The 56,228-nt window shown below is 56.4% G+C and carries 56 protein-coding genes and 1 tRNA gene (1 of these 57 only partly in view); 27 read left to right on the forward strand and 30 right to left on the reverse strand.

The window, feature by feature from the left end:
• Window positions 1–142: 142 nt before the first annotated feature.
• The 7 genes from AC2TDA_RS04240 to AC2TDA_RS04270 form a co-directional block, all read right to left on the reverse strand.
• Complete coding sequence (locus AC2TDA_RS04240) at window positions 143–454, reverse strand: hypothetical protein (RefSeq protein ID WP_480878904.1); 312 nt, start codon at window positions 452–454, stop codon at window positions 143–145.
• Window positions 455–573: 119 nt separating this feature from the next.
• Window positions 574–2,637: a glycosyltransferase gene (locus tag AC2TDA_RS04245; protein WP_480878905.1), complete on the reverse strand. Its 2,064-nt coding sequence runs from the start codon at window positions 2,635–2,637 to the stop codon at window positions 574–576.
• Window positions 2,634–3,716 carry a hypothetical protein gene (locus AC2TDA_RS04250; RefSeq protein ID WP_480878906.1) on the reverse strand — a complete coding sequence of 361 codons (1,083 nt, stop codon included), beginning with the start codon at window positions 3,714–3,716 and terminating at the stop codon, window positions 2,634–2,636. Before AC2TDA_RS04250 ends, AC2TDA_RS04245 begins: the two co-directional genes overlap by 4 nt.
• 5 nt (window positions 3,717–3,721) lie before the next feature.
• Window positions 3,722–4,045 (reverse strand): hypothetical protein, encoded by a 324-nt coding sequence (locus AC2TDA_RS04255; RefSeq protein ID WP_480878907.1) that lies wholly within the window; start codon window positions 4,043–4,045, stop codon window positions 3,722–3,724.
• 78 nt (window positions 4,046–4,123) lie between these two features.
• Window positions 4,124–6,196: a hypothetical protein gene (locus tag AC2TDA_RS04260; protein ID WP_480878908.1), complete on the reverse strand. Its 2,073-nt coding sequence runs from the start codon at window positions 6,194–6,196 to the stop codon at window positions 4,124–4,126.
• 548 nt (window positions 6,197–6,744) lie between these two features.
• Window positions 6,745–7,629, reverse strand: coding sequence for a radical SAM protein (locus tag AC2TDA_RS04265; RefSeq protein ID WP_480878909.1), 885 nt, complete (start codon window positions 7,627–7,629; stop codon window positions 6,745–6,747).
• A gap of 705 nt (window positions 7,630–8,334) precedes the next feature.
• Window positions 8,335–9,456, reverse strand: a complete 1,122-nt coding sequence (locus tag AC2TDA_RS04270; protein ID WP_480878910.1) for a linear amide C-N hydrolase — start codon at window positions 9,454–9,456, stop codon at window positions 8,335–8,337.
• 480 nt (window positions 9,457–9,936) lie between these two features.
• On the opposite strand from AC2TDA_RS04270, the gene AC2TDA_RS04275 reads away from it, so the two are divergent.
• From AC2TDA_RS04275 to AC2TDA_RS04295, 5 genes are read left to right on the forward strand one after another with little or no spacing between them, the layout of a single operon-like run.
• Window positions 9,937–10,326, forward strand: coding sequence for a DUF4440 domain-containing protein (locus tag AC2TDA_RS04275; RefSeq protein WP_480878912.1), 390 nt, complete (start codon window positions 9,937–9,939; stop codon window positions 10,324–10,326).
• A complete protein-coding gene (locus AC2TDA_RS04280) occupies window positions 10,323–13,115 on the forward strand; it encodes a [protein-PII] uridylyltransferase family protein (RefSeq protein ID WP_480878913.1) in 2,793 nt (930 codons plus the stop codon). Before AC2TDA_RS04275 ends, AC2TDA_RS04280 begins: the two co-directional genes overlap by 4 nt.
• Window positions 13,102–13,374 (forward strand): hypothetical protein, encoded by a 273-nt coding sequence (locus AC2TDA_RS04285; RefSeq protein ID WP_480846899.1) that lies wholly within the window; start codon window positions 13,102–13,104, stop codon window positions 13,372–13,374. Before AC2TDA_RS04280 ends, AC2TDA_RS04285 begins: the two co-directional genes overlap by 14 nt.
• 42 nt (window positions 13,375–13,416) lie before the next feature.
• Window positions 13,417–14,619: an RSP_2647 family RNA methyltransferase gene (locus AC2TDA_RS04290; RefSeq protein ID WP_480878914.1), complete on the forward strand. Its 1,203-nt coding sequence runs from the start codon at window positions 13,417–13,419 to the stop codon at window positions 14,617–14,619.
• On the forward strand, window positions 14,616–15,170 hold the full coding sequence (locus AC2TDA_RS04295) for an RSP_2648 family PIN domain-containing protein (protein WP_480878915.1): 555 nt from the start codon (window positions 14,616–14,618) through the stop codon (window positions 15,168–15,170). The genes AC2TDA_RS04290 and AC2TDA_RS04295 overlap by 4 nt, the downstream gene beginning before the upstream one ends.
• A 61-nt stretch (window positions 15,171–15,231) precedes the next feature.
• Here AC2TDA_RS04295 and AC2TDA_RS04300 read toward each other — a convergent pair whose 3' ends face one another.
• The 7 genes from AC2TDA_RS04300 to AC2TDA_RS04330 form a co-directional block, all read right to left on the reverse strand.
• Window positions 15,232–15,921 (reverse strand): M48 family metallopeptidase, encoded by a 690-nt coding sequence (locus AC2TDA_RS04300; RefSeq protein WP_480878916.1) that lies wholly within the window; start codon window positions 15,919–15,921, stop codon window positions 15,232–15,234.
• Between the two features lie 196 nt (window positions 15,922–16,117).
• Window positions 16,118–17,830 (reverse strand): hypothetical protein, encoded by a 1,713-nt coding sequence (locus tag AC2TDA_RS04305; RefSeq protein WP_480878917.1) that lies wholly within the window; start codon window positions 17,828–17,830, stop codon window positions 16,118–16,120.
• A gap of 171 nt (window positions 17,831–18,001) precedes the next feature.
• The gene (locus AC2TDA_RS04310) at window positions 18,002–19,186 is read right to left on the reverse strand and encodes a vWA domain-containing protein (RefSeq protein ID WP_480878918.1); all 1,185 of its coding nucleotides are present in this window, start codon (window positions 19,184–19,186) and stop codon (window positions 18,002–18,004) included.
• A gap of 3 nt (window positions 19,187–19,189) precedes the next feature.
• Window positions 19,190–19,360: a hypothetical protein gene (locus AC2TDA_RS04315; protein ID WP_480846907.1), complete on the reverse strand. Its 171-nt coding sequence runs from the start codon at window positions 19,358–19,360 to the stop codon at window positions 19,190–19,192.
• 6 nt (window positions 19,361–19,366) lie between these two features.
• Window positions 19,367–20,731, reverse strand: a complete 1,365-nt coding sequence (locus AC2TDA_RS04320; protein ID WP_480878919.1) for a DUF2927 domain-containing protein — start codon at window positions 20,729–20,731, stop codon at window positions 19,367–19,369.
• Entirely contained in the window at window positions 20,728–21,177 is a 450-nt protein-coding gene (locus AC2TDA_RS04325) for an N-acetyltransferase family protein (protein ID WP_480878920.1), read from the reverse strand. The genes AC2TDA_RS04320 and AC2TDA_RS04325 overlap by 4 nt, the downstream gene beginning before the upstream one ends.
• Before the next feature lie 128 nt (window positions 21,178–21,305).
• The gene (locus AC2TDA_RS04330) at window positions 21,306–22,151 is read right to left on the reverse strand and encodes an AAA family ATPase (RefSeq protein WP_480878921.1); all 846 of its coding nucleotides are present in this window, start codon (window positions 22,149–22,151) and stop codon (window positions 21,306–21,308) included.
• 380 nt (window positions 22,152–22,531) lie between these two features.
• Between AC2TDA_RS04330 and dksA the strand changes: the two genes are divergently transcribed.
• Complete coding sequence (dksA, locus tag AC2TDA_RS04335) at window positions 22,532–22,954, forward strand: RNA polymerase-binding protein DksA (RefSeq protein WP_480846982.1); 423 nt, start codon at window positions 22,532–22,534, stop codon at window positions 22,952–22,954.
• A 71-nt stretch (window positions 22,955–23,025) separates the two neighbouring features.
• Window positions 23,026–24,177: an FAD-dependent monooxygenase gene (locus AC2TDA_RS04340; protein WP_480878922.1), complete on the forward strand. Its 1,152-nt coding sequence runs from the start codon at window positions 23,026–23,028 to the stop codon at window positions 24,175–24,177.
• 7 nt (window positions 24,178–24,184) lie between these two features.
• Here the strand turns inward: AC2TDA_RS04340 and xth are convergent, their stop codons facing one another.
• Window positions 24,185–24,964 carry an exodeoxyribonuclease III gene (xth, locus tag AC2TDA_RS04345; RefSeq protein ID WP_480878923.1) on the reverse strand — a complete coding sequence of 260 codons (780 nt, stop codon included), beginning with the start codon at window positions 24,962–24,964 and terminating at the stop codon, window positions 24,185–24,187.
• Between the two features lie 60 nt (window positions 24,965–25,024).
• Window positions 25,025–25,348, reverse strand: coding sequence for a HesB/IscA family protein (locus AC2TDA_RS04350; protein ID WP_480878924.1), 324 nt, complete (start codon window positions 25,346–25,348; stop codon window positions 25,025–25,027).
• Between the two features lie 76 nt (window positions 25,349–25,424).
• Between AC2TDA_RS04350 and AC2TDA_RS04355 the strand changes: the two genes are divergently transcribed.
• Entirely contained in the window at window positions 25,425–26,567 is a 1,143-nt protein-coding gene (locus AC2TDA_RS04355; protein WP_480878925.1) for a deoxyguanosinetriphosphate triphosphohydrolase, read from the forward strand.
• On the opposite strand, the gene AC2TDA_RS04360 is transcribed toward AC2TDA_RS04355, so the two are convergent.
• Window positions 26,568–27,119 carry a putative pterin-binding protein gene (locus AC2TDA_RS04360; RefSeq protein WP_480878926.1) on the reverse strand — a complete coding sequence of 184 codons (552 nt, stop codon included), beginning with the start codon at window positions 27,117–27,119 and terminating at the stop codon, window positions 26,568–26,570. It lies immediately after the preceding gene.
• 133 nt (window positions 27,120–27,252) lie between these two features.
• Between AC2TDA_RS04360 and argS the strand changes: the two genes are divergently transcribed.
• The 6 genes from argS to AC2TDA_RS04390 all read left to right on the forward strand — a co-directional run bounded on the left by argS (window position 27,253) and on the right by AC2TDA_RS04390 (window position 32,896).
• A complete protein-coding gene (gene argS, locus AC2TDA_RS04365) occupies window positions 27,253–28,998 on the forward strand; it encodes an arginine--tRNA ligase (protein WP_480878927.1) in 1,746 nt (581 codons plus the stop codon).
• A 39-nt stretch (window positions 28,999–29,037) separates the two neighbouring features.
• Window positions 29,038–30,153, forward strand: coding sequence for an SPOR domain-containing protein (locus AC2TDA_RS04370; RefSeq protein ID WP_480878928.1), 1,116 nt, complete (start codon window positions 29,038–29,040; stop codon window positions 30,151–30,153).
• Window positions 30,150–31,157 (forward strand): beta-N-acetylhexosaminidase, encoded by a 1,008-nt coding sequence (gene nagZ, locus AC2TDA_RS04375; protein WP_480878929.1) that lies wholly within the window; start codon window positions 30,150–30,152, stop codon window positions 31,155–31,157. Before AC2TDA_RS04370 ends, nagZ begins: the two co-directional genes overlap by 4 nt.
• Window positions 31,147–31,941: a segregation and condensation protein A gene (locus AC2TDA_RS04380; RefSeq protein WP_480846923.1), complete on the forward strand. Its 795-nt coding sequence runs from the start codon at window positions 31,147–31,149 to the stop codon at window positions 31,939–31,941. Before nagZ ends, AC2TDA_RS04380 begins: the two co-directional genes overlap by 11 nt.
• On the forward strand, window positions 31,934–32,590 hold the full coding sequence (gene scpB, locus AC2TDA_RS04385; RefSeq protein WP_480878930.1) for an SMC-Scp complex subunit ScpB: 657 nt from the start codon (window positions 31,934–31,936) through the stop codon (window positions 32,588–32,590). The genes AC2TDA_RS04380 and scpB overlap by 8 nt, the downstream gene beginning before the upstream one ends.
• A 63-nt stretch (window positions 32,591–32,653) precedes the next feature.
• The gene (locus AC2TDA_RS04390; RefSeq protein ID WP_480846926.1) at window positions 32,654–32,896 is read left to right on the forward strand and encodes a hypothetical protein; all 243 of its coding nucleotides are present in this window, start codon (window positions 32,654–32,656) and stop codon (window positions 32,894–32,896) included.
• Window positions 32,897–32,899: 3 nt separating this feature from the next.
• On the opposite strand, the gene AC2TDA_RS04395 is transcribed toward AC2TDA_RS04390, so the two are convergent.
• The 8 genes from AC2TDA_RS04395 to AC2TDA_RS04430 form a co-directional block, all read right to left on the reverse strand.
• Window positions 32,900–33,979, reverse strand: coding sequence for a 2'-deoxycytidine 5'-triphosphate deaminase (locus tag AC2TDA_RS04395; RefSeq protein WP_480878931.1), 1,080 nt, complete (start codon window positions 33,977–33,979; stop codon window positions 32,900–32,902).
• Window positions 33,980–34,040: 61 nt separating this feature from the next.
• Window positions 34,041–34,117: transfer RNA gene (locus AC2TDA_RS04400), tRNA-Pro, on the reverse strand.
• 62 nt (window positions 34,118–34,179) lie between these two features.
• Window positions 34,180–34,824 carry a MerR family transcriptional regulator gene (locus AC2TDA_RS04405; RefSeq protein ID WP_480878932.1) on the reverse strand — a complete coding sequence of 215 codons (645 nt, stop codon included), beginning with the start codon at window positions 34,822–34,824 and terminating at the stop codon, window positions 34,180–34,182.
• Between the two features lie 18 nt (window positions 34,825–34,842).
• Window positions 34,843–35,145: an integration host factor subunit alpha gene (gene ihfA, locus AC2TDA_RS04410; protein ID WP_298385582.1), complete on the reverse strand. Its 303-nt coding sequence runs from the start codon at window positions 35,143–35,145 to the stop codon at window positions 34,843–34,845.
• A 96-nt stretch (window positions 35,146–35,241) separates the two neighbouring features.
• Window positions 35,242–36,213: a beta-ketoacyl-ACP synthase III gene (locus tag AC2TDA_RS04415; protein WP_480878933.1), complete on the reverse strand. Its 972-nt coding sequence runs from the start codon at window positions 36,211–36,213 to the stop codon at window positions 35,242–35,244.
• A gap of 24 nt (window positions 36,214–36,237) precedes the next feature.
• Window positions 36,238–37,323, reverse strand: coding sequence for a phosphate acyltransferase PlsX (gene plsX, locus AC2TDA_RS04420; protein WP_480878934.1), 1,086 nt, complete (start codon window positions 37,321–37,323; stop codon window positions 36,238–36,240).
• Window positions 37,324–37,347: 24 nt separating this feature from the next.
• Window positions 37,348–37,554, reverse strand: coding sequence for a 50S ribosomal protein L32 (gene rpmF, locus AC2TDA_RS04425; RefSeq protein ID WP_008756996.1), 207 nt, complete (start codon window positions 37,552–37,554; stop codon window positions 37,348–37,350).
• Between the two features lie 206 nt (window positions 37,555–37,760).
• A complete protein-coding gene (locus AC2TDA_RS04430) occupies window positions 37,761–38,297 on the reverse strand; it encodes a YceD family protein (protein ID WP_480878935.1) in 537 nt (178 codons plus the stop codon).
• Window positions 38,298–38,402: 105 nt separating this feature from the next.
• Here AC2TDA_RS04430 and AC2TDA_RS04435 point away from each other — a divergent pair, with 105 nt between their 5' ends.
• From AC2TDA_RS04435 to AC2TDA_RS04445, 3 genes are all read left to right on the forward strand, one after another.
• On the forward strand, window positions 38,403–38,855 hold the full coding sequence (locus AC2TDA_RS04435; RefSeq protein ID WP_480878936.1) for an outer membrane protein assembly factor BamE: 453 nt from the start codon (window positions 38,403–38,405) through the stop codon (window positions 38,853–38,855).
• A 98-nt stretch (window positions 38,856–38,953) separates the two neighbouring features.
• The gene (locus tag AC2TDA_RS04440) at window positions 38,954–39,694 is read left to right on the forward strand and encodes a GNAT family N-acetyltransferase (RefSeq protein WP_480878937.1); all 741 of its coding nucleotides are present in this window, start codon (window positions 38,954–38,956) and stop codon (window positions 39,692–39,694) included.
• Window positions 39,695–39,761: 67 nt separating this feature from the next.
• The gene (locus AC2TDA_RS04445) at window positions 39,762–41,570 is read left to right on the forward strand and encodes an ABC-F family ATP-binding cassette domain-containing protein (RefSeq protein ID WP_480878938.1); all 1,809 of its coding nucleotides are present in this window, start codon (window positions 39,762–39,764) and stop codon (window positions 41,568–41,570) included.
• A gap of 73 nt (window positions 41,571–41,643) precedes the next feature.
• Here AC2TDA_RS04445 and AC2TDA_RS04450 read toward each other — a convergent pair whose 3' ends face one another.
• The gene (locus tag AC2TDA_RS04450) at window positions 41,644–42,186 is read right to left on the reverse strand and encodes a sugar O-acetyltransferase (protein ID WP_480846936.1); all 543 of its coding nucleotides are present in this window, start codon (window positions 42,184–42,186) and stop codon (window positions 41,644–41,646) included.
• A gap of 9 nt (window positions 42,187–42,195) precedes the next feature.
• Entirely contained in the window at window positions 42,196–42,951 is a 756-nt protein-coding gene (locus AC2TDA_RS04455; RefSeq protein WP_480878939.1) for a 3-hydroxyacyl-CoA dehydrogenase, read from the reverse strand.
• 214 nt (window positions 42,952–43,165) lie between these two features.
• Here AC2TDA_RS04455 and AC2TDA_RS04460 point away from each other — a divergent pair, with 214 nt between their 5' ends.
• Window positions 43,166–43,984 carry a hypothetical protein gene (locus AC2TDA_RS04460; protein ID WP_480878940.1) on the forward strand — a complete coding sequence of 273 codons (819 nt, stop codon included), beginning with the start codon at window positions 43,166–43,168 and terminating at the stop codon, window positions 43,982–43,984.
• Window positions 43,985–44,057: 73 nt separating this feature from the next.
• On the opposite strand, the gene tyrS is transcribed toward AC2TDA_RS04460, so the two are convergent.
• A complete protein-coding gene (tyrS, locus tag AC2TDA_RS04465; protein WP_480878941.1) occupies window positions 44,058–45,308 on the reverse strand; it encodes a tyrosine--tRNA ligase in 1,251 nt (416 codons plus the stop codon).
• 429 nt (window positions 45,309–45,737) lie between these two features.
• Here tyrS and AC2TDA_RS04470 point away from each other — a divergent pair, with 429 nt between their 5' ends.
• On the forward strand, window positions 45,738–46,811 hold the full coding sequence (locus AC2TDA_RS04470) for an anhydro-N-acetylmuramic acid kinase (RefSeq protein ID WP_480846983.1): 1,074 nt from the start codon (window positions 45,738–45,740) through the stop codon (window positions 46,809–46,811).
• A 136-nt stretch (window positions 46,812–46,947) separates the two neighbouring features.
• Here the strand turns inward: AC2TDA_RS04470 and AC2TDA_RS04475 are convergent, their stop codons facing one another.
• Window positions 46,948–47,844: a LysR family transcriptional regulator gene (locus AC2TDA_RS04475; RefSeq protein WP_480878942.1), complete on the reverse strand. Its 897-nt coding sequence runs from the start codon at window positions 47,842–47,844 to the stop codon at window positions 46,948–46,950.
• 85 nt (window positions 47,845–47,929) lie between these two features.
• On the opposite strand from AC2TDA_RS04475, the gene AC2TDA_RS04480 reads away from it, so the two are divergent.
• The 5 genes from AC2TDA_RS04480 to AC2TDA_RS04500 all read left to right on the forward strand — a co-directional run bounded on the left by AC2TDA_RS04480 (window position 47,930) and on the right by AC2TDA_RS04500 (window position 51,135).
• Entirely contained in the window at window positions 47,930–48,361 is a 432-nt protein-coding gene (locus AC2TDA_RS04480) for a VOC family protein (protein ID WP_480878943.1), read from the forward strand.
• Between the two features lie 27 nt (window positions 48,362–48,388).
• Window positions 48,389–49,144 carry a hydrolase gene (locus AC2TDA_RS04485; RefSeq protein ID WP_480878944.1) on the forward strand — a complete coding sequence of 252 codons (756 nt, stop codon included), beginning with the start codon at window positions 48,389–48,391 and terminating at the stop codon, window positions 49,142–49,144.
• 217 nt (window positions 49,145–49,361) lie between these two features.
• A complete protein-coding gene (locus AC2TDA_RS04490) occupies window positions 49,362–49,703 on the forward strand; it encodes a 5-carboxymethyl-2-hydroxymuconate Delta-isomerase (RefSeq protein WP_480878945.1) in 342 nt (113 codons plus the stop codon).
• 166 nt (window positions 49,704–49,869) lie between these two features.
• A complete protein-coding gene (locus AC2TDA_RS04495) occupies window positions 49,870–50,391 on the forward strand; it encodes a GNAT family N-acetyltransferase (protein ID WP_480878946.1) in 522 nt (173 codons plus the stop codon).
• Window positions 50,392–50,520: 129 nt separating this feature from the next.
• On the forward strand, window positions 50,521–51,135 hold the full coding sequence (locus AC2TDA_RS04500) for a LysE family translocator (RefSeq protein WP_480878947.1): 615 nt from the start codon (window positions 50,521–50,523) through the stop codon (window positions 51,133–51,135).
• 54 nt (window positions 51,136–51,189) lie between these two features.
• Here the strand turns inward: AC2TDA_RS04500 and AC2TDA_RS04505 are convergent, their stop codons facing one another.
• On the reverse strand, window positions 51,190–51,609 hold the full coding sequence (locus AC2TDA_RS04505) for a cupin domain-containing protein (RefSeq protein ID WP_480878948.1): 420 nt from the start codon (window positions 51,607–51,609) through the stop codon (window positions 51,190–51,192).
• Between the two features lie 88 nt (window positions 51,610–51,697).
• Here AC2TDA_RS04505 and AC2TDA_RS04510 point away from each other — a divergent pair, with 88 nt between their 5' ends.
• The 3 genes from AC2TDA_RS04510 to AC2TDA_RS04520 form a co-directional block, all read left to right on the forward strand.
• The gene (locus tag AC2TDA_RS04510) at window positions 51,698–53,116 is read left to right on the forward strand and encodes a protein adenylyltransferase SelO (RefSeq protein WP_480878949.1); all 1,419 of its coding nucleotides are present in this window, start codon (window positions 51,698–51,700) and stop codon (window positions 53,114–53,116) included.
• Window positions 53,117–53,288: 172 nt separating this feature from the next.
• Window positions 53,289–54,956, forward strand: coding sequence for a sulfatase-like hydrolase/transferase (locus AC2TDA_RS04515; RefSeq protein WP_480878950.1), 1,668 nt, complete (start codon window positions 53,289–53,291; stop codon window positions 54,954–54,956).
• A 62-nt stretch (window positions 54,957–55,018) separates the two neighbouring features.
• Window positions 55,019–56,228, forward strand: the 5' portion of a protein-coding gene (locus tag AC2TDA_RS04520) for a DUF3179 domain-containing (seleno)protein (RefSeq protein ID WP_480878951.1). It continues 35 nt past the right edge of the window; the window shows 1,210 of its 1,245 coding nt (coding positions 1–1,210); the start codon lies at window positions 55,019–55,021; its stop codon lies beyond the right edge, outside the window.

A 56,228-nucleotide genomic window follows, 5' to 3' on the forward strand; every position in this document is an offset into this window, starting at 1 on the left:
TCGATAGCGATCGGCTTTGGAAGAGCATGCAGAAAGCAGAATTGGTCACATCTAAACACTACGAAGACGCAGTACCTGCTTCGCCCGGATTCATTTGACATCGTCGTTCCGGCAGGGGTTCTTTCAGCGCGGCCAGAGTTTGCTAACTTAAAAGGTTAATTTCGTGCCCGTCGATGATTATCGCAAGATCCCAGAATTTTCTGATTTCCTCTTCAGCGGCCTGCGCTGCCGGTTGTTCATCGGGAACGCGTTCAATACGGAAACCGAACTGTTCAAATCCGCAAAAATCCACTCGGCTTAAAATTATCGGAAACACATCTCTTTCTATTGCGGCAGCGGCCAGAAACCTGGCGACTTTGCAAACAGGGTCCGGCGGTTCAAATATCCTGACACCGATGTATGTGTGGCCAACCGGTTCGTGGTCCCAAAGTGCGATTGACGGCGTCAGGTTCATTTGGGGAAACACAACTTTCCCACATGGCCGGGCTTTCTGATTGTCGTAAATCAGATCGTCCAGATGGGCAGGTCGTTCTGGTGACGTTCTACTGAGAATTTTGAACCAATTGTTTTCCGTCATTTGCTGTGCCTGGTCTCGGCTATTAATTCAGCCGCCTTCGATACTCCCGCTTCTGGTAACTCTATTTTACTCAATGCAGATCGAAAGATTTCCACGCCGCCGTAACCCAAGCAATCTGATAGGGTCCGCTCCAATTTCATGAATTCTCTTTCGGTGATCGTAGCGCAAAGATCACGGTCAGACAAAGCTCTGGCGCGTCGCTCTTGGTCGTCCAAATAGGGTGCCGATTGTGGGATCAAGATCGCAGGAAATTTGTGGTAGAGGATTTCGTGGACCGAATTGTAACCCGCCGCCGATATGACCAAATCTGCAGCGGCGCACAGCGACGTAGCCTCTAAAGTTTGAACCACTCGGGTGTTTTTCCAACCAAACGCAGCAGGTTGGACCTTGCTTCCGGGCCAAGTGACAATCAGATGCAGGCAGTCGGATCGAGCTTCTAGAATCCCGGATATTGCTTGCAATTGCGCGGATCTTTCCGAAGCTACTCCGCCACCTAACATGCTGACGACTAATTGCCTAAAGTTCTGCCCCAATCGTTCGGCCAGACGCGCCCTGAGACGCTCGCGCTCTTCTTCGGATTGAGCCAATTCGCGAAAAATGGGACCGACGTTATGTACGTGTTCGCCATAACTGTAGGCGTCATTGAGCTCTTCAAAGGCCTCCGTCGGTACAATGACCCGATCGAACACACTTTCTCGTTGAAGCATGCCTATTCTTGATCGGCCTTTGGGCCATAAGCCCCGCCGAATCCAAACTGCCGACAATCGGTGCTCAAGGATAACCCGGTAGACTGAATCGAAAACATAACCGCCGTCAAAAACCAACATGTCATTTTCTTGAAGCGCGGCACCCAGACGGCGATAGGTCAAGATGTCATTGGCGTTGGAATGGTCGTTTAGATCGGTTCGCGCGACCAGTGGAATGCAATCTATGCCTTCGCGCCTGACAAGCGGTACGCAACTGGGAAAGGCAGCGAACATTGATGGCATATCGTTCGGTAGGGCTTTGGCGATAATGGCGCATCGTTGTGCGTGCCCTAACCCCACCCCATTCGTAGGCAAGAAAATGGTTTTTTGTTCCGTCCGCACGGGTTGGTGCTTTTTTGCAGTGAGGTCCGCTGCGGTTTCCAGACGAGAAATGTCTACTGTATGCAACCACTGAGATTTTGATGCCTGTTCCGCGATGTGGGGAATGTTTCCAAGCACTTTCCCAGTGAGATACCCATCCAAAGCAAATAGTGTCTTGGGCCCAAGCAATGCGGGCGCGCCAGATGACATGAGGACTTCATCCTCGGTGCAATCAATAGCAACGCCACCGGCAGCCATCAGCTCGACCGCAAGCGCCGCCATGCGAATGCCGGCAATGCCGTGTCCGAACATCGCTAGAATATCTGTCGAATTGGCCAGTGTAAGAGGCGAGAGATCCGTATAAAGAATCGTGGGCAAATCGTGGAAAAGTGACGATTTTATTGCCTCGTTTTGTGCCCCGCTTACAACGAGCTTTAAATTGTAGCTACCTTGGGTGCTCATCCGAGACAGGCAAGACAACGTTTCGGGGCCGTCCAACTCCATTGAACCTAAGACAATCGTAACAGTTGCCGTCTCGCCAGCTGGCCGTGAAACCGGCCGAACTTCAGAGACCAAGGGACTGACGGCTGACGGTAGCATCGGTCGGGGCTGGAAATCTGTGAGGTCGATTACGTCGGCTTCGCGCCCAAGTGCATATGCCAGGCGTGCTTTGGCACCTATGTAACTCTGCTGAGACTTGAAGCGGCCCATGGCGATCACCGGAATATCCGCATCAAGCTGCATTTGCCTTAGGGAAGCAAGGAGGAGGTCGTCGATTTCCTCAGCGCCGAGGATAAAGATAGTTTCCGCTTTATGCTCTGCAGGATCGACAAGGAATTTGGCCGCCTCGTAAATTCTGCCACGCCCCGCATCATCGGGCAAATACTCGGCTCCTATGCAGGTATTGAAACCGCGCGCTGAAAGTTGCTCGGCCAAAATCAATTGCGCGTCGAACGATCGTAACGAACGCGAACCGGCCTCAATATAGATCATTTCGATACCCCGCTGTCAGCGGCCAGAACACTGGAAAGCATCAATCTGAAGTTTTGCGCGGAAAAGCGTTCCAGAGCCGATTGTGACCTGGAAACCTGCGCGTGGTATTGGCGCGGGTGAGCAACAAGGTTGGATATGATCCCGTCAACTTCCGCCGGGTGACAGGTTAGAACAGCATCACCGAAAGTCTTCCCGGTATTGGAATCGGTAAGAACCACCTTTCCGGCGGCAAGTGCTTCGGCAATCACGCGCCCAAAACTCTCCTGCCAAGTTGGCGCTGTAAAATAAACGTAAAAATCTATCATTCCAAAAAACTCGTCAACACTAATGGCATCAAATGGTAGCATGTTCCAATGTGTGCGAAGAACACCGGCATCCAACAATGCATCCGCACCGAGAATGATATTGCACTGAGAATGCTTCGGAAAACACCTATCAAGGTCGGCAAGAGTGGGAAATTTCTCAAACCCTGGTCGCGAATGTCTCCCGCGGCGGTCCTTTGGTTTCTCGCACGTGTCGCATACTACAGCGGGACAAATGTTGAACCAGTCAGTTTCGAGAACTTCCCAATGTCGCGCTTCGGGAGATTTGGACAACCAACTTTCTACGGTCTTTCGGTTATACGGCGAAATTGGTGCGAGCGATTTCCTTAGCGCAAGCGTTGATACATCAATCTGACCGAGACAGTTTGCAACGTCGAAACCTTCTTCCCCGCCCGGTCGCAGAAAATTCTCATGCGTAACAACCATCAATTCCCGAGCGAAAATTCTAGCGTCCAACGAGTCCTGAAACTTCAGGAAAGACGGATTATGGAGGATAACAATATCTGCACTTATCCTCGATGCGTCCCAAACCAGCGGAATTCGCAACTCGTCGAGCACCTGCCGCAGCACGGGCGCCACATGTTGGTTTTCACCGAATGTCTTGGAGGTTATTGCGTGCACAACAACTTGCCCAAACTCCACGGCAACACTCAATTCTGCCGCGACCGCTGCAGAGGTGCCGCCCGAGAACCTGGGCTCAATAACATAGGCAATCTTGGGTCGATCCGAGCAACTGATGGCGTGAAGCACGGACATTGGTTTTAGTGTTGCAACGAGTTGGAAATTGATGAGTTATCAACTGCCGTGTCATCTGGATTGGCTTGTGCTCCAGAGGCATAGCCAAAATCCAGATTTCCACCTGACGCAGCTTCATAAAAGTTGCGTAGCTCTAGCGACAATTCATCTTCACCCGAGAGTAATTCCGGATTTTTTTCGAGGTAAGAATAGAGCGATTGGGTGTCATTATTAGATAAAAACTGATCTATGTTCAGTAGATGTTCAAGCGTGACCTCGGCGCGCGCGCCTTGCGACGTTGTTAAAAACAGTAGGGCAGTAACAATGCCGATGAGTCTGCTATCAGTCATCTGTAAAAACCGGAACGCTATCTATTAACTTTACCACAGATTGTCTCAATCCTTCGCTGTTAAAATTATACAGAGGAGTCACGGGCTCGTTGTTGCCCTGAGTTTCTTTAAAACCTGACTTCTTAGTTGATTTGTTTGGTTGCCAGCGGAAACGCTACGACTACTTCTTTTCGCTTTTGGTTTGGCTGAGGATTTTCCAGAGCCTTCTCCAGCCAACCACAACTCTACTATCCCGCTTGGGGTCTTGGAATTTGAACCGGTGAAATCCCGCAACAAAGCGCCAGCGGCTTCTGCCAGGGCGGCTGCTTTTGCGGCGTCCTGCCTATGGTAGAACCGAACATTGGATTGCTTTATCCCAAAGCCAACGCGTGCTGTTCCACTTAGAGCGTGACCTGAAGTTGTTAGTCCAGCTACGACAGAGTCCACAGCATCCGCCGAGACGCTGGTAGGTGCAAACAGCCTGAATTCCGCGCCTTCACCGCGAGAGATTGTTTCCAGTGTTTCGATGCCCTCGCCAAGCGGTACTGCAGCAGCCTTTGGCTCTGACGGCCTTGACCGCGGCTTCAATTGACGCGGTTGTGTGATCGCCGAATAAAGCGCCAGATCTTCAGGTTGAACCAAGGGGTCGGATGAGACTGTCCTCAACTCACTTTCAACCGGTTCTGACGAAAAAGGCACGTGCGGTTGATCTGCCAGATCAAGAACGGCCACGGTATCTGCAGTGGGAAGGTCTGAACTTGCGGCGATGACATTCAATCCACGTGGTTTAGGCTGATACGCCATAGCTTGCTTCGGCAATGACCCGCGTTCGTCCCAAGATGCAATCGGGGCAGGAGGTGTTAGAGAGGCTGGTTGAAACGACACGTCAAGCGGGCGCGGTGGGGGAGCGCTCGCAGCGACTAAAATAACAGTAGGATCAGTGTTTGCCGCAGCTCCGTCAGACAGGGCGATTGCCGTACCAAAAAATTCTGGCGTAATTGGATACCATACGAAATTTCTGTTCGCCTCTTGTTGAGGCCGAAGGCTGGAGACTTCCGTTGACAGCGAAGGTTGTTCGAGTGCCGGAACACTTGATCGAACACTGGGAGCGGATAGTAACACTACTGGTTCAATGACTTCAGGATCCATTGTCAGACTCGACAGAGGGGGCGTTAGCGAAGCAAAACTGTTTAAATCTTCGGTCGCTACCGAATTGGCGCCAGGTGAGGGCGATCTTGGTGCCGCGCCGGAAGCTTCGGGTAACAAAATCGTTTCACTTTCCTCAACCTTCGGCACGACAGGTTGCAGAACATTCGGCTGTACGATTTCCTCGCCTTGCAATGCGGCGGTTTCAGCTGTCTCTGCGCCCGTGATCCCCAATCCGATACTTTCACGCAGGCCCCACGAACCCCATCCTGAAGAAACAAAATAGATCGAAGACGAAGCGATCACACCGATGACACATCCAATGGCAACCGAGCCCAACCGAACCCTGGGTGATCGTTGCTGCTCTGCCAGATTCTTAAAAAGCTTTTTGCGAAGGCCGTTAGCAGCCTCCGTGGTGGATAGTTTTGTACGTAATCTCGATCTTTTTGGATCGCCTTTGACGAGTTTTACTTTGTCGTTCTTGGTGAGTATACTGCGGCGCTGCGATCGCCCGGTGATCTTGTTTTCGCGTCTCTTTGTTGTCGGGGTGTGTTTTGGCTCAGGCCCGGTGTTCTCGGGGTTTTTCTGACCGGTCCCGGACAGTTTTTTGTCTTGGCCTTGGGCTTTCGAAGGATCAGCGGATTTTCCCGCCGCGTTGCCGCCGACACTGTCGTTCTGGGCGCCATCGGCGCCACTCGGCAAGAAGTCTTCCGAATCACCAGTGCGACGCGCAAGCACCGCCTCTCTCTGATGCCGAGCTTCTTCAAGTCGATCTAGCCAAGTCTTTGGCGCCGGGGGGCGCTTTCTTGTGGTTGATTGGTCTTGTTTGTTGGGCCCCGATTTGGGCTCTTGAGTTTCTTCGCGCTTTCGACCACGTGCGGCAAGATTTTTTTCGCGCTGTATCCGAGCGTTTTCAAGCATCTCCTGCCAGTCAGGCGATTGTAAGAAATCATAGACTTCCGACACTTCATCGGCGTCTTTTTTGGCAACTTCAGGTAGCGTTCTTGCGTCGCTAGCCTTTGTCATGAGTTCCCCCGAACTGGCCGCCGAAATATGCTTTACGCTGTTGTAATCCGGTTAAGCCGAATACACTTCCGAGCGCCGAAAATTCAAAGATTAATCACCCTTAGACTATAAAATTGACTGCTCGAAGACAAGTAAGCCGGCGCTGGCGGATGCGTTCAAACTGTTCTGAATAAGAACGGGATAGCGTTTCATTGCCCAGCAAAAAGACCGTCAGTCAGCTAAAAGCAGTGCGGTTGGCGTTGGAGGGATTTTCCTGAGGGCCGGGATGCGCTTCGCAATGGAATGGACCGTAATCTGATGCAGAACAGCGCCAATCAGTTTAAGTGTATCGCAGTAGGGCTAATCTGATCGGTCGCGGCCTCTGAAAGACCGCTTTTCTTGATCATCCATTTTCGCAACAGCATCAGCATTGCTGTTTTGTCTCTCAACTCACCGCATTTTGACGACAATCATTACTCTTGATGGTCGATTGTTCGTCATTTCGAGCCCTCCTGAATAAATACACTGCGGCGGACCAAGACAGTTCAGGAAGCTCATACGGCCATTCTCTATTCCCACTTTGCGCGCGAAATCAGGATGTCAGCTACGCAAGAGCAAGTGTCGCGCGTGCATATTACTGAATCCTCTGGCAGGGTAATCTCTCGTCCGATTTCACCAATGCGTCCGCCTACACCGCACACTGCACGGTTCACAAACCCTTCGCCGGTTATCCTCAATGACTCTTTGCCCGCCTCACAGGTCCAACCGCGCCAGCGGTTTTCGGATCTGAGAATAAAAGCATTGGCTCGAAGTTCTTCCCGCGTACCGTCTGCACTTTGACGGGCCATTATTCCACGCGGATGGCGCAGCTGCCCATTCGAGCCGGGTGGCGTGGACATCCGCTCTTGCATCTTGGTGATCTGGGTTTCGCTGTAGGGATAGAGAGCGTGCCCGAACCCTACACGCAACGGCTTCATCACAATTCCGATGTGCGGAAAATCAGCACCAAGGTTACGGGCCACATCATAGCTCTCATCGAACCGATCCGGCAGCATTGTGATATTGACCTGAACGTGAATGACTTCCGACAAAATCTCGACGACCCGGTGCACATGCGCAAATTCAGCTTCTTCCAGATGAAAAGTCAGGATTAGGGAATCCAACTTGTCGCGAATGGCTTGCCAGAAACGTTCCGTTCGGGACCCGTTGGAAATCAAACTTACTTTCATATCGTGTGTGCGGGCGGCACCCAATATCTCTTTGATTTTTGGGTGAAGAGTTGGTTCGCCCCCAGTGAACTGCAACCAAACACGTTTACCTAAACCGGCCTGATAGTGCTCTTGCAAGGCTTCAATCATGCCCACAACGTCGCTCAGGCTTTGCCACCCTTTCGTTCCGTCATGTAGTGCGGGAGGGCAATAGCTGCATGCGTAGTTGCAGCGATTGCCGAGCATCCAATCTACTAAGACAACGTTTTTGTGAATTTTATCAGCATGTTCGATCCATTCCAGAGGTCGCACTTGCGTCTCTGACACTGGGTCAATTGCTTTTTTAGAATTGTTCGTCGACCGCATCAGAAGCGTACCTGCTTAAGCTAGTTGGCGAATTTCTGAATTTCCGAATGCCCGTTGTTCGCCCGTCATTGGTCTCTGGTAGCTGCTGCTGCACCGTACACCTAATCGCCATTAGGGTTGATGAACCCGCAAGAACTACAGTTTTCAAGGCCAGAACCACTCTCTCAGGACAATTCGCAAACGTCAGTTTAGAGCATTACAGCTCAGGCACCTTAGGCCAAATAGCCGAACCGAGCAATATTCCCCTCGAGGCGCTGGAAAACGACTAAGAGCCAGTCTCTGCAAGGGCAGCGATTCTGTTTCGTGCACCACCAAATGATCGCGCCATTTGGCAAAGGCAGCTTCGGTATGCTGGAATAGCGCTTAATCACGCTGTTACGACGAGCCGCTTCTGCGTCTGACCCTGCCGGTTCCTAGATTCCCGGGAGCGTTGAAGGCAGAACTGAGCAAACAAGCAATTGCCCAAATCTTCGACGAAGTTGTAGCCGGTTTCCGCCTTGCTCTGGGCGGGGGGGCTTCACCCCTCAAAGAATGTTCAGGATCCGCCTCAGCCCTCTGTTTGGCGGACCCCGTGCAATTCCGCCCTTAGTTGGAAGGTGTCATATCGACGATTGTTGGTTCACGATCCCCGCTCGTGGAAAAGCTGACCATCTCACTTCCCATTGCCCCAAAGTCGATTTGTTTGAGATCCACCATGTGAACCGTCCGGTCGAACATTGTGTGGTAGTAGTAAGTAAGGTTTTGGGAGTCGCTGGCGGCTGTGATCTGAGTTGCGCTGTAAAGCAAATCGTCAGATTGAACATTGTCCTCTGCGCCTTCGGCGGCATCCGGTGGAATATTGAAATTGTCCAGAATTCGGAATGCTTCACGAACGGTATCATAGCCCCCCTCGGTCTCACGGGCTGTTTGCGAGAAAGCTACAGCGCGGACAAAACGCGATGGCGGTGTAAAGTCTCCTGGAAGACCAATCATGCCGCTGCCCGCGCCCAGAGGTGCAAATGTCACCCCACTGACTTCGACTTGTGGAACACCGATTGCGGACAGGTTGACGAAATTGTTGAGGTTCGTCATGTGCCAGTCGTATGTCGGCGAGTTTGTAATCACACCCAGCGGCGCGTCGAAAACGGTCAACTCACCATTGATGTATTCGACTACGATCCGGTCGCCGAAGCGGTCTGCCACCAGCATGTGCAACGGGAAGGGGAAGCCGAGTGTCTCATCGACGACACCGACGACTCGAACGCCCTCAAGCCCGGCACGGACTTCTTCCACCGTTTCGAACTTGGACAGAACATAGCCGGCCAATAGATCGCCCGGGATCGAATTGTCGGCCTGCTCGGGATCATAGGCCTGATACTCAGTGAACCCGGGCAGATAGAACAGGCCTGCTGTAAGGCCTGCTTCGTTGATCCCATCGGCAGGTGCGCCATGATCCAGCATGCTGATACCGACCACACCAAACCGACCGTTCCACGACGCTCCCTCTTGTCCGTCCGGCATCTCTCCGGCGCTGTACTCAAAGTCACGCGGAACGATGTTTATCTTGGTTTGCAAGTCGAACGGTCCCCACTCGGCAGTTCTTGCACGGATGATACTTCCGTCCGAGCCGGTCAGCATGATCCCAGTGCATGCCCAAGCCATCGAGACTGAAGCAATCAGCGCGACACCGGCCCTGGCAGCCATCTTGAGGGTTTGGTTTATTTTCATAATGTTTCTCCGCGTTTGATAGTTGAAATCCAATACTGAACTCTTGCACGACGGCTCAATCTCAACGGAATATGCCGGATGAGAACCTAACACATGTCGTAGCCCACGCTGAGATACCGTACGGTGCCACAGCCAGCTTTTCCAGCAGGCGATTTCTTCGTACCGCGCTTAGCCAAGCGTTGCCGTCTTGTGTCGCGAATTACCCAGTACCACGAGCAAATGTCCATTTTGCCCACATGTGCACAGCAAGGGGCAACCAGCGTGAACCTGAAACGAACGCTAGCTTTGTGTCGTGTTTTTCTCGGCAACTTCGAAAAGGTCAGTTTTAACTGCGTTTGAAAGCCACTAGAGTCTGGGTGCACGAAGTTACGGAGATGCATTTGAACCAATGCCAATAATACCCACCCACATTCTTACAAGGCTATTTGGCCGGTTCCGGGTTACCGAATGAGCAATTTTCCAATTACACGGGACCACCAAATGCAAGATACTGAAATCGTAAAATCTCCGACACTTGATGAATTCCTGTCATTGGAAAAACAGGTCTGGGCCGCTCTGGTTGATGGTAACGCCCAAGCGGATCGTGCGCTGCTCAGCCCGGATTTTCTAGGGGTTTATCCAACCGGTTTTGCCAATCGCGACGATCATGTAGGGCAGTTCGCTGACGCGCCGACCATGGCGAAATTCGAACTCAGCGAGGTTAAATTGCGGGTCCTGACAACCGACGTTGTTCTTTTGTCTTATCGGGCCGAATACCTTCGTCCCGGTGCGTCCGGCTGGGAGACGATGTTGATTTCCTCCTTGTGGGAACGGCGCCATGACGTCTGGGTCAACAGTTTCAGCCAGGACACGCCGCTGGAGGCGAAATGACCAATCCACTTGCGATCCTCCGTACTCCGCGCGCTTTTGATCCGTCACTCGGGGATGAAACGCGCGCCTCGGTGCCGGATGTCACTCCCGAGCAGGCCGAGTTAATCGCCGGGACGGCTGGGTCCAGCCCATATTTGAAAGGGCTGATCGACATAGAGCGGGAATGGCTGCCAGAGGCGATGCACCAACCCGATCAAGCCCTGGCAGATGTAATGGGAACCGTACGCGCCCTGCCACCGGACCAGATGAAGCCGGGATTGCGGAAGGCCAAGCGGCGGTTGGCTTTGTTGACGGCACTGGCGGATTTGGCAGGGGCATGGCCGCTTGAAAAGGTGACTGCGGCGTTAACGGATTTTGGTGCGCTGGCTGCGGATGTTGCCGCCAAAGCCGAGATCGCGGCGCTGATCCGGCGCGGCAAGCTGCCGGGGATGACGGAATGCGACGTAGATACCGCTGCCGGCATGATCATTCTCGCGATGGGTAAGATGGGCGCACACGAGCTGAATTACAGCTCGGACATAGACCTGATCGTGCTGTTTGACGAAACGCGGTTCGATCCGGATGATTTTTACGAGGCGCGGCAAGGCATGGTCCGGGCGACGCGCAATTTCTGCGCAACGCTCAGCGATAAAACGGCTGATGGCTATGTATTTCGAACTGACCTGCGTTTGCGTCCGGACCCGGCCGTGACCCCGGTCTGCATGGCGGCTGAGGCGGCCGAGCGGTACTATGAAAGCCTAGGCCGAACATGGGAGAGGGCGGCTTACATCAAGGCGCGACCCTGTGCAGGAGACATTTCGGCGGGGCAGCGGTTTCTGGAAACATTGCGCCCGTTCATCTGGCGGCGGCATCTGGATTTCGCCGCCATTCAGGACGCCCACGACATGCGTCTGCGTATCCGTGAAAACAAGGGAACTGGCGGCGCCTTGTCCATCCCCGGTCACGACATGAAGCTGGGGCAGGGCGGTATTCGCGAGATCGAGTTCTTTACCCAAACGCGGCAATTGATCGCCGGCGGGCGCGACACCGACCTACGCGTGCGCGGGACTGTGACGGGCCTTGCGGCGCTGGCGGGGAAAGGTTGGGTGCCTCAGGATGTGGCCGACAAGCTGACGGATCACTACCGGGCCCACCGGGAAGTTGAGCACCGCATTCAGATGGTCCACGACGCGCAGACGCATAAGATCCCTCAATCGAAGGACGGGTTCGAAAGGGTCGCCTGCCTGATGGGGCTCAGCAGCGCTGAGTTGACCAGCGATCTAACCCGCCGGCTGGCCGAAGTGCACGATCTGACCGAGGGTTTTTTCGCCCCGGGACCCTCTGCCGCGCCTGCATCTGTTCAAGAGGTTTCCTTCGATCAGAATGTAATGGCCCGCTGGCCTACATATCCGGCACTCCGCTCGCAGCGCGGGGCACGAATATTCGAGCGGCTGAAGCCGGAAATCCTGTCGCGCCTTGCCAAAACCGCGCAGCCAGACGAAGCATTGCAGGCGCTCGACGGATTTCTCGCTGGGCTCCCTGCCGGTGTGCAGTTGTTTTCCTTGTTCGAGGCCAACCGACAACTGATCGATCTGCTGATCGACATCGTCGGCACCTCACACGCTCTGGCGTCTCATCTGTCGCGCAATGCTTCGGTGTTTGATGCGGTGATTGGCGGCAGTTTCTTTGCCGACTGGCCGGGCAGAACAGCGTTGGAAGCTGAGTTGTCAGACTCTCTGGCTGGGGAGACCGACTATGAATCGCAGCTGGATCTGGCGCGCCGCTGGTGCAAGGAATGGCACTTTCGCATCGGTGTGCATCACCTGCGCGGACTTATTGATGGCGCACAAGCAGGACAGCAATATGCCGAATTGGCAGCGGCCGTGATCGCCGCCATTCTGCCCTGTGTTACCGAGCAGTTCACCAAAAAACACGGCCCCGCGCCGGGGCGTGGAGCCGCCGTTCTGGGTATGGGGTCTTTGGGGGCCGGGCGGATCAATACACAGTCTGATCTGGATATGATCGTAATCTATGATCCGCTGGATCAGGACATGTCGGATGGCCCGCGACCTCTCGCTACTCGCACCTATTATGCACGGTTTACACAGGCGCTAATCACGGCGCTGTCTGCTCCGATGTCGCAGGGGCGGCTCTATGAAGTTGACATGCGCTTGCGCCCGTCCGGCAATCAGGGTCCGGTTGCGACCAGCTGGGCCAGTTTCACCAACTATCAGCAGAATGAGGCCTGGGTGTGGGAGCATCTCGCGCTAACACGCGCGCACGTGGTCGCAGGTGATGTCGGGTTGGGCGAAGACATTGAAACATTCCGCTCTGAGTTTCTGTCGCGCCCTCGTGATCGGGTGAAGGCTCTGCGCGAAGTGGCTGAGATGCGCACCCGGTTGGCGGCGGCGAAAGCGCCCGCGGGTGTTTGGGATGCCAAAAATGGTCCCGGTCGGATGATGGATATCGAACTGATTGCCGAAACGGGGGCTCTGTTTTCAGGAACCACTCAGCGAGACGTGCATTCCGGTCTGGATGGTACCGTCGCAGTCGGCTTGTTGGATGTCGCGCAGGCGCAAACCCTGAAAGACTGTTACGACTTATGCTGGTCCGTACAATGCGCGGCACGGTTGCTGTCTGGGAAAGTGATCGAGGCTGACAAGATCGGGGAGGGTGGCGCGGCTTTTCTGTGCCGGGCGACCGGTTTCGAACAGGTCGAACATCTGCAAGCCGCGCTGCAGAAGAGTTACGCAACTGCCGCCGATCTTATCGGTGGTGTCGTCGAGGAGGGCAATGATGGCGCGAAGTGATGATCCCAATGACCCCAAAGGGCTGATCCGAGAAGCTTATCGCATCGAAGGCATCGCCTTGCCCGAATGCCGCAGCATCTTTCTGGACTGGGCTCTGGGATTGCCCGCCGAGCGCGATCAGAGGCAGGCTCTGACCGAGTTGCACGCGGCTTATTCCGCGCAGGATGCAGACCATCCGATGACGCAGGTTTTGCGCGATGGGCTTGAGACGGCCGAAGCGCCGAAGCGACGCGGCGGTTGGCGCAAGCGAGCCCGCTGACAGGGTCTTTCCCCGCGCCGCATTCGAGACTATGAGGGCGCCATGACCCAAACAGTTGACCGCCCACGTATCCGCCTGAAACCCAAAGCCAATGCGCGCGGTCTGCGCCATGGATTCCCTTGGGTATATGCCAACGACATCGTTACAGACCGCCGCACGCGCAAGATCGCGGCAGGCGCTCTGGCCGTGCTTGAGGATGACAAGCGCGCGCCCATTGCGCTGGTCGCGGTAAACCCGGACTCGAAGATCATGTGCCGTGTGCTGGACCGGGATATCGGTGCTGATCTCAACGCAGAATGGTTCGAAACTCGCTTGCGGCGGGCGTTGGAACTGCGCGAACGCCTGTTCGATGCGCCTTATTATCGACTGATCCACGCCGAGGCCGATGGCTTTCCGGGTGTGATCATCGACCGATTTGGCGACGCCTGCGTGATCCAGCCCAACGCCGCATGGGTGGAAGTATATCTAGAGTTGCTGACTGAAGCACTGGTCAAGGTCACGGGCGTGACGATCGTTCTCAAGAACGCTTCGGGCCGGACCCGCGGGTTGGAGGGGCTGGACGATGTGAACAAGACCCTTCGCGGTCAGGCGCCGGAAGAACCTCTGCCCGTGCCCATGAACGGCGCTACTTATATGGCTGATCTGACCGGCGGGCAAAAAACAGGCTTGTTCTACGACCAACGCCCCAACCACGCGTTTGCGGCGCAGTTGGTTCATCCGCAAGCTCAGGTTCTGGATGTGTTCAGCCATGTGGGCGGCTTTGGACTTGCCATGCTCGCGGGTGGGGCCGCTCAGGCGCTGTCGGTAGACGGGTCTGCTGCAGCGCTGGAGCTGGCGGCCGAGGGGGCAGCGGCTTCAGGATTTGCAGACCGGTTTCAGACCCGGCAGGGCGATGCGTTTGAAGTTCTGACAAAGTTGGGGGAAGAGGGCGCACAGTTCGACGTTGTTATCTGCGATCCGCCAGCGTTTGCTCCGTCCAAACAAGCGCTTGACGCGGGGCTACGCGCTTATGAACGCGTCGCCCGTCTGGCGGCAATGCTGGTTAAACCAGGTGGTTATTTGGGCCTGTGCTCATGCTCGCATGCTGCTGACCTAGGACGATTCCGCGACGCATCCTCGCGCGGGATTGGCCGGGCAGGGCGCCAGGCGCAACTGATCCATACGGGCTTTGCCGGGCCGGATCATCCGCAACTGCCGCAACTGGCGGAAAGCGGATATCTCAAAGCCGTGTTCTACCGGCTATGAAGGTCGTACTGGATACCTGCGTCATCTATCCGACAGTGATGCGGGAAATGCTTCTGGGCGCTGCCAAGCTGGGCCATTTCACCCCCATCTGGTCGGGCAGAATTCTTGAAGAATGGGCCCGTGCCGCTCGCAAACTCGGACCCGAGGGCGAGGCGCAAGCACGTGCCGAAATAGCATTGGCTCAGATTCAGTGGCCGGATGCGGAGCGTCCTGCATCTGCTGGGCTGGAGCAGCGGCTTTGGTTACCAGACATCTCCGATATTCATGTGCTGGCAACCGCTGTTGTGTCGTCTGCCGATTTGATCATCACGGTTAACGCCAAGGATTTCCCGCGCAACATCCTTGCTGAAGAAGGGCTCGATCGTCGTGATCCGGACAGCTTCTTGCATGAGCTTTGGTTAAACGACTCTGACGGTATCGCCGATGTGGCATCCCGTGTTCTGGACGAGGCCAATCGCCTGTCTGGCAGCCAATGGACCCTGCGCGCTTTGATGAAAAAGGCACGCCTGCCTCGAGTTGGAAAAGCGCTGCAATCTAACTCTGTTCAATAGACCACTCGGAGAACTGCGAACGGATCGATTATCGGGGAAGGCTGGACCTACGCCGCGCTGCCTAACCTTTTACGCTCCACCGGTGTTCTAAGGCTTCTAACGCGGCGATCCGTTCATCTGTCTTGGGGTGGCTCATCAACCAGGCTGGAACCACACCTGCGCGTTGCTTGGTGAGGTCTTCCAGTTTCTGAAACAGCGACTTCTGAGGCCCGATCCCAATCCCGGCCTTGGTTAACAATGCAGCGGCATATTCATCCGCCTCGTATTCATCGCTGCGTGACAGTCGTGACGCAAGGAGAGCCGTCAGGGCATTGGCTATCCACGCTCCGATAAACGGAATAAAGCGGTTCAGAACCATCATAAGCGCCGCTCGCATGGCATTCTGGCCGGAAAAATCGATCATGCGACGGCGCGCATGCCCAAGCGCCACATGCCCTAGCTCATGCGCGATCACGCTGGCCATCTCCTCGGCCGAAACCTCGCCGCTACGGAATTTGCGATAAAAACCACGTGTAATGAAGATACGCCCGTCCGGAGCGGCTAGACCATTTACCGGATCGATCTCGTAAATGTAGACCGGCACACGCGCAACATCCAACGCGGCGGCCAGTCGATCGGTCATACGTTTCAGTACTGGATCAGCCAGTTCGGTCGATTTTGCATCCAATTCCCGATGCGTGCGCCAGACAGAAATCCGGTACATTACAACGGCATAGGCGATTGCCAGCAAGATTGGCGTGAGGCGCAGCATGACTTAGATATGGGCCAGTGCATCCCGGCTGGCAAGGGGGCAGAGTGGCAGCGGATCAGACAATCCTGAGTTCTCAATGTTCCATCGGGCCAACCATTGGTCGTCTGCTCATATTGCCCTGAGACCTAAGAAGGTCTCGTACTATGATCAATTGTAAGTGCTTCAGTTCCTTCAGCACTCGGCAGCAGGCACGCAGTTAGTATTGAGGGGTGGGCAAACCCAGATTATCGTGCAGATTCACCAGCGCCTCCGAAGTCAGGACCGCCCCTTTGGAGGCATCCAGGAATGCATGTTCTGCGTCCTTTTTTGCAACCAGGCTGTCAATTTTCAGGCCCTTGGCATCCGCGCGCAGGTCATCGCGTGCCGCTTCATAGGATTCCGCCTGCTTCAACTCGTCTTCCAAATTGTCGAACTTGTCATCATATTCGGGATCGGACGGATCAAGCGCGGCGATGTCATCGATAATCTCGTCACTGCTACGCCCGTCGTAGCTTTCATTCAGGGCACGTAAATCCCGACGGGTATCATAGAGTTGTTCGCGAAGATCGTAATACTCCGCCGCAGCAGCCTGATACGCGGCAATCTTTCCGACATTGCTGTTGGCAGAGGCATTTCTGAATGCTGGCGCAGCTGCCTTGGAGGCATTCAGGTTGCGCAGTTTGTCTGAGCCGTAGGGATCAGTGATCGCAGCCGCCAGAGGGTCACGATATCGGCGCTTCTTGTCGCCATAAATTGGGTCATCATAGCGAAGACGGTAGTCCGTTTCCTTGAGGCGGTAATTTTTATCAGGATATTGAAGATAACCCGGATCATAGGGGACAGGTTGGATCGTCACATCGTCCTTGTAGCGGTGTTTGGGTTGCGGCAACCCAAGGTGTCCGTGAAAATCTCCCAGTGTACTACGCGTCAGAGTACGTCCTTTGGAGGCGTCAAAAAAGGCCTCTTCAGCCACTTGCTGTGCATCGTAGGTTTGGTGTCCTAAATCTTTGACATCTGCGCGCAGGTCATCTCGGGCCTCCTCGTAGGCCTTCGCGTCCTGCAATGCGGCCTCCAACTTGTTGCGCTCGGTGTCATAATCGGGATCGGACGGATCCAATGCTTTGATGTCGTCGGCTATCTCTTCGCTGCTACGTCCGCCATAGCTTTTGTTCAGGTCGCGTAAATCTCGTCGTGCATCATAGAATTCTTTGCGCGTATCATAATACTCGGCCGCAGCAGCCTGATAGGTGGCAATTTTGCCGACATTGCTGTTGGCAGAGGCATTTCTGAACGCCGGGGAGGCTGCCTTGGCGGCATTCAGATTGCGCAGCTTGTCCGAGCCATAGGGATCAGTGATCGCCGCCACAAGCGGATCGCGGTACCGGTGCTTCTTGCGGCCATCCACGTCATGAAATCTGTTGTTGCGTGTAACCGGGCGGGGCGAGCGTTCAAGCGGTTTGACCGAGGCTGTCTGATATGAGCGTTTTTTTGAGGCTGAGTTACGCTCGGACTTCCGTGCAGGTTGCTTTCCGAACAACTGTCCGACGTCCCGTTTGAATTCGCGCCCAAACTCTGCAAGCGTGGTTTTCCTGACTTTTCCGTTCCCGGCTTTGCCAGCATAGGCTCCCTGATTCTTTCCTTTGTTTTGCTTTATGATCTTGTTGTTTTTCTGGGAGCCTACGGTCCGGACCCGGGACTTGTCTTGACCGGCTTTAGCATCGTTTCCTTTTGCAGAATTCCCTTTCCCATTTCCGCTGGCCTTGTTGCTATTGTTGCCTTTTCCTGCATTGCCGTTGCCTTTTCCCTTGTCGCTCTTTGCGTATGCTGCATCGGGCGATAACGATAATGTAGCTACCGCAGTGGATGTGATGATCAGTGCTGCGGCAGTCGCCACGGACGCAAAAATCGCGCGAAGTTCTTGATTGGTCATTTCAGCCCCCCAGCCTCAATTCGGTCAAAACATATCACGAAAAGGAAAACCGCCGAGCATTTTAGAGGGATTGTTTATCCATGGCGCCAAATCGAGCGAAATTGGTCGAGTTTTGCTCGCTTTGTCCGTCAAGCGGAAACAGTTGGGTGGCGTGCAAACCAAATTACGGGGCTAGCGTGTCAGCTCTCGCATACCCTGTTCCAGCCCGGCCAATGTCATCGGCACCATGCGATCTTCGAAGATCTCGCGGATCATGCCGATGGAATGAGTGTATTCCCAGTACTTCTCGGGCACTGGGTTGATCCACAGGTTCGATCCCCACTGCTCGCGCGCACGTTGTAGCCAGACTTGCCCGGCTTCCTGGTTCCAGTGTTCGTTGGCGCCGCCGGGGTAGGCGATCTCATAGGGGCTCATCGAGGCATCGCCGACAAAGATGCACTTATAGTCTCCGCCGTAAGTACGCAGCACTTCATGAGTTGGAATCTGTTGGTCCCATCGGCGGCGATTGTCGCGCCATACGCCTTCATACAGGCAGTTGTGGAAGTAATAATATTCCAGGTGTTTGAATTCGGTTCGTGCCGCTGAAAACAGCTCTTCGACCACCTTGATATGCGGGTCCATCGAGCCGCCGACGTCGAGGAACAGCAAGACCTTGACTGCGTTGTGGCGTTCAGGGCGAGTTTTCACATCGAGATAGCCGTGTTCAGCCGTCGCGCGGATCGTGCCGTCCAGATCCAACTCTTCCGCTGCGCCTTCACGCGCCCAGCGGCGCAGGCGCTTCAGGGCGACCTTGATGTTACGGGTGCCCAGTTCAACGGTGTCGTCAAGATTCCTGAATTCGCGCTTGTCCCAGACCTTGACCGCGCGTTGGTGGCGGCTTTCCTTCTGGCCGATGCGCACACCCTCGGGGTTATAGCCATATGCCCCGAACGGAGAGGTCCCAGCCGTACCGATCCACTTGTTGCCGCCCTGATGGCGACCCTGCTGTTCGCTCAGGCGTTCGCGCAGTGTTTCCATGAGCTTTTCGAACCCGCCCGTGGCCTCGATCTCGGCTTTTTCCTCGTCCGACAAGTATTTTTCAGCCATCTTGGCCAGCCAGTCCGCCGGAATGTCTACGGCCTCGAGCACCTGATCGAAGGTGATCTCGTTCAGGCCTTCGAAACTGGCGGCAAAGGCGCGGTCGAACTTGTCGATATTGCGTTCGTCCTTAACCATCGACACGCGAGCAAGGTAGTAGAAAGCCTCGACATCATAGGTGGCCAGCCCCTTTTTCATCCCTTGCAGAAAGGTCAGGTATTCTCGCAATGATACGGGAATGCCGGTCTTCCGAAGGTTTTCGAAGAAGGGCAGGAACATCCGTCAGGCCACCAGTCGTACCAGGATCAGCGACAAGACCAGGCCAACCAGCGCAAAGGCGATCCCGTAACCGGCAGCATATTGCGCCATGTCGGCACCGCTTCCCTTCCGTTTGCGGGCAGTCAGGGCACCCAGAACCGCCCCCAAGATCGCCATTCCAAATACCACTAACATGCGCCGTTACCCATTTGTGTTGCTGGCGGTCCTCTGGGCGATTTCCTGTGTCACCGAGTGCACCACCACGTCCGAGCCGAACCCGTAACGCGCCCATCCGATACTGTCCACCCTGACCGCGCGTGCCTGATCGGTTCGCCCGGCCTGACGCAGCGCTTCGGATTTCAACAGCATAAGCGTCGCCAGAAGCGCAGCATTTTCGGCGCGCATCATTACATCTATTGCTTGGTCGAGTTCAGGCAAAGCGTCCGGACCTTTACCATTCGCCAGCGCAAAAGCGGTTGTCTGGGCGGTGATGTGGGCGCGGTGCACTTCAGTTCCTGGTGTTGCGTTCAGATATTGCAGCGCAATCTGGTACTCGCGCTGCGCCGCCGCGGGGTCGTCAAATTGCTTCATGCGCCCCATTAGATAGTGGGGATAGGCGCGGCGGTGATCGGTCCAACCTTGTTCCTTCCCGATCCGTGCGGCCTCTTGCGCGGAACGCAGCCGCCGGGCGTCTGTTGCGCTAGGGCCCAATGCTCGCTCGACCGCATTGATCCACGCGCGGGGTGTTTCCGAGACGGGTTGAGGGGGAATTCTTTCACCACGCGGGTTCAGGCGCCTGAGCACGCCGGGTACAGCCTGCGCAACCTGTTCCTGAGTCATACCGTTGTGCAGTTCGGGCGCATAGGCCGTGCGCAGGATCAGCATGTCAAAACCGGTGAGAACGGTGTGAAAATTGTCGTCGTTAAACACTGAGTCCGGAAGGTGATACAGGTCGTTTAATGGGCCAAGCGCCTGAGCCAGTTCCTCGTGTAAGCAGTCGCGGATTTCCTGAGGGCTAGCGTCATAGGGGATGAAAATACCCAAGCGTTCGCGGCTGCGCAGCTCGGTCCAGCTGCTTTTGCGTTTGCGGCGGTCGCGGCGGTATTCTTCCAAGCTTGATGAATTAGGTACCACGAAACAGGCCGCCTGAGGCAGAACGCGGTGAATTTGTTTCTGGCTGACGGCCTCGATCGTGATATTGGCCTGGCCTTCCGTGATTTGGTGAATATCGATCGCGGCTTCGCTCCGAATGCGCCCCAGCACGCGGGTTAGGTCCGTCAGCATCGAACGCGTCGGCGTGCCAGTCAGGCGAACGGTGATCGGTCCTTCGAACCGGGTGAACACCGGCAGTGGCGCACCGCTTTCCAGTGCGAAATGAAGGGCCAAAAAGTCAGCTGCGATGTTTTCATTCGAGCGGGCAGGGGGCATCGGGCGGGCGGCTGCGAAGGATTTGGCCGGAGGCAAAGAGGCTTCGACGACCTGTACGCGCGTCGGCTGATCGTCAGGGCCAACACCGGCGCATCCCGCCAGGATCGTCAACAGACCGAGTACCCCTAATCGCCTCATGGGCGCTGATACCGGATAAAGGGCGTCTGTTTACCGATGCGGTCGTATAGTTTGCGTGCTGTGTGGTTGAAATCCTGAGTCAACCAATAGACCGACGGTGCACCCTGTCGATCCGCTTCAGCATAGACTGCCTCGATCAATGCACGGCCAACGCCTTTTCCGCGAATTTCGGGACGGGCAAAGAGGTCCTGAAGGTAGCAGGTATTTTCGACCTTCCAGGCATGACGGTGAAACAAGTAGTGGGTCAGCCCGACAAGTTTCCCGTCGGCCTCGGCCACAAAGCACGAGAAGTCTTGCGGGTCATCACCCAGCAAACGCGTGAAGGTCGTGTCGTAGACGGCGTCCGGTACGATGGTTTCATAGAAGGCCAGATAGTCACGCCACATCTGGGACCATTCGATACGGTCGTCGGGGCGCAAAGGGCGGATCGACAGATCGTCGGTCAAAGCGGGCGTCCTTTCCTGCAGGGCAGTCGGGCGCCGAGCGATGGCAAGCCCTGATTTCGGTTATGCTGCCATCCGGCCCGCCCGGACGCAACCGGTCTTCACCGTATAGTCACCCGGACAGGCAACTTTCAGCGCTTACTGCGCGCCATAAAGGCAAGGCGTTCGAACAAGTGCACATCCTGTTCGTTCTTCAGCAGCGCCCCATGCAGCTTGGGCAGGGCGTTGACACCATCGCGCTTGAGATCTTCTGCGGTCAGATCTTCGGCCAGCAAAAGCTTCAGCCAGTCTAGAACCTCGGAGGTCGAGGGCTTTTTCTTCAACCCTTGCGTCTCGCGGATTTCGTAGAACTGGGTCAGGGCGGTCGTCAGCAACGCGTCTTTAATGCCGGGGTGGTGCACCTCGACGATCCGGCGCATGGTCGTTTCGTCCGGGAAACGGATATAGTGGAAGAAACAACGCCGTAAAAATGCGTCGGGCAATTCTTTTTCGTTGTTCGAGGTGATGATCACAATCGGACGGTGTTTGGTCCGGATCGTCTCACCAGTCTCATAGACATAGAACTCCATTTTATCGAGTTCCTGCAGCAGGTCGTTGGGAAACTCGATGTCGGCCTTGTCGATTTCGTCGATCAGCAGAACAACCTTTTCGTCGGCTTCGAATGCCTGCCACAGCTTGCCCTTGCGGATGTAGTTGGACACGTCATGTACGCGCTCGTCGCCCAACTGGCTGTCTCGCAACCGGCTGACCGCGTCATATTCATACAGGCCTTGCTGCGCGCGGGTGGTGGATTTCACATTCCACTCGATCATCTTCAAACCCAGCGCTCCGGCCACCTGTTTGGCCAGTTCGGTCTTGCCGGTGCCAGGCTCGCCTTTGACCAGAAGAGGGCGTTCCAGCGTGACAGCGGCGTTCACAGCGATGGTCAGGTCGTCGGTGGCAACGTATTCTGCCGTGCCTTGAAAACGTGCGGTCATAGGGCCCTCATGTGGATTCGTGCCCAGTCGGGCGCGGTTGCCATCCGAGTTACAGAGCGGCTGTATGATTTTCAAGGTAAGTCGCTGCGTCTCCTTGAGTTGAAAACCTCAATAACTACAGGCCGTTCTGATTGATTCGCTAAGCTCGCTCGAGCGAAGTTTCTGAGATTGCCTCAAAAATGCCCGGCTGTTTCCACAGATTATCAAGGATTTGTTGTTACAAGTCTCATATTTAGACTGAGCGAGTTGACGACGCAGCGGGGCACAGTTTGCATAGTGACATTCCCTGCGTCGTCGGATAAACGCTCCGAAGAAAGGGGAGCCAAATGTCAGGTAATACAACAGCGACCGACGTTTCTGGCCATACCGAGGGAGCAAATATGAAGCAGGAAGTTTTCCTGCCGGACGATTACCGTCCGGCTGAAGATGAACCTTTCATGAATGAACGCCAGCTTGAGTATTTTCGTCGCAAGCTGCTGGATTGGAAAAACGAACTTTTAGCGGGCAGCCGCGATACGATCGAAGGGTTGCAGGACAACACCCGGAACATCCCTGACGTTGCTGACCGCGCAAGCGAAGAAACCGATCGCGCGCTGGAGCTGCGTACACGGGACCGTCAGCGCAAACTGGTCGCCAAGATCGACTCGGCCCTGCGCCGGATCGAAGAAGGCGAGTACGGATATTGCGAGAAGACGGGCGATCCGATCTCGCTGAAGCGCTTGGACGCGCGCCCGATTGCGACCATGACGCTTGAGGCGCAGGAGCGCCACGAGCGACGCGAAAAGGTCCACCGCGACGATTGATCGCTGGAACTTTGCAAGAAACATGAATGCCGGGGCCTGTCGCTCCGGCATTTTTGCTTTAAGCCGGGCACATGAATATCGATGGCTTGAAATTTTGCGTAATCGGGGCGGGCATTGGCGGACTCTCGGCCGCTCTTGCACTGCGCTTGCACGGAGCCCAGGTTGTGGTGCTGGAACAGGTGCCCGAACTGACCGAGGTTGGTGCCGGGTTGCAGATAAGTACCAACGGTATGGTGGTTTTGCGCGCTTTGGGGGTGGTCGGAGATCCGCCTGTGAGTGGGCAAAGGTCCTATGGCACAGTCTTGCGGGACTACCGAAAAGGTCGGATTATCAGTCAGCTGCCGGCCCCGGCGGTCGGGCCAACCTATTATTACCACAGGGCGGACTTGCTGGATCTGCTGCACAAGGCGGCGGATCGAGCGGGTGTTGAAATCCGATTGGGCGCGAAGGTGGCAAGGGTGCAAATGCACTCCTCTGAAGCCGAGGTCATATTGGATGATGGCGAAACGCTTCGGGTCGAATGCGCCATTGCCGCCGATGGCGGGCGCAGCGCGCTCCGTCCTATTGTGAACGGCGAGGAATCACCCGAATTCACGCACCAGATCGCTTGGCGGGCCACGATCCCTTGGCAGGACAAAGTAGATCAGGTGCGCGCAACTTTGACTATGGGTCCGGGAAGGCATGTGGTCACATACCCTTTGCGCGGCCAGAAACTAATGAATATCGTGGCCATCGAAGAGCGCTCGGACTGGCACGAAGAAGGGTGGCAACTGAAAGGTGACCCCGACGAACTGCGGGCCCGCTTTGCCGATTTCGGCGGTCCAGTCGCGAATATACTGTCCGAGCTAAAGGACACGTTCCTTTGGGCGCTGTTCCTACGTCCAGTCGCTAAGAATTGGCAAAACGGGAGATTGGCCCTGCTGGGAGATGCAGCGCATCCAACCCTGCCTTTCATGGCACAGGGTGCGTGTCTTGCGCTCGAAGACGCCTGGGTCTTGGCGCGGGCGTTTCAGGAGCAGTCCGGAATAACCTCCGCGCTGGCAGAATATGAATCAGTGCGAAGCCCCCGGGCGCGTCAGGTTGTTGCTGCTGCTTCCGCGAATGCGCGCAATTTCCATTTGCGTGGCCCGGTCCGGTTGGCGGCTCAGTGCGCGCTGACCGCCCTCGGCCCGCGCCTGGCACGTCGGTATGACTGGATATACAGTCACGATGTGACGGCCTGATTGTAGGTCAGATATCCATTTCGACCCAGACCGGCACGTGATCCGATGGTTTTTCGTGTCCACGAACTTCGGCGTCAATCTGGCAGTCTTCCATCAGATCAGCGGCTTGTGGCGTCAGCAGGAAATGGTCGATACGGATGCCATCGTTCTTGTTCCATGCACCAGCTTGGTAATCCCAGAACGAATAGTGACCGGCGCTTTGGGTTCGGGCTCGAAACGCTTCGGTAAAGCCCAGGTTCATGATTTTGCGAAATGCCGCGCGGCTTTCCGGCCGAAACAGGGCGTCTTCACGCCAGGCGTCGGGGCGAGTAGCGTCCTCGGCCTGTGGGATAACGTTGTAATCGCCAGCCATCAGGGCGGGCTCCTCAGTGGCCAGAAGAGCGCGAGCCCGATCATAGAGCCGCTCCATCCACGCCAGTTTATAATCGTATTTTGGACCCGGAGTGGGGTTTCCGTTGGGTAAGTATAATCCGCAGATACGCAGTGCTTTCTTGCCTACGACCGTCGCCTCGATCCACCGCGCCTGCTCGTCTTCGTCATCACCGGGTAACCCGCGCGTGACGTCCTCGAGCGGTAATTTCGACAAGATCGCCACGCCGTTAAAGCTTTTCTGGCCGTGCGTTTCCACGTTATAGCCGCGCTCTTCGAAAATCTCGCGGGGAAAGTTCTCGTCGATCGACTTGATCTCTTGCAGAAGAACCACGTCCGGCTGTGCGTCGTCCAGCCAACGGGGCAGGGCCTCTGCCCGCGCTTTGATGCCGTTGATGTTGAATGTGGCGATTTTCATGCGCGATCCTCCGGCTGGCTGCCGGTTGATCTATCCCTCAACCACGCGGGCAGGGCAAGGTCACATTGAAAATGATGTCCCGCAGCCGCAGGAAGAGGTTGCGTTGGGATTCTCAATCACAAACCGCGCACCGATCAGTTCTTGTGTGAAATCGATCACTGCGTTTTCCAGAAAAGGCAGCGAAATCGAGTCGACAATCACTTTTTGACCATTGCCTTCCAGTACAAGGTCGTCATCTTTTGGTTCGTCCAGCGCAATTTCATATTGAAAACCGGAACATCCGCCGCCTTCCACTGCGACGCGCAGGGCCTGACCCTGATCCGCTGCGCCAATTTCGGCGAGGCGTTCAAAGGCGCGTTCGGTGACTGTGGGGGGCAGATTCATGCCAAACTCCAAAGGTTTATTTCCTTTACTCATTACAATATAGAAATTGCAAGGACAGGCGACAAGGACAAGGCCTTTGGACAGAGCGGGATTTGCCTCGGACCCAGGCCGCGCCAGAGGGCGGCTTGTGCCAGAGGAGGAAAGCAGTTTTCGGTCATGCTTTCAGCGCGACCGGGATCGGATCATTCATGCCAGCGCGTTTCGACGGCTCAAGCACAAGACGCAGGTTTTTGTTGAGCATGAGGGTGACAGCTATCGCACGCGGTTGACCCATTCCATCGAAGTGGCCCAGGTGGCGCGCACGATTGCCGGGGCTTTGCGGCTGAACCCTGAATTGACAGAGGCTGTCGCGCTGGCCCACGACCTTGGGCACACCCCATTCGGTCATACGGGTGAGGACGCGTTACATGCGTTGATGGAGCCTTACGGCGGATTTGACCACAACGCGCAAGCCATTCGGATTGTTACGAAGCTCGAGCGTCATTACGCTGATTTCGATGGCTGTAACCTGACGTGGGAATGCCTTGAAGGTATCGCAAAACACAACGGCCCCGTGCTGGGCGCGCTGCCGTGGGCGCTGGCCGAGTGCAACGACCACTTTGATCTGGAATTGCACACTCATGCCAGCGCCGAGGCTCAAGTAGCGGCGTTGTCTGACGATATTGCCTACAACAATCATGATCTGTTCGACGGGTTGCGGGCCGGGTTGTTTGATGACGAGGATATTCGACAGCTTCCGATCGTTGATGCGTGCTTTGCCGAAGTGGATGCCAAATATCCCGGGCTCGACGCCTATCGTCGCCGGCACGAGGCGTTGCGTCGGGTTTTTGGCGTGATGGTTTCTGACGTGATCGACACATCGAGCAAACTGATCGCTGCCTCAGGTTCGCGTTCGGTCGAGGATGTCCGCCTTTTGGGGTATCCGGTCATTCAGTTCTCGGATGACCTTTGGGGGAAACTGAAACAGATCCGCGCATTCCTGTTCAACCGCATGTACCGCGCCCCCAGCGTGATGGAGGTGCGTTCCAAGGTCAGCAAAGTGGTGGAAGAGTTATTTCCTATCTATCTGAACGACCCGAAGCAGATGCCCAAGCACTGGCATGACGATATAGAGGCTGCAAGAGACGAGACCGCACTGGCGCGCATCGCATCGGATTATATCGCTGGCATGACCGACCGGTTCGCCTTGCAGGATCACGCACGACTTACTGGCCGCTGATTATTCAATGCCGATGTAAGCCAGCGCCCAGACTTGCTGACCGGATTGTATTTGTGCCAGGTCCGCGTCGTCGGTTGGTGGGAAGACAATCATCGTAGGGCCATAACCGCCAATTCCCATCGGTGCGCCATCCGCGTGCGTAGCGACAATCGGTTGATGTGCAGCGATGCTGTCCCATGGAATTTCCGATTGATAACCATCCATTGCCATAGGTTTAGCGGTTTTCCCTTCCGCTCCGACCAAGATCATTACTTCCGATAAGCGCGGCCCGGAAAACGCAATGTCACGTTGGTTGCCTTCGGGACCGTAAGTGATTGTGATTTCGGTTTGCTCCAACCCGTCGAGTATCGCCGCATCAAGGCCTGCTGCTCCATCGTGCTGCACCTCGAGATACCCTAGAAGTCCGCCATCGTTTTCCCCACGCGCGGGCAGATTGGTCTCTGACACGGCTCCCCCCAGCGTTAGTAATACGTGGCCTTGTGGCTCGGGCATCTCGGCCCACGCTTGCAGAGAAGTTAACAGAAGCAGGGCAAGGGGCAGGGCAGGGCGCATGGATCGGTCTCCGTTTCCTGAAATATCGCTGACACTAGCGGGCTTTGTCGGTAAACCAAGCCCAAAATGCTCGCTTCCATTGACCTTGTCGCTTTGCGTGGTAAACCGCCGGGCAAGCAAAAGGACATCTGAAATGAACCTGTTTTCCGAGATCCGCGGCCTCGTACTGGACGCGCTGGCACAGATGCAGTCCGAAGGCGCGCTGCCCGAGGGGCTGAGCTTTGACAACGTGGCGGTCGAACCTCCACGCGATGCGGCGCATGGGGACATGGCGACCAACGCCGCAATGGTGTTGGCGAAACCGGCCAAGATGAAGCCGCGCGACATTGCGGATGTACTGGCTAATAAGCTGGCAGATGATCATCGCGTAACCAGCGCCGAAGTTGCCGGGCCGGGCTTTCTGAACTTGCGGTTGGCGCCGTCGGTTTGGCAGGGCGTGCTGGCGGCAGTGCTGGAAAAGGGAACTGACTATGGCCGCTCGACCATGGGGCACGGCCAGAAAGTGAATGTCGAATATGTGTCTGCCAACCCCACAGGCCCGCTGCATGTGGGTCATACGCGCGGTGCGGTGTTCGGTGATGCGCTTGCCAGCCTGCTGGCCTATTCCGGCCATGACGTGACCCGTGAATACTACATCAACGATGGCGGTGCACAGGTCGACGTTCTTGCTCGGTCCGCCTATGAGCGGTATCGCGAAGCCAACGGTTTGAGCCCCGAGATCGCCGAAGGCCTGTATCCCGGCGACTATCTGATCCCGATCGGTGAAGCGCTGAAAGAGAAATACGGGGACAGCCTGATCGACAAGCCGGAAAGCGAATGGCTGGACGATCTGCGTGAGTTCTCGACTGACGCGATGATGGATTTGATCCGCGCCGACCTGAAAGCGTTGGGCGTCGAGATGGACGTGTTCTTCTCGGAAAAATCGCTTTACGGCACAGGCCGCATCGAAGCCGCGCTGCAATCCCTGACCGACAAGGGCCTGATCTACGAAGGCGTTCTGGAACCGCCCAAGGGCAAAAAGCCCGAGGATTGGGAACCGCGCGAGCAGACTTTGTTCAAATCCACCGAGCACGGTGACGATGTGGATCGACCCGTCAAGAAATCCGACGGCAGCTGGACCTACTTCGCCCCGGATATCGCCTATCACTATGACAAGGTGAGTCGTGGTTTTGACGCGCTGATCGACGTATTCGGCGCGGATCACGGTGGCTACGTCAAGCGGATGAAGGCCGCAGTTTCAGCGCTGTCCGATGGCAAGGTGCCACTGGATATCAAGCTGACGCAGCTGGTGAAGCTGTGGAAGAATGGCGAGCCGTTCAAGATGTCCAAACGGGCAGGAAACTTTGTCACCCTGCGCGATGTGGTTGATCAGGTTGGGCCGGACGTGACCCGTTTTGTCATGCTGACACGCAAGAACGACGCACCGCTGGATTTCGATTTCGACAAGGTGTTGGAACAGAGCCGCGAGAACCCTGTGTTCTACGTGCAATACGCCCACGCCCGTGTCATGAGCGTGCTGCGCCGCGCCGCTGAGGCGGGGATTGATGCGCAGGATGGAACTCTGAAAGCTGCCGATTTGGGTAAGATCGACCACGCGTCCGAGCTGACAGTCGCCAAAAAGCTGGCTGAGTGGCCGCGTCTGGTGGAGATCGCTGCGCGCACTAATGAACCGCACCGTGTTGCCTTCTATCTCTATGAACTCGCTGGAGATTTCCACGCGTTGTGGAATAAAGGTAATGATGAAACCTCGCTGCGCTTCATCCAGGATGGCGATGCAGCCACAAGTCAGTCAAAAATCGCCTTGGCCCGGGCCGTTTCTGTTGTGATTTCAGCGGGCTTGGGTATTCTTGGCGTTACTCCGGCGCAGGAGATGCGGTAACCAATACCGCCCGAACCGCCGGTCCGAGGCAGACAAGAAATGACCCGCGCGCCACATTTTAAGGCGCAATCGGGCGGTGAGGCGGATATGGCGAGTTACGATTACTCGGGGCAAGCAAGCCCCGAGCAGATGCATTACACGAATCAAACACATCCTCAGGATGCGTATGATTACCCGGATGATATGCACGACTACGATGGCGCACCGCGCACCGGGGCCGGTCTGGGACGTATGATCAATATGTTCGGGGCCGTCGCATCTTTGGCGCTGGTCGCAGGCATAGGTGTCTGGGGATACAAACTGGTCATGCGCGATGTCAGCGGTGTGCCGGTTGTTCGTGCTGTCGAGGGTCCGATGCGCATCCAACCGGAAAACCCAGGCGGTACGCCTGCCGATCACCAAGGGCTGGCCGTCAACACAGTGGCCGCAGTGGGATCAGCTGCAGCACCGGCGGATCGCTTGATTCTGGCGCCGCGCCCGGTATCGCTGACGGACGAAGACACCCCGATGAGCGCGTTGCAACCCACACCGGCGGTTCACGTTGTCGAGGAAGAAGTCACAGACCAGCAGGCCTCCAAACTCCGGCAAGGCGCCGTCGACTCGCTGGTTGCGGAATTGGCGGGCGAGGCTGCCGACACTGCCCAACCGTCAGAGCAGGGCGTGCAATTGGCTTCACTGGTCACCCCGGAAGAAGAACCAGCAATTGACCCGGTGGATTTCGCGGCCCAGCAACCTGATCCGGCGCTGGCCGCGCTGCCGGGTGTTCGTCGTTCCTTGCGGCCGCAGAACAGACCAGCCCGGGCAACACCCAGTGGTATTTCAACAAACAGCGGAACCGAAGCCGCGATCAACGCAGCTGTCAAAGCGGCCGTGGGACTGGACGTAGACCCCAATACTCTGACCAAGGGCACCCGGCTGGCGCAGCTGGGCGCGTATGAGAGTGTCGACGTCGCGCAGACGGAATGGGCGCGAATTAGCGGTCGTTTTGGCGAGTATATGGATGGAAAACAGCGAGTTATCCAGAAAACTTCAAGTGGCGGGCGCACCTTTTACCGTCTGCGCGTCCTCGGGTTTGAGGATGTAAGCGACTCGCGTCAATTCTGCGCTGCGCTGGTCACTCAAGGCGCGGACTGCATTCCGGTCGCCGCACGGTGAGTTTTGGAGCAACCATTACCGACGCTGAAGGGTTTCGACTAACACCCGACGAGAAATCCCTGTTTCGACAGATGAACCCATTCGGGTTCATCCTGTTTGCAAGGAATATTGAAAGCGCCGATCAGCTTCGTGCGCTTTGCGACGATTTTCGCGAGGCGGTTGGGCGAAACTGCCCGATCACGATCGATCAGGAAGGCGGCCGCGTACAGCGTCTTCGGGCTCCTATGGCCCGCGAATGGCTGCCGCCGCTTGATCATTCGGACCGTGCCGGTGATGAGGTCGAGCGCGCGATGTATCTGCGGTACCGTTTGATTGCTAATGAACTGTTTTCGCTGGGGATAGACAGCAACTGTGCCCCCATGGTCGACCTTGCCCGAGAATCGACGCATCCGTTTCTGAAGAACCGGTGTTACGGCTCTGAACCGGCTACAATTTCCCGGATTGGGCGGGCAGTTGCGAAAGGCCATCTGGATGGTGGGGTTCTACCCGTTGTGAAACACATGCCGGGGCATGGATTGGCGACTTTGGACAGTCATTACGACCTGCCGCATGTGGATTTGCCGCTGGAGGAGTTGGAGCACCGCGATTTTGCCCCGTTTCGGGCTCTGAATGATCTGCCGATGGGGATGACGGCGCATCTGGTCTATGATTTGATCGATGCGCAACCGGCGACGATATCGGCGAAGATGATTGGTTTGATCCGCGAAAACATTGGGTTTGATGGTCTGATCATGACCGACGACATCTCGATGAAGGCGCTCAGTGGTACGCCGTCTGACATCGCGCAGCAGGCGTTGAACGCTGGCTGTGACGTGGTTTTGCACTGCAACGGTTCATTTGAGGCGCGGGCTGATGTTCTTGAGGCTGCGGGGCAGATGTCCGAGGCAGCGCAAATCCGCGCGGATCGAGCCCTTGCAATGCGCCATCCGCCGCAGGAACTTGACATCCCTGCCGTCGAGGCTGAACTATCTCGCCTAATGGGCGGGCAGGTGTATGAACGATAATCTTTTCAGCGAAGACCCGGTCTCGGTCGCGGATCGGCTCGCTGCCGAGGCGCTGATTGTTGACGTCGACGGGTTTGAAGGCCCTCTGGATGTACTGCTGACCTTGTCGCGGACGCAGAAGGTTGATCTTCGGAAAATCTCGGTTCTGGCGCTGGCCCAGCAATATTTGGCCTTCGTCGAAAAGGCGCGGGCCTTGCGGATCGAGCTGGCGGCGGACTATCTGGTGATGGCAGCCTGGCTTGCGTTCCTGAAATCCCGCCTGCTGCTTCCCCCGGACCCCGATGATGACGGCCCGTCTGGTGAGGAACTGGCTGCACACCTGGCGTTCCAGCTGGAGCGCCTTCAGGCCATGCGCGACTCTGCCGCTCGATTGATGGCACGTGATCAGCTGGGTCGTGATTTCTTTAAACGCGGGCAGGGTGAGGATATCACCCGCATCCGCACCGTAACCTACTCTGCCACGTTGCTGGACCTGATGCAGGGCTACGCACGTATCCGAACCCGGGATGAATTTCGTCCATTCGTTATGGATCGCGATGCCGTGTTCACGATGGAGCAAGCACTTGAACGCATGCGTCCTCTGATCGGTTTTGCAGGCACATGGACTGATATGGAGACTTATCTTCCCGATGGTTGGGACGCAGATCCGGTGCGGAAGCGATCTGCAACAGCAGCTACTTTTGCGGCCTCGCTGGAGTTGGTGAAAGAAGGACACATGGAGATCAAGCAGAGCGAAACCTTTGCCCCGATTCATCTGCGCAAAAGGACCGAGAATCGTGACTGACGCCCCCCAAGAAGACGACACCGGCACCCTGTTTGAGGCGCCTCCGCTGGCCGAGCAGGAACGGATGGTTGAAGCGGTGTTGTTCGCCAGCGCCGAGCCTGTGACTGTTTCGGACTTGGAAGCCCGCATGCCTCATGGCAGCAACGCAGCGCAAGCGGTTGAAATGCTTCAGAAACGTTATGAAGGGCGCGGCGTCCGTGTGGTGCAGGTTGGTGAGGCCTGGGCTATCCGTACCGCCCCTGATCTGGGCTTCCTAATGCAAAAAGAAACGGTCGAAACGCGCAAGCTGAGCCGGGCCGCAATCGAAACTTTAGCCATCGTCGCCTATCATCAACCCTGTACGCGAGCCGAAATTGAAGAGATTCGTGGTGTGTCTGTTTCGCGCGGTACGATCGATCAACTGCTTGAGATGGAGTGGATCAGACTGGGTCGCCGCCGTATGACACCGGGCCGACCCGTCACCTTTGTCGTGACACCACAATTTCTGGACCATTTCGGTTTGGAGAATGCCCGAGATCTGCCCGGTCTCAAGGAATTGCGCGCAGCCGGCCTTCTGGAAAACCGTCCACCGCCCGGTGCTGTGCCTTTAGGGGGCGAGCGTGAAGACGATCTTGATGAAGATCAGTCAGAATTGTTCGAGGAAGAGTGATCGGCGCGCCCTTTTATTGCCGCGCAGATCGTCTACCTTGAAGATCGGAAAACGGAGAGAGCAATGAACGCCAATCGGATCATCGACATGATCGTGCGTCAGGTGATGCGCCGTCTTGTGACTCGCGGGGTCGACAAAGGGCTGAATATGGCAAGCGGGGTAGGTCGCAAGCCTGAGTCCGGTCAGAATTCATCGCGTGATCCCGAAGGCGCGCGCCACATGCAGGATAAAACCGTCCGGCAAGGGCAGAACATGAAACATGCCCAGCGGATGACGCGTCAAATGCGACGCTTCATGAAATTCTGAATCCTAACTTACTGCCTTGAAATGTTTTGATAGTTTCAGGCCTTGCCCCTGGTAATTCGAGTCAATACCTGCCCCATAAAGCTGCGTGGGCATCTCGGCCATCTTCTCATAAACCAGACGTCCAACGACCTGTCCGTGCTCCAGCACAAAAGGCGCCTCATGGCATCGCACCTCCAAGACACCTCGTGAACCTGCTCCGCCTGCGGCTGCATGACCAAAGCCAGGATCGAAGAAGCCTGCATAATGCACCCTGAATTCGCCCACCATAGCCAGATAGGGGGCCATCTCGGCGGCATACATCGGCGGGATGTGCACCGCTTCGCGGCTGACCAGAATATAGAACGCACCGGGATCAAGTATGATGCGACCGTCTGTGGTACGCACTTCTTCCCAGTAATCCTGCGGATCATAACCACCAATGCGGTCCAGATCGATCACGCCGGTATGCGGTTTGGCGCGGAATCCGACCAGATCAGTGTCCGGCAGCTGAAGATCGACCGAAAACCCCAGCCCGTCTTGAATAACTGCAGGGCCATCAACCAGAGGGGACGCGCTGTGCAGTGTGGTCAGTTCGGTGTCACTCAGTACTGCCTGACCCTGTCGGAAGCGGATTTGGTTAAGGCGCATTCCCGGACGTACCAGAACTGAAAATGAACGCGGACAAATCTCGGCATAGAGTGGGCCGGAATAGCCCGCAGGAACGCGGTCGAACTCGGTGCCTCCATCAGTGACCGTGCGGGTCAGTAGGTCCAGCCGCCCGGTCGAACTTTTGGCATTGGCCACAGCAGTCATGTCTTGAGACAGCGCCAGGGATTCCATCAGGGGCACCAGATAGACGCAGCCTTTCTCAAGCACGGCGCCGTCGGTGATGTCGATGCGGTGCATCTCAAATTCGGCCAGACGATCCGCGACGGTGCGACCTTCGCCTGCAAGGAAAGAGGCACGCACGCGGTAAGCGACTGTTCCTAAACGCAGATCAAGGCTGGCTGGCTGAATTTGCGCCGAAAGGACATCCGGACTGGCCGTGATCTCACCCCGTGTGATCATTGCTTCGATCTGTTGGTTTGGGCATACGCCTGTCATTCCGATCCCCCCTGGTGCCAGAGCGGGATCTGGCCTGTCTGCCATAAACGTCGGTGTGATTTGGTCGGGCTAGCAGGACTCGAACCTGCGACCTTCCGTCCCCCAGACGGACGCGCTACCAGGCTGCGCCATAGCCCGACGTTGAGGTGTTCATAAAGACTTTCCCGGCAGGGGCAAGAGGAAATCATCGCCTTTTATTCTTATCCCACCGGTTGGGTTTCAACCCGGTCCAGCCAGGCACGCAGGTCTTTGGCTATGGGTGCGATCCGGCGCAGAACCTGCGGATCGAAATCCTCGACCTGCCAGGTCAGCGAAGCGATTCCACCCAACAATGGAGCCGTATCCAGATCGTTCTGACCAGACGGCTCGGTCAGAAAAACAGGGGCCTCGGGGGGCGTGGAAACCTGTCCGTTGGCAGCAGCAGCAGGTGTTGTCAGGTCCATACCGAACTGTCTGTCTTCCTCTGGGGTGGGCTTAGCTGCGAAAGGTACGACAGTGCTTTCCTCAGAGGCTTCGGCTTGCGGAACAGGGCTCTCAACCACCGAGCTTTTCGCCTGCTGAGATTCGTCGTCCAGAGGGGGGGAGAGTGCGGCCACATTCGCCACGCCCTTTTCGCGCAGAATGCGTTGGACACCCTTTATCGTGATGCCGTCATCGTGAAGCAACTTCTTGATGCCGCCCAGCAGGCGCATGTCATTGGGGCGATAGTACCGGCGCCCTCCGGCGCGTTTGACCGGTTTCACCTGTGTAAATCGACTTTCCCAAAAGCGCAGCACATGGGCCTGAACACCCAGCCAATCCGCAACTTCACTGATGGTGCGAAAGGCGTCGGGGGACTTGCTCATTTTTGCTGGCCTCGGGGTTTACTTGCGGTTCCCAGCGGCGACGCGATCCTTCATCAGGTGCGACGGGCGGAATGTCAGAACGCGGCGGGGTTTAATCGGCACTTCTTCACCGGTTTTGGGGTTGCGACCTATGCGGGCAGTTTTGTCCCGTACGCTGAACGTACCGAAAGACGAGATCTTGACCTGTTCGCCGCGCACCAGCGCATCCGACATGTGGTTCAGAACGCTTTCGACCAGTTGCGCACTTTCATTGCGTGAAAGGCCAACCTCACGAAAGACGGCCTCGCTCAGATCCATTCGGGTCAGTGTTTTGTCGCCCATGCTTTTTCCCCTGTTGATAGGAGAGCATATGGCGATGGGAAATTCACTGTCAATATCAATGAATTGCAGGAGGCTCTGTAAGCCGGATTGTGCCAGTTACCAGCGCAGGGCAACCGCGCCCCAGGCCAGACCCCCGCCGATGGCTTCGGTCACGATCAAATCACCTTGCTTGATCTGGCCGCGTTCCTTGCCCACAGACAGTGCCAGAGGAATGGATGCAGCGGATGTATTTCCGTGGTCCTGTACCGTAACCACGACCCGTTCCATCGGCAGACCCATTTTCTTGGCTGTGCCCTGAATAATGCGGATATTGGCCTGATGCGGGACAATCCAATCAACTTCTTCGCTGCTGAGCCCGGCGCGTTCCAACGCGGTTTCTGCAGTTTTCGTAAGTTTTTCAACAGCATGGCGGAAGACTTGATTGCCTTGCATCCGCAAATGCCCGGTGGACTGGGTCGAAACGCCCCCGTCTACGTACAACAAGTCCTTGTAGCGGCCATCTGAATGCAGGTCAGTCGCCAGAATTCCACGATCCGATGGGGAACCTTGCCCGTCTTGCTCTTCCAGCACCAGAGCGCCTGCGCCATCGCCGAAAAGCACACAGGTCGAACGATCAGTCCAGTCCATGATTCGCGAAAAGGTTTCCGCCCCAATGACCAGAACTCTTTTGGCCTGACCGGACAGGATCAAGGCGTTGGCATTGCTGAGTGCGAAAACGAATCCGGCGCAAACAGCCTGAACATCAAAAGCGAAACCGTTTGTCATGCCCAGCCGGGCCTGAACCATGGTTGCAGCAGAAGGAAAGGTCAGATCTGCCGTCGAGGTTGCAAGAATGATCGCGTCTATGTCGCTCGCTTCAAGGCCTGCATCAGCAAGAGCTGCCTCAGCCGCACGTGTCGCCAAATCCGAGGTCGTCTCGTCATCGGCGGCAAAATGGCGGCGTTCGATCCCGGATCGGGTGCGAATCCATTCGTCTGATGTGTCCAGTGTCTTTTCAAACTCGGCATTCGGTACGACACGTTCCGGTAGATAATGCCCGACACCTACGACAACTGAGCGGCCTGCCATGCTGGGGTACTGCCTTTTTTGTTATTATTCTGTCTGCGACGCAGAATGCGCGGCATCTTGTTCAAGCTCGGCTGTGGATGCAACCCGTGCGGCCAACTTTTCTGAAAATCCGGATTCCGCGAGTGTAAAGGCCAGCTTTACCGCCGCTGAAACGCCCGTGGCGTCAGCCCCGCCATGGGATTTGATAACTGTTCCGTTGAGGCCCAGAAACACTCCGCCATTGACGCGTCTTGGATCGATGCGCTTCTTCAGGCGGTTCAGAGAGGTGATAGCCAGGATCGAAGCCAGGCGCGACAGCGGAGAATACTTGAATGCCTGACGCAGCAAATCACCGATCAGGCTGGCTGTGCCTTCGCCCGTCTTAATCGCGACATTGCCGGTAAACCCATCCGTAACAATGACATCCGCCTTGTCGCCCGGAATGTCGCTGCCTTCAACAAAACCCACAAAGTCGAAATTTGCACGTTCGGCAAAATCCGAAATCATCGCGTGAGCTTCTTTAAGTTCTGCGCGCCCCTTGTGCTCTTCAGTACCCACGTTCAGCAGGCCAATCCGAGGGCGGGTCTGCGCCATACCGTTGCGGGCATACGAGGCGCCCATCAGTGCAAACTGCAGTAAATCTTTCGCGTCTGCCCGCACATCCGCGCCCACATCCAGCATCACGTTGAACCCTTGCGGGTTGCGCGAAGGCCACAGAATCGCAATGGCAGGGCGGTTGACGCCGGGCAGTTTACGCAGGCGCATCATCGACAGCGCCATCAATGCGCCAGTGTTGCCGCAGGATACGGCGCCATGAGCCTCGCCCTCACGGACCGACTCCAACGCCGACCACATCGAGGTCTGCTTGCCATTGCGAACGACCTGGCTGGGCTTGTCCTCCATCGTGACAACATCCGGGCAATCACGAAAAACGACGCGCCCATCAAGAACGCGCCGTTTGGCAACCAGTTTTCGCAGCACATTTTCCTGACCGTGCAGGATGAACCCGATCTTCGGGTTCTTGTCCGCAGACTTGGCTATTCCCGCCACAACAACAGCGGGCCCCGAATCTCCGCCCATAGCATCAACCGAGATGACTATCCGTCCGGTTTGCGAGGGCTGATCCGTCATACCTTTGCCTGCGCTCGATAGGGCTTAGGCTGCGTCTTCGTCCAGATCGATTTCGTCGGCTTGTGCGACGACTTCGCGATCATCATAGTGGCCGCAGGATGCGCAAACGTGATGCGGGCGCTTCAGCTCGCCACAGTTCGGGCATTCGTTCGGGTTTGCAGCAACCAGAGCGTCGTGTGCGCGGCGGTTGTTGCGACGCGACTTGGAAACTTTGTTCTGTTGGACGGCCATGGTCTCAACCTTTGTCTACTAAGGGTCAGCAGATTCGCCGCCGACCGGGTTTCATTCTTCGTTTTTCACGTGGTTCGACGCGCGTTTAGGGGACGAGCCCCGCGATGTCCAACCCAAATTCCGATGAGCGCGCGAAAATACTGCGATTCTCGGCATGTTCAAGCGATTTTTCTGAGGGCCTGCTATGACAGGAAAACAGACCTATGTCACTCGTCTTTTTTTAACGAGTCGCGCAATTCTGCCAACCCTGCAAAGGGCTTTACGTCATCGTCGGTCATTGCCTGTTTACCTGGCTCAGTAAAGCCGGTCTGTCCGATCTCGGCATCGGCTTTGCGCGGATATTGAGGCAGAGCCAGCGACAGAGCCTCAGTCATGACCTGAGATGGGTCGATTTCAGAGCCCAGCGGTTCTGTTTCGTCGTCATCGGTCATTTCGAACTCGGGTTCGTGCGGTTCTGCCCAATCAGCCAGAAAAACCCTGCGCACTTGGGTTTCTACCCGCGTGGTGACAGGATCCAGCGTGATCACGCAAGGTTGAATAACGGTCGCGCCCAGTTTTCCGGTCAGCACCCAATCGTGCTTGCCCTGCGCCTGCACCGTGCCGACAAAGGACAGTTTGCGAAGACCCAGCAGTCCGAGCTCCTGTTTGAGTACATCCAGAGCAGCCGCGCCAGGGCGCAAATCAAACGGTGTCGGGGTGTTTTGCTGCAGATCCGCGACGCGCAGCGGATTTGATCCGGTCATTCGAGACCCTTTCCTGTGTTGAACCAAGGCAATGGTTTCTGTAATCGGATAGAAGCCGAAAGGTGCCAAGGCAAGAGGGTGTGAATAGTGAAGGTGACAAACAAGATGAAACCAGTGTTTAAATCGCTGGCCTTTGGTGCCCTTCTGGCCGCGATGGCCTGCTCGCCAGTATTCAAGAATCACGGTTACGTGCCGACCCCCGAAGAATTGGCCGAGGTCAAAGTAGGGGTCGATAACCGTGATACCGTGCTTGAAGCTCTGGGCGCGCCAAGCTCCTCCGGCGTGTTGCAGGATTCCGGATACTATTATGTCGCATCGCGCGTACGCTATCGCGGCCCCAAACGGCCCGAGGTCGTTTCGCGCGAGTTGGTTGCCGTTAGCTTTGACCAGCGTGGTGTGGTGCGAAACATCGAGCGATTCGGGCTGGAGGACGGCTACATCATTGTTCTGGACCGGCGCGTCACGGATTCCAGTATCGAGAACAAGAGCTTCCTGCGGCAATTGCTTGGCAATATCGGTCAGTTCAACCCGGCAAACATTCCGGGGGTCAGCAACTGATTTTGTGACGACCCTTGATGCCGTCACAAGATGGTCACACATCTTGTGCTAGGGGACGGATAGCGAAACACAGGTCGGCAACCGCGGAGGATGCGACCATGGCCAAAGCAGTTTTGTTGACCAAAGGCCGCTATCGGGCCCGTGTCGCGCAATCAGAAAAGGATATTGCTGCTGCACAGGGCCTGCGCACACAGGCCTTTAGCACCGATGGGACCGACAGCGACCGATTTGACCGGGTTTGCACTCATATCCTGATTGAAGACATGAGGGCCGGTGGCCAAATGGTGTGCTGTTTCCGAATGCTTATGATGCAGGACGGAACTAAGATCGGGGACAGCTATTCAGCGCAGTTCTACGACCTCGCCGCCCTCCAGGACTTCAAAGGGCCCATGGTGGAAATGGGGCGATTCTGTATTCATCCCGATTGGAATGATCCTGATATATTGCGGGTCGCGTGGGGAGCCATGACTTCGTATGTTGATCAGAATGAAGTCGAGATGTTGTTTGGCTGTTCATCTTTCGCAGGGACTGAAACGGCCGTGTATCTGGACGCGTTTGCTGTACTCAAACACCGGCACCTCGGACCGAAACGCTGGTTACCGCGTGTCAAGGCAAACGATGTGTTCCGCTTTGCTTCGCGTCTGCGGCGCAGGCCGGACGCGAAAAAAGCAATGATGAGGATGCCGCCGCTGTTGCGCACCTATCTGTCGATGGGTGGCTGGGTTAGCGATCATGCGGTTGTGGACCGGCACTTGAATACCCTGCACGTCTTCACAGGGCTCGAAATCAAGACGATTCCCCCGGCACGCAAACGTCTGCTGCGCACTATTGCCGGGTAATTGAGTATTTCCGAAAACCTGAAGCCGGGGCGTTGACGCTTTGCGCAAGCCGGTTTAGCTGGCGGGCATGGCGAGAATTCCTTTATTGCAGATGTCCGGCATTTCCCTGACCTTCGGGGGTGATCCGGTGTTTTCCGGTTTGGATCTGGTTGTCCAGCCAGGTGATCGTGTTGCTCTGGTGGGGCGCAACGGTTCGGGTAAGTCCACTTTGATGAAAGTGATGGCGGGCCTGGTCGAGGCAGACCACGGTGATATCGTGATACCTCCTGGAAAATCTGTGGGCTACATGGAGCAGGATCCGGGGATGCAGGGATTTGCCACACTTGGCGATTACGCTTCCAGCGGGTTGGAGCCGGGTGAGCTGTACAAGGTTGAACGCGCCGGAGAAGGCCTGAAATTTGATCCCTCGCGCCCGGTCGAGACGGCCTCGGGTGGGGAACGGCGGCGGGCGGCGTTGGCCAAGCTGATGGCTGAAGCGCCTGACCTGATGTTGCTGGACGAACCGACGAACCATCTGGATATCGAAGCCATCGCTTGGCTGGAACGCGAACTGGGTGCCACGCGGGCGGCATTTGTCCTGATATCGCACGACCGGGCCTTTCTGCGCGCCCTGACGCGGGCGACGCTCTGGATCGACCGGGGTGCCGTGCGGCGACAGGAACAGGGCTTTGAGTCCTTTGAGACGTGGCGCGACAAGATTTGGGAAGAAGAAGATCAGCAGCGCCACAAGTTGAACCGGCTGATCAAATCCGAGGCCCGCTGGGCCGTAGAAGGCATCAGCGCGCGGCGCAAACGCAATCAGGGACGCGTCCGAGCCCTGCAAGCACTGCGCGCAGAGCGTTCGGCACAGATCAAGCGACAAGGATCGGCCGCCATGTCATTGGAATCCGGTCCAAAATCCGGGCGCAAGGTGATCGAAGCCAAGGGGCTGACGAAAGGTTTCGGTGAAAAACAAATCGTGCGGAACTTCGACCTGTTGGTGCAGCGCGGCGACCGGGTGGCGTTTGTCGGCCCCAACGGCGTGGGCAAAACAACTCTGCTGAAGATGCTTCTGGGTCAGGAAACGCCCGATCAAGGTGCTGTCTCATTGGGGACTAATCTTGAGGTCGCTGTATTTGACCAGACCCGTGCGCAACTAGACCCGGAAATGAGCCTTTGGGACAGTCTGACCGGCGACCCCGAGATGCGGGTCTCGGGCAAAGCCGATCAGGTGATGGTGCGGGGCCAGCCGAAACACGTGGTGGGCTATCTAAAGGAATTCCTGTTCGACGATGCGCAAGCAAGAGCGGCAGTTAAATCATTGTCTGGCGGTGAAAAAGCGCGGCTGTTGTTGGCAAAGCTGATGGCTAAAACGTCAAACCTGCTGGTGCTGGATGAACCGACCAATGATCTGGACGTCGAGACTCTGGATCTGCTGCAGGAGTTGCTGGATGACTATGACGGCACAGCCCTCTTGGTCAGCCACGATCGGGATTTTCTGGACCGCGTCGCCACAACGACCATCGCGATGGAAGGTAACGGACGGGCGACCGCATACGCTGGTGGATGGTCGGATTACATCGCGCAGCGTGGCGATGTTCTCGGGAAAACAGAAGAAAAATCAAAACCCTCGAAGCCGAAGGTAAAGCAGGAAAGTAAGCCGAAGGCAGGCCTTTCGTTTTCGGAAAAACACCGGTTGGAAAACCTCCCGGCCGAGATTTCGCGACTGGAGGCAGAGATTGCCAAGTTGGAAGAGCTAATGTCGGACCCAGAACTGTTCACGCGCGAGCCGGTCAAATTTCAGAAAGCCACCGAAGCGTTGGTCGAGCGGCAGGAAAAACTGGCCGCTTTCGAAGACGAATGGTTGATGCTCGAGGAAAAAGCCGAGGCCGAATAGTTTCGGTCTGCAAGCCGCAAAACGCGCGAGTGTATCAAGCTGCCAACATCGCCGCGTACCGAGATTTGATTCGTCAGATGGTACGTGCCGGATTTCCGACCACCGTCTGGCCTTCTTGCACGTCTTTTGTCACCACACTGCCTGCTCCGATGATTGCGTTGTCGCCAACTGTCACTCCGGGCAGGATGATGGCGCCACCGCCGACCCAGACGTTCCGGCCGATAGTGACGGGCAGGGCGACCTCTAACCCGCGAGCGCGTTCAGCCGATTCTTTCGCGTGTTGCGCACAATAGATTTGGGCGTTCGGCCCAAACATGGAATTATCCCCGATCTGAACCCGTGCCGTGTCCAGAATGATGCAACCGGCGTTGAAATAGACCCGATTGCCCAGATGGATATTCATGCCATAGGCGCAGTGAAAGGGCGCCTCGAGAAAACAGCCATTTCCCGCGTCGGCAAACAGCTCCCGTAAGGCCGGGCCCATCGCGTCACGCGTGTCGGGATCACAGGTATTGTGTGCGTGAACGGCGCGGCGGGCTTTGGCGCGCAACGCGTCGAGCTCCGGGTCCAGGCAGCTGTACCATACTCCTGCTTCCATCTTTTCCCGTTCGGTCATGCGTCATGCCTAACGCATACGAAGGGCACCGTCGATGCGGATGACTTCACCGTTCAGGTACCCCATCTCGACGATGAAGCCAGCCAGACGACCATATTCGCGCGGGTCACCCAGTCGGGCAGGGTTGGGCACGTCCGCAGCCAGTTGTTGTTGTACCTCATCGGGCAGGCCCGCCAGCATCGGGGTCATGAAGATACCCGGCGCGATGGTCATTACGCGGATACCGGTCGACGCGAGATCCCGCGCCATGGGCAGGGTCATGCCAACAACGCCGCCTTTGGACGCGGCATAGGCAGTCTGCCCCTTCTGCCCGTCAAAGGCGGCGATAGAGGCCGTGTTGATGATCACACCGCGCGCGCCGTCCGGTTCGGGCGCATTCTTGGCCATCTCGGCAGAGGCCAGTCGCGAGACATTGAATGTACCCACCAGATTGATATCGATCGTGCGTTGAAACGCATCTAAAGGATGGGGGCCATCCTTGCCGACTGTCTTGATCCCATAGGCAACGCCCGCGCAGTTCACAGTTGCTGTGATCCGCCCCATCTTTTCCATCGCAAGCGAGACAGCTGCCGCGACCGAATTTTCGTCCGTCACATCTGTCTGCGCAAAATACCCGCCAATCTCAGCCGCTACCTGAGCGCCGCGATCGGCGTCGCGATCCAAGATCGTGACCTGCGCGCCATTTTCAGCAAAGTAGCGGGCTGTGGCCTCACCCAGACCAGAGGCGCCTCCGGTAATGATGGCCGAAGTGGTGGACAGGTGCATGGCGGTCTCCTCCCAAGATTTGAACACTTGTTCATTTATCGCGTTGGCCTACCTCTGTCTACTGATATGAGTGGTCAATACACTGTGGATGCCGGATTTCTGGCGTGAACGCGGGCTTTCTCAGCGAATCTTAATTTGCGCTTCACGCCATTTCGCCAATTCGTGATCGATGACTCTGACGCACCCGGGTGTTTTGGTGCAAGGAGGTAACGAGATGCGAAAGTTAATGATTAAGACCATGGGTGCGATGGTCGCCGCACCATTCGTGGGAGTTTTGATAGTAGGATCTGCAGAAGCTGCGCCTGAAACGTGCAACGGAAACACGGCGCGTAGCCTGACCAATGCGGGTGATTATGCGGCGCTCTGCGATTGTGCGCAGGTGACCCCAAGCTTCCTGGAGCGGCTTCAGCGACGATCAGACTTCGAAACAACCCTTCGCGTGACCGGCGCTGAATGTCCAGGACTGGCGGCGCTTTTGACAGATTTTCCAACCGCTTCGATTGGAAGCGCCGGCAATGCCAATCGCGGTGAAGATCGCAGCTCTGACTTGGCACAGGTTGGCGATTCGGTGTCCCCGGATAATGGTTCCGGTGACGGCGGCAATGAAGACCTCGGTGATGGCGGCGGCAATGAAGAGCCCGGTGACGGCGGCGGCAGCGAAGACCCCGGCGACAGTGGCGGCAATGAAGACCCCGGTGACGGTGGAGGCAACGAAGAACCCGGCGACGGCGGCGGCAATGACGAACCTGGCGACGGCAGCGGCAATGACCGCCCTGGCAAAGGTGGTCATGGCGGCGGCAAGGGCGGCGACGGCAAAGGCGGTGGCAAAGGTGGCCACGGCGGCGGCAAGGGCGGTGACGGTAAAGGTGGCGGCAAGGGCGGCCACGGCGGCGGCAAGGGCGGCGACGGTAAAGGGGGCGGCAAGGGCGACCACGGCGGCGGCAAGGGCGGCGACGGTAAAGGGGGCGGTAAAGGTGGCCACGGCGGCGGTAAAGGCGGCGACGGTAAAGGGGGCGGCAAGGGCAAGCGCTAAAGAAGCTGATACGCCTTGATCATAACGTAACGGCCACCTGATCAGGTGGCCGTTTTCTCGGGAGGAAGGTGAATTAACCCAGCTGCACCAGAGCGTGACGTTTCTTACCGGCGCTCAGCTTGATGGGCGAGGACAGGGCACCCGCGTCAATCATCAGCCCCGCGTCAGTCAATGGGGCGTCGTCCAACTTCGCTCCGTTCTCGGCGATCAGACGCTTGGCCTCTTTACCTGATTTTGCAAGCCCGGATTTCACGATGATCTGTACGATGGACATGCCCTCGCCCAGCTCATCGGCGCTGAGGGTCAATGTTGGCAAATCCCCTCCAACACCGCCTTTTTCAAAGACTTCGCGGGCTGTGGCTTCGGCCTTTGCAGCGGCTTCAACACCGTGCAGAAGGGTCGTGACCTCGTTGGCGAGACGAACCTTGGCTTCGTTGATCTCGGACCCTGCCAGTGCGCCCATACGGTCGCATTCATCAACAGGCAGTTCGGTGAAGATTTTCAGGAACCGGCCGACATCGGCGTCGGTAGTGTTGCGCCAGAACTGCCAGAACTCGTAAGCCGACAGCATCTCGTCATTCAGCCAGACTGCGCCGCCCTGGGATTTACCCATTTTGCGGCCGTCGCTGGTGGTCAGCAGCGGTGTGGTCAAACCATAAATCTCGTGATCCAGCACACGTCGGGTCAGGTCGATGCCGTTAACGATGTTGCCCCACTGATCCGAACCGCCCATCTGCAACACGCAGTTATATCGACGGTTCAGCTCCAGGAAATCATAGGCCTGAAGGATCATGTAGTTGAACTCGAGGAACGAGAGCGACTGCTCGCGATCCAGACGCGATTTCACCGATTCAAAGCTCAGCATCCGGTTGACCGAGAAGTGCCGTCCGATATCGCGCAGGAAATCGAGGTAGTTCAGGCTATCCAGCCATTCTGCATTGTTTAGCATCTTCGCGCCGGTTTCGCTGTCGTCATAGGACAGGTACTTGGCGAACACTTTCTGCATGCCCGCGATGTTGGCATCGATTTGCTCGGGTCCCAGCAAGGGGCGTTCGTCCGACCGGAATGATGGGTCGCCGACCTTCGTGGTTCCGCCGCCCATAAGTGTGATCGGCTTGTGCCCGCATTTCTGCAACCAGCGCAACACCATGATGTTCATCAGATGCCCCACGTGCAGCGACTGCGCCGTGGCGTCATAACCGATATAGGCTGTTTGCACCCCACTGATCAGCGCGTCGTCAAGGCCCTGATAATCGGTGCAGTCGGCGAGAAAGCCGCGCTCGATCATCGTGGCGATGAATTCCGATTTGGGGTGGTAGTTCATATCGTGCCTCGGGTTAGTATTGCGAGGCACTGTATAGGCGCGGGAATCGGCAAGGAAAAGGTGCCTTTTCCAAGAAACGCGACAGCTGTGGCTCACCAATTCAAAGAGGTGGGTAAGTGCTGCTCTGTTGATGCGCTCTGAAGCCGAGCGAAGTGGCGCGAGATCGGAAAATGCCAGCGCTTCGGTAATAAATTGGCGGGCGCGCCAGATCGAGTTTCGCCGTCTGGTTGTGCTGATCCGGCCTCGATTTGGTCTCAATATTCATTGTTTTCGCGGCAGGTGCCTTGCTTTGGATCCGAGAAAATGGGCAACTTGCCCAGATCGTCGGGTTTGGGCAAATACCGGAACGACGCTGGGCAGAAGTTGGCAGGAGATGCGCGAGTGAGCCGGATCATCGGAAAAACTGGGGCAGTCAGGGCGCTAGGAGCCATGTCCGGCACATCGCTAGACGGCGTGGACGCTGCTGTGGTCGAAACGGACGGGTATGAGATTCTCGGATTCGGCCCAAGCGCGTACCGGGCTTATACCAAAGCCGAACGCGCGCAACTGCGTGACGCGTTGGGTCAATGGCATGGTGCACAAGTCGAGACTGCCGGCGAATTGGTGACGCATGCACATGCTGACCTTTTGGCGGAATTCGAAGATGCGAACCTGATTGGTTTTCACGGCCAGACCCTTGCGCATGAACCTCGCGGACGCGGGACGCTGCAAGTAGGTGATGGTCTTAGCTTGTCTCAGGCACTAGGCCTCCCGGTTGTCTGGGATTTCCGCAGCGATGACGTGGCTATGGGCGGTGAGGGCGCACCTTTGGCGCCGTTCTTTCATTTTGCCTGTGCCAAGTGGATCGAAGCCGATGCCCCTTTGTGCTTTCTTAACCTCGGCGGGGTAGGCAATTTAACCTATGTGGATCCGTCCTTTGACGGCCCCGAGGCCCCGGGAGCACTTTTGGCTTTTGATACCGGGCCCGCGAACGCACCTGTCGACGATTTGATGCAGGCGCGTCTGGGGCAGTCGATGGACCGGGATGGTGCGGTCGCCCGCAATGGGGCAGTCGAACCGGGAGCGCTAGAACTGTTTCTTGCAGAACCGTTCTTTGCCCGAATGCCGCCAAAATCTCTGGATCGCAATGACTTTGCCGAGATGGTCGAACTGGTGCGACAATTGAACGACCAAGATGCGGTGGCCACATTGACAGCCATGTGCGCTGCCGGGGTCGCAAAAGGGATGGAGCATTGCCCAAAACCACCTGCTCGCGTTCTGGTCACAGGCGGCGGTCGGCACAACCCGGTGTTGATGGAGATGTTGCGGGTTTCGCTGGACTGCCCGGTCGAACCGGTCGAGACCGTCGGTCTGGACGGGGACATGCTCGAGGCGCAGGCCTTTGCCTATCTCGCCGTCCGGGTGGCGCGTGGATTGCCAACTTCATGCCCGGGGACGACCGGTGTGAAAGCTCTGGTAGGTGGCGGGGTTGTGAGTGCGGTTTCAGCGGGCGCGGCGGGGTGAAGGTTGCGTTTCTTAATAGGGGCTTAGCGGAAAAAGCTGATTTTGACCGTAGCCGCTACAATGTCTGATTGAAGTTCAACTTTCGTTCGTTGCAAAACCTTCGAAGGAAATTTGCATCCGGTAAGAGACAAAAAATTCAACGAATCTTTTCGGCCAAGAAGTCGATCATGGCACGAGTTTTTGCTGGCAGGTTGTCACGGCTCGCATAGATCACATGAACGCCAAGCGGGGGGTTCTCGAACTTCGTTAGAATGGGAACCAGAGTTCCGGCGTCCAGTTCGGCCTGACAGGAGATCTGAGGGAGGCGGGTAATCCCGCGGCCTGCAAGGGCAAGCACTTTTTCGGTGTGCGCGTCATCGCATCGTACCCTAGGAGAAACTGGCACCGCAATTCCCTCGCCATCCGGCCCCGCATAGGTCCAGCTTTGCGTGATCCCGTGAAACGAGAAATCGATCAGTTCGTGATCTTTTAGGTCGTTAGGGTGATGCGGGGTGCCATTGCGTTTCAGATAGGACGGGGATGCCACTGTAAGACCCCGCGTGCGCAGTATCTCTCGGGCTATCAGATCGGACGATGGCAGGGTCCCAATCCGAACCAGCAAATCTATACCTTCTCCGATCATGTCCGAATGACGTTCAGAAATGTCCAGGTGGAGATTGATGTCAGGGTAGCAGTCAAGAAACTCGGGCAACCAGTGATTTAGCCAACCGTGTGCAAAGACCACCGGCACACTCATCCGTAATTCTCCAAAGGGTTGGTCGCCTAACGAATGCAATCGATCTTGCATGGCATGGGCATCTTCTACAATTCGGCGGGCATTTTCATAGTAGATGCGGCCAGATTCCGTCAGGCTTAACCGTCGTGTTGTCCGGTTCAAAAGCCGCGTCCCAAGCCTCGTTTCAAGTCGCGCAATTTCCTTGCTGACGTGGCTGGGTGTATGTCCCAGCAATTTGGCCGCTGCACTCATGCTTTCCTGCGCCACCTCAGCGCAGAACAGAACCATGCCGTCAAAGAGGTCTTTATTCTGATCCATTTGGAATAGATGCCGTTCCAATTGAGCTATTAAAGTTTGATACGGGCAAAATTACCTTTGTTGCAAGCAAAGGAAAGGCACAGCCATGTTGGATATTAGAAACTTCGATCACATCGGTATTCGCATCAGCAACCGGGACGCGTCTGTTTCGTTTTATGAGCTGTTGGGATTCGAAATGATCGCTGACGGCGGTTATGACAACGGCCATCCGCTAGTGATGTTGCACCCGTCCGGGATCAACATCAACCTGCTTGGTCCGGCCACCGCAAAAGCCGGTGAAAATGTTCTGATGGACGAGGTTGAGAAATACCCCGGCATCACTCACCTGGCCGTAAAGGTTAAAGACGCCGAAGCGACCGAAGCCTTTGTCACCGAAAATGGTATCGGCATCACCGGCCGTCGTGAATTTCGGGGCACCAAAACCATCTTCATCCGCGATCCGGATCGCAACGTGCTTGAGCTTGTCGGCCCAGGGCCGTCAGTCGCGCAGCTGATTGCCGAGCACGTTCACGCCTAACCCCTTACATCCAAAGGAGCAACTCTCATGACCTTATCTCTCAAACCCCTCGCAACAGCTCTGAGCCTGAGCATCGCTGCCACAGCGCTGCCGGTACTGGCAGAAACTCCGATGATCAAAACAGTAGATGGCGTTGCCACCTACCCCGAGGGCTATCAGGGCACGCCGGTGCGGGCTGCGGACGAAGACCCTTTTCTGTCACCAACCAACTCGGTGCTGGTCCTTATCGACTACCAGCCGCCAATTCTGGCGGGGGTCAAGAACATCGACCATGAAGAGCTGATCAATAATACCACCGGGTTGATCAAGACCGCGGTAATCTACGATATCCCGATCATCTTCAGCCATGTTGCAGTGGGATTGAATGGCTACGATCCAATGATCGAGGAACTGCGTGAGCTGGCCCCAAACGCCGTGTTCATTGACCGGACTAATGTGAACGCCTGGGAAGAGCCCGAGTTTGTTGCCGCCGTTGAAGCAACCGGGCGGAAAAAGCTGATCATGGGAGGCCTTTGGACTGATGTTTGCTTGGCATACCCTGCGATTGAAGCCGAAAAATCAGGGTATGACGTATACGTGCCCGAGGACGCAGTCGGTTCGATTTCCCAGTTAAGCCATGAAAACGGCATGCGTCGAATGATCGAGGCCGGCGTCGAGCCAATCACCTGGAACGTCGTTCCCGCAGAACTGCAACGCGACCACGCCCGCACTGAACATTTGCAGGCGGTCACCCGGGTGTTCATGGAGCATCTGTTCAAGGTTGACCCCGACTCGACCTGGTAAACCAGAGCCGGTCAGGGGCTTCAGTCCCTGACCTTCCTTGCCACCTTCAATGCCACCCACATTCGCCCGAAACAGGAACAGTTTAACTTGGGGTCGCATCTGTCTGCCGAGCGAACAAGCTGGTGTATCGGATACCAACGCCCAGATTATCGGGCTACACAAGGGGCTGAAGGCGTATCGGCCCTGCTAGGCGCCGTGTTTAGAAAAAGGATATTGCATGCCCCACGTTTCGATTGAGTTTTCGAAAGGCCTAGAACAAATCCACGATATCCAATCAGTGTGCGACCAGTTGTTTTCAGTTCTTTCCGAGCAGGATGTGTTCGATCCGCCGACCATTAAGGTACGTGCAAAACCGGTCGAGTTCTTTCGGATTGGAACCGATCCTCAGACGTTCGTCCACGCGACGCTTTTGCTGATGGAGGGGCGCGATGAGCTGACTCGGACGCAACTCAACCAGAAAATACTCGAACTTCTGGCGCAAGCGCTGCCCGATGTTGGAAGCATAACGGTTCAGGACATGGAAATTACGCGCGCCTCTTATGCCAAGCGCCTGTTGTAGGCTTGGTTTTACGGAGTGAGGGTCGGCCGATCGGGCGGCTCGTTCTCGGGTAAACACGTGCGCGCATACCGACGAAGCGGTCGCTCACTCCGAGGCTGAAATTGGCGTGTTAACCTCGCCGTCACGGAATATAGAAGCCAAGAGGTTGGCAAGAATGGAGTCCCGGATGCCCGAACCTTTGACGTCTGCACCAATCCTGGAAACGGAACGGTTAACACTGCGTGGCCCACTAAAAAGCGATCTGGCTGAGTTCACACGTTTCGTGACAAGTTCTTCAAGAATGCAGGCGCAAGATGAAACGGTTAGCAAGGAACAAGCTTGGTTCGGTTTTCTAACGGGTATCGGCCATTGGCACTGGCACGGTTTCGGTTTCTTTACATTGGTTCCGCGTAAGGGGGGCACTCCACTAGGCCGAGTAGGGCTGCTCAAACACTCCAATTGGCCGCAAGTGGAGTTGGCATGGCATCTCTTTGACGGTGCGGAAGGCAATGGATATGCAACCGAAGCCGCGGCGGCCGTTCGTAGCTGGGCGCATCGGTGTCATGGATTCAATCGGTTAGAGAGTTACATCCATCACGAGAACCGTCGTTCGCAGGCCGTCGCGATGCGTCTTGGAGCCAAGACCGATGGTACTCGTGCTGACCACGAACCAGATGCCGAGGTTTGGGTTCATCCAAAAGCAGATTGAGTACTGCCGCGATGTTTGCCTTAGGCTCACAACAGCTATGCGACTGCCATTACCAGATTGCCATTCTGCGAAACTTTGCTGACATTTAAGAAAAGTCTGCTTAGGGTCTGACCTGAAAGGATATTCTCGGTGGAACCAAGCCTCATCATCGCTCTGGTCGGCGCTACTGCGCTTCTCGTTGCTATTCCCGGCCCCAATGTCGCGCTCATTGTTGCAAACACCATCGCAAATGGGTTTCGCTTCGGTGCGGCGACTGTCCTGGGAACGACCGTAGGAGTCGCGCTGCAACTGGCGGTCGTGGTTCTGGGTTTATCCGCGCTTCTGCAATTCGCGGCCTCTGCTTTCATCTGGTTGAAATGGCTGGGTGTTGCATATCTGCTTTACCTTGGCGTTTCGACGTGGCGACAAGGAACCGCGAAGATGGAAGAGCGGCCCCCCAGTCGAAAACCGGTGAAAGCGCTATTCTGGCAAGGTCTGTTGCTTGCGACGATCAACCCGAAGACGCTGATTTTCAACGCTGCCTTTCTTCCACAGTTTGTGGCGCCCGAAGCGGGGATTAATGCGCTATTGTTGACGGCGACGATCTATCTCGCTGTGATTTTTCTTGGAGATCTGATCTGGGCCGCAACAGCGCAGACGGCCAGACCTGTCATCCTTCGGCTTGGGCGGCTGCGCTATAAGCTGACGGGGGTGCTCTTTTTCGGATCCGGTCTAGGGCTCGCACTCGCGCGCGTGGATAAGTAGCCCCTCGGCAATCTTTGTCAGAGAACGCAAAGAGCGACCCTGCGCAGTGAACGATCACTTCCGAGCAATATCAAACCCAGCTTTCGCCAATTCAAACCCATCAAACTCAAATCCCGGTGAAACGGTGCAGCTGACCAGAGTGTAGTCACCCGTGGTATGCGCCGCCTGCCAGTGATCTTTAGGTACGACCAATTGCGGTGCACCTGCCTTCAGATCCGGCGAAAGTATGTGATCCGTGGCCGGTCCCTGATCTGTTTCGCTCATTGACAGGATCAGGGGGGCGCCTGCGTGGTAAAGCCAGATCTCGGTTGCATCGACGCGGTGCCAATGGCTGCTCTCACCCGCTTGCAGTAGGAAATAGATGCAGGTTCCAGTGGCGCGGCCGGGATTGTCAGCCCTCCACGTTTCCCGAAACCAGCCGCCTTCGGGGTGGCGTTGCAGGTTCAGATGATCGATGATCTCTTGGGCCGTCATGAGGTCCTCGTTTGTTTGACTGCAATTGTGCACGGGGCGCGGGATGATCCGCTATGGCAATTGCCGGTATACAAATTATGTTTGCCACATGACCCTGATGATCCCGTTTGACAACAGCTACGCCCGCCTTCCGGATGGTTTCTATGCGCGACAAGCGCCCGAGCCGGTGCGGGCTCCGCGGATGGTTGCATTCAATGAACCGCTAGCGAAAATCCTGAACATCTCACCCGGGGACGTACAGGAGATGGCCGAAACCTTTGCAGGCAACGCCGTGCCCGAAGGGGCCGAGCCGCTGGCGCAGCTGTATTCCGGCCATCAGTTTGGCCACTACAACCCACAGCTTGGGGACGGACGCGCGATATTGCTGGGTGAAACTGTAGGCACGGACGGTGTTCGGCGTGACATACAGCTGAAAGGTTCAGGCCGGACGCCGTTTTCGCGTCAGGGCGACGGGCGCGCATGGCTGGGTCCGGTTCTACGCGAGTATGTCGTGTCCGAGGCGATGCATGCGCTGGGCATTCCCACGACTCGCGCGTTGGCAGCGGTAGAGACCGGCGAGGTCGTTTTGCGCGAAGGACCGATGCCAGGTGCGGTGCTGACTCGTGTGGCGCAAAGCCACCTTCGTGTGGGTACATTTCAAGTCTTTGCTGGGCGCGGACAACTGGACCGCCTGCGAAAGCTCACCGAATACGCAATCGCGCGGCACTACCCGCAAGCGGATGGCCCGATGGGTTTGCTGCGCGGTGTTCGCGATGCCCAGGCACGTTTGATTGCCGGTTGGATGAGCGTCGGGTTCATCCATGGCGTGATGAACACCGACAATTGCGCGATCTCGGGCGAGACGATCGACTACGGGCCATGCGCCTTCATGGACAGCTACCACCCGAACACGGTCTACAGCTCGATTGACCGGATGGGGCGGTATGCGTATTCGAACCAGCCTGAAATCGCCGTGTGGAACCTGGCACAGCTGGCAACCTCGCTGATCCAGCAGGTCGAAGACAAAGAGGCCGCCGTTGAAGAGGCGACCGAGATCGTTCACGCTATGCCCGATCTGATGCAAGGTCATTGGCTGGATCGCTTCCGGGCCAAGATCGGTCTGAGCACTGCCGAAGATGGCGACCTGCAACTGATATCGGATTTGCTAACGCGGATGGCGCAAAACCAGGCGGATTTCACCAATACGTTTCGTGCTCTGACAGGTGACAAGCCGCGGGATCAATTCACCGACCCTCAAGCATTCGATAGCTGGTCTGTGAACTGGCAGGAGCGATTGCAGCGCGAAGCCTCATCACAGGCTGCCATGGAAGCCGCGAACCCGGTCTTCATTCCGCGAAACCATCGGGTCGAGCAAATGATTCAGGCGGCCGTGCAGGGCGACTTCGCACCGTTGCAGCGGCTGAACACGGTGTTGGCATCGCCTTACACGGAACAGGCTGGGAACGACGATCTGACACGACCGCCGACCGACAGTGAAGTGGTGCATGCAACCTTCTGCGGCACCTAAATCGTCGGTTAGGAGGCAGTTGTCCGGAGATTACTCCGGGCGCTGAACAGGCATGTATTGGGGGGCAGCAAGCGTACTGTTTGAAAAACAGTTAACTTAGATTAGCATGTTTCTATGTGAGCCGATCTGATCCTCTGATCTCGGCAGAACCCTTAGTCAGTAAGGAAGTTACATGAAGTCTCCTTTGGTTTATTCGTTCGTTTTCTCCCTGACTGCTGCGCCGGTACTTGCACAGGACACTCCCATTTCGCATGACGCGGAATACTATATCCTTCAGGCGCAGCACGGCGATCAGTGGGCAGAAGATGACGCTGCCGTCGATTCTGCGTTGGCCGCGTTTCAGGAAGGCAATGGAGGTAAACCGCCCAACATCGTGAGTGTGCTGATCGATGACATGGGGTTCGGTGACATGGGCATCCCGGAACTGAACGCGGTGCGCGGATATCAGACGCCCAACATAAACGATTTCTCGGATGAAGCGCTGCGAATGGTGCGGATGTATACCGAACCTTCTTGCACGCCGACGCGTGTGGCTCAGATGACCGGTCGCCTGCCGGTGCGAATGGGAATGGGTGATACCACCGTTGACATCGCTGGATTTGGCTTGCCTGAAAACGAAGTGACGCTGGCTGAAGTGTTGAAGCAAGCAGGCTATGCCACCAGCCATGTGGGCAAGTGGCATATGGGGGACATCGCGGAAAGTTGGGCCATGAACCAGGGGTTCGATTATGCGCAACACGCCATTCACCAACAAGGACAGATGACCATCTTCAACGACGATGCGATCAAGGAACAGGTCGCGGTTGCGATCCGGGATTATGATGACAAATACACCATAGACGACTGGTTCCGGCCTGATGCCTCGTCGATGATGACAGTGATAGAAGGCGAAACCGGAGGACCAATTCGTGAAATCCGGATGGAAACCGGCGAACGCTGGAACGCTGCCAAGTATGATGAGATGAACCAAGCTTTTCAGGACAAAACACTGGAAGAATTGGATCGTCTAGCAGGTGGGGCAGAGCCCTTCTTCTTACAGTACTGGCCCATGATCCCGCTGGACAATACGCGCGCCGGTAGGGAAGGCCCCGAAAGCGTTAATGGTGGTCTTTACGTCGACAAGATGCAGCTGTTGGATCAATGGCTGGGCGACATATTCACGCGCATGGATGACCTCGGCCTTGCTGAGAACACCATCGTCATTGTTATGGGTGACAATGGCCACTTCACCAAATACGCGCCGCAATCCGGTTTTACTCCGCTCATCTATGCCGGGGGTAAAGGCGACACGACCGAAGGTGGCGTGCGCGTGGATGCCTTTATCCGGTGGCCCGGAATGATCGAGGCTGATGGGCTGTTGAACAGCATCGTGCACGTCTCGGACCTGTACACCACGTTGTCCCGGTTTGCCGGGGCAGAGCAATATATCCCGCGGGATCGTCTGGTGGATGGGGTTGATCAGTCTGCGGCGCTGCTGTTTGCTGACGAGTCCAAAGCGCGTCGGGATCACGTCATCATTTATTCCGTCGCGAAACCCGAGGCGGTCGTCAAAGATCAGCTGAAGCTGAAACTACCGGGGCCGGGCGAGAGCGCAATTCTGGCAAAATTCTTCGATCTTTACCGTGATACCCGCGAGGAATACTCGGTTTCGACCGAGGTCGGCGCATGGGGTGGGCAGGAGTTTGCGCGCATCCTGGGTCGCCACATGGCTCGGAAAGAAAAATATCCGGATACTCCGCCGGCCTATGGCGTGCCGTATGAAGGGATCGAGAATATCCGGCCTGAAACCCAACAAGCGGTCGAGGCGTTTCTGGTCAAACGTGCGTCTGTGGAGCAATAAAACCTGTTCGCGCGCAGAAGCCACGTGCGCGACATTTCCAATCAGACCTTTAGGATGAAGACATGATAGGAAACATACTTTTTGCACTTGGCATGCTTGCATCACTGGGCATCGGGTTTGTCTACTTCCGCGATCTGGGTGACGTGTCGCAGATGCTACTCAAGGTCAAACGCCAAAATATGGTGCGGTTTATTCGTCATGAGTACAGGTTTATCGCCATCGGTCTGGGCGGGTTTGTGGTGGCCACGCTGGCGCATTTTGCCCTTGGGGGCGGAGCGCGCTGGGCATGGGTGCTCGGAGGGCTGTTGGTTCTGTTCCTCTATGGGTTTCCCTATGTCTGGGTGCATCTCGGGTTGCGCAATCAACTGAACGACGCCCGCTATTTCCCAATCTCCGAAGCTCGCAAATATGTCGGACCGACTGCACCTGTAGTGGTGATCGAAAACAATGGCCAGGCTCGGGCGCATCCTGACGCGCAGATCATGCGCCCTCATCTGGCGGGCAATGAAGCCGGACTGGGTGGTGAAGATGTCGTCATGACGTATTGCGCAATGGCCAATCTGGGGCAGGGCTATATCCCCCGGATCGAAGGTAAGCGACTGGACCTCGAGGTTCTGGCACAGCATGGCAACAACCTGATCCTGCGCGATAATGAGACAGGCGAGCCGATCCAGCATATCTACGGCTTTCGCGAAGCGGATCAAGATACTGGTACGGAAGGTCCCGCATGTCCGTTGCGCCCCGAGGCACGGATGACGCCGTGGCCGACCTACCGGATGACCTTCCGCGGGTTTCAAAAGGCTTTCCCTGAAGGTGAGGTCTTTCTAAACCGGCCTTCCTCTAATCCATTGCTGCGGCTGTTGGATATGGCGACCGAAATTACTTTTGGCTGGGGCATCAGCCGCCAGCATCAGGAGGATGCGCCCGTCATGGACAACATGGAGCGCTCGGATGACCGCCTACCGAACAAGACACTGGTCTGGGGGGTTACAATCGGAAAGGACGCGGCGTGCTGGACCGATGATTTCGTGATCGACAATGACTGGATTGTGAATGCCCAAGTTGGTGGGCGGGATGTCGTGATCTCTCTGGACCCAAAATACGAAAGTCTTGGTGTTTGGTATAACGACAGCGGTCAGCCCGTAACCGGCTGCGATTTCTGGGGGCATTCGGATCAAGGGCAATTGCAACGGGTCGAAACGCTGCGCGCTGGGATCTTTTGGCATGTCTGGTCCGAGTTCTTTCCAGAGACCAGGATCAATCCGACCGGGC

This window comes from Ruegeria sp. HKCCD6426, assembly GCF_057221115.1.

Bases quoted from the DNA above. Each gene is read 5' to 3' on its own strand.
- AC2TDA_RS04490 (WP_480878945.1), top strand. From the start codon at position 49,362: ATGCCCCACGTTTCGATTGAGTTTTCGAAAGGCCTAGAACAAATCCAC.
- AC2TDA_RS04330 (WP_480878921.1), bottom strand. From the start codon at position 22,151: ATGACCGCACGTTTTCAAGGCACGGCAGAATACGTTGCCACCGACGAC.
- AC2TDA_RS04260 (WP_480878908.1), bottom strand. From the start codon at position 6,196: ATGACAAAGGCTAGCGACGCAAGAACGCTACCTGAAGTTGCCAAAAAA.
- AC2TDA_RS04455 (WP_480878939.1), bottom strand. From the start codon at position 42,951: ATGCACCTGTCCACCACTTCGGCCATCATTACCGGAGGCGCCTCTGGT.
- AC2TDA_RS04270 (WP_480878910.1), bottom strand. From the start codon at position 9,456: ATGAAAATAAACCAAACCCTCAAGATGGCTGCCAGGGCCGGTGTCGCG.
- AC2TDA_RS04240 (WP_480878904.1), bottom strand. From the start codon at position 454: ATGAACCTGACGCCGTCAATCGCACTTTGGGACCACGAACCGGTTGGC.
- argS (WP_480878927.1), top strand. From the start codon at position 27,253: ATGAACCTGTTTTCCGAGATCCGCGGCCTCGTACTGGACGCGCTGGCA.
- rpmF (WP_008756996.1), bottom strand. From the start codon at position 37,554: ATGGCCGTCCAACAGAACAAAGTTTCCAAGTCGCGTCGCAACAACCGC.
- ihfA (WP_298385582.1), bottom strand. From the start codon at position 35,145: ATGGGCGACAAAACACTGACCCGAATGGATCTGAGCGAGGCCGTCTTT.
- AC2TDA_RS04485 (WP_480878944.1), top strand. From the start codon at position 48,389: ATGACCTTATCTCTCAAACCCCTCGCAACAGCTCTGAGCCTGAGCATC.
- AC2TDA_RS04460 (WP_480878940.1), top strand. From the start codon at position 43,166: ATGCGAAAGTTAATGATTAAGACCATGGGTGCGATGGTCGCCGCACCA.
- AC2TDA_RS04395 (WP_480878931.1), bottom strand. From the start codon at position 33,979: ATGACAGGCGTATGCCCAAACCAACAGATCGAAGCAATGATCACACGG.
- AC2TDA_RS04475 (WP_480878942.1), bottom strand. From the start codon at position 47,844: ATGGATCAGAATAAAGACCTCTTTGACGGCATGGTTCTGTTCTGCGCT.
- xth (WP_480878923.1), bottom strand. From the start codon at position 24,964: ATGAAAATCGCCACATTCAACATCAACGGCATCAAAGCGCGGGCAGAG.
- AC2TDA_RS04310 (WP_480878918.1), bottom strand. From the start codon at position 19,186: ATGTTCCTGCCCTTCTTCGAAAACCTTCGGAAGACCGGCATTCCCGTA.
- AC2TDA_RS04265 (WP_480878909.1), bottom strand. From the start codon at position 7,629: ATGCTCGGCAATCGCTGCAACTACGCATGCAGCTATTGCCCTCCCGCA.
- AC2TDA_RS04340 (WP_480878922.1), top strand. From the start codon at position 23,026: ATGAATATCGATGGCTTGAAATTTTGCGTAATCGGGGCGGGCATTGGC.
- AC2TDA_RS04315 (WP_480846907.1), bottom strand. From the start codon at position 19,360: ATGTTAGTGGTATTTGGAATGGCGATCTTGGGGGCGGTTCTGGGTGCC.
- AC2TDA_RS04450 (WP_480846936.1), bottom strand. From the start codon at position 42,186: ATGACCGAACGGGAAAAGATGGAAGCAGGAGTATGGTACAGCTGCCTG.
- AC2TDA_RS04255 (WP_480878907.1), bottom strand. From the start codon at position 4,045: ATGACTGATAGCAGACTCATCGGCATTGTTACTGCCCTACTGTTTTTA.
- AC2TDA_RS04320 (WP_480878919.1), bottom strand. From the start codon at position 20,731: ATGAGGCGATTAGGGGTACTCGGTCTGTTGACGATCCTGGCGGGATGC.
- AC2TDA_RS04505 (WP_480878948.1), bottom strand. From the start codon at position 51,609: ATGACGGCCCAAGAGATCATCGATCATCTGAACCTGCAACGCCACCCC.
- AC2TDA_RS04300 (WP_480878916.1), bottom strand. From the start codon at position 15,921: ATGCTGCGCCTCACGCCAATCTTGCTGGCAATCGCCTATGCCGTTGTA.
- tyrS (WP_480878941.1), bottom strand. From the start codon at position 45,308: ATGAACTACCACCCCAAATCGGAATTCATCGCCACGATGATCGAGCGC.
- AC2TDA_RS04295 (WP_480878915.1), top strand. From the start codon at position 14,616: ATGAAGGTCGTACTGGATACCTGCGTCATCTATCCGACAGTGATGCGG.
- AC2TDA_RS04370 (WP_480878928.1), top strand. From the start codon at position 29,038: ATGACCCGCGCGCCACATTTTAAGGCGCAATCGGGCGGTGAGGCGGAT.
- AC2TDA_RS04510 (WP_480878949.1), top strand. From the start codon at position 51,698: ATGACCCTGATGATCCCGTTTGACAACAGCTACGCCCGCCTTCCGGAT.
- AC2TDA_RS04480 (WP_480878943.1), top strand. From the start codon at position 47,930: ATGTTGGATATTAGAAACTTCGATCACATCGGTATTCGCATCAGCAAC.
- AC2TDA_RS04415 (WP_480878933.1), bottom strand. From the start codon at position 36,213: ATGGCAGGCCGCTCAGTTGTCGTAGGTGTCGGGCATTATCTACCGGAA.
- dksA (WP_480846982.1), top strand. From the start codon at position 22,532: ATGAAGCAGGAAGTTTTCCTGCCGGACGATTACCGTCCGGCTGAAGAT.
- AC2TDA_RS04515 (WP_480878950.1), top strand. From the start codon at position 53,289: ATGAAGTCTCCTTTGGTTTATTCGTTCGTTTTCTCCCTGACTGCTGCG.
- AC2TDA_RS04245 (WP_480878905.1), bottom strand. From the start codon at position 2,637: ATGATCTATATTGAGGCCGGTTCGCGTTCGTTACGATCGTTCGACGCG.
- AC2TDA_RS04275 (WP_480878912.1), top strand. From the start codon at position 9,937: ATGCAAGATACTGAAATCGTAAAATCTCCGACACTTGATGAATTCCTG.
- AC2TDA_RS04350 (WP_480878924.1), bottom strand. From the start codon at position 25,348: ATGAATCTGCCCCCCACAGTCACCGAACGCGCCTTTGAACGCCTCGCC.
- AC2TDA_RS04495 (WP_480878946.1), top strand. From the start codon at position 49,870: ATGCCCGAACCTTTGACGTCTGCACCAATCCTGGAAACGGAACGGTTA.
- AC2TDA_RS04380 (WP_480846923.1), top strand. From the start codon at position 31,147: ATGAACGATAATCTTTTCAGCGAAGACCCGGTCTCGGTCGCGGATCGG.
- AC2TDA_RS04440 (WP_480878937.1), top strand. From the start codon at position 38,954: ATGGCCAAAGCAGTTTTGTTGACCAAAGGCCGCTATCGGGCCCGTGTC.
- AC2TDA_RS04305 (WP_480878917.1), bottom strand. From the start codon at position 17,830: ATGACCAATCAAGAACTTCGCGCGATTTTTGCGTCCGTGGCGACTGCC.
- AC2TDA_RS04435 (WP_480878936.1), top strand. From the start codon at position 38,403: ATGAAACCAGTGTTTAAATCGCTGGCCTTTGGTGCCCTTCTGGCCGCG.
- AC2TDA_RS04285 (WP_480846899.1), top strand. From the start codon at position 13,102: ATGGCGCGAAGTGATGATCCCAATGACCCCAAAGGGCTGATCCGAGAA.
- AC2TDA_RS04445 (WP_480878938.1), top strand. From the start codon at position 39,762: ATGGCGAGAATTCCTTTATTGCAGATGTCCGGCATTTCCCTGACCTTC.
- AC2TDA_RS04405 (WP_480878932.1), bottom strand. From the start codon at position 34,824: ATGAGCAAGTCCCCCGACGCCTTTCGCACCATCAGTGAAGTTGCGGAT.
- plsX (WP_480878934.1), bottom strand. From the start codon at position 37,323: ATGACGGATCAGCCCTCGCAAACCGGACGGATAGTCATCTCGGTTGAT.
- AC2TDA_RS04280 (WP_480878913.1), top strand. From the start codon at position 10,323: ATGACCAATCCACTTGCGATCCTCCGTACTCCGCGCGCTTTTGATCCG.
- AC2TDA_RS04290 (WP_480878914.1), top strand. From the start codon at position 13,417: ATGACCCAAACAGTTGACCGCCCACGTATCCGCCTGAAACCCAAAGCC.
- AC2TDA_RS04250 (WP_480878906.1), bottom strand. From the start codon at position 3,716: ATGTCCGTGCTTCACGCCATCAGTTGCTCGGATCGACCCAAGATTGCC.
- AC2TDA_RS04430 (WP_480878935.1), bottom strand. From the start codon at position 38,297: ATGACCGGATCAAATCCGCTGCGCGTCGCGGATCTGCAGCAAAACACC.
- AC2TDA_RS04470 (WP_480846983.1), top strand. From the start codon at position 45,738: ATGTCCGGCACATCGCTAGACGGCGTGGACGCTGCTGTGGTCGAAACG.
- AC2TDA_RS04390 (WP_480846926.1), top strand. From the start codon at position 32,654: ATGAACGCCAATCGGATCATCGACATGATCGTGCGTCAGGTGATGCGC.
- AC2TDA_RS04360 (WP_480878926.1), bottom strand. From the start codon at position 27,119: ATGCGCCCTGCCCTGCCCCTTGCCCTGCTTCTGTTAACTTCTCTGCAA.